This window comes from Arthrobacter sp. ZGTC212 (genome assembly GCF_002929255.1).
Lineage (GTDB): Bacteria > Actinomycetota > Actinomycetes > Actinomycetales > Micrococcaceae > Arthrobacter_B > Arthrobacter_B sunyaminii.
Window position 1 is genome coordinate 167,203 of record NZ_PJIJ01000001.1, and the last position, 57,671, is coordinate 224,873.

A 57,671-nucleotide genomic window follows, 5' to 3' on the forward strand; every position below is an offset into this window, starting at 1 on the left:
ACCGGTTTCAACAAATGGGGCATGACCAACGCAGTGGCCGCCGCCCTTGCACTGAGCCAGGCCATTGCCCCTGCGGCGGAGGGCGACGGGGCTCTTAACTGGTACCAGCCGAAACTTTCCTCCCGCGATGTTCTTACCGCCGTGCGGGACAACGCCGAAGTGGGGCTTGAAATGCTGGCCGGCTGGGCGTCATCGCTGGCCGGGGCGGACGAATCCGCCCCGCCCGAGGGCCAGGGAAAGGTTGTGCGCAAGAATCTGCGGCCTGTGGGTATCTGCACCGTGGACGGCGAAATATCCAGGGTCTCTGCGGTTTGCCCGCATCTGGGCGGCGTGCTTGCCTGGAACGACGCCGAGGCATCCTGGGACTGCCCGCTGCACGGTTCACGGTTTGCAGCGGACGGCAAGCTGCTGGAAGGCCCAGCGGTCCGGGGGCTGGACCGCGGCTGATCCGCCAACCCCCGGACGGTGAAACTAGAGCCCTGCCCGCGGACCGCCTGATTCCGGATCGTCCATGGCGGGATCCGCCTCAGGCGCCGCTGCCAGGGGAGAGGTCGAGGTGACAGGTGCATCGGGCGCCGTGGGAGGGGCGTCGACGTTGCCCCGCCAGGAACCTGTGGCAGCACCCTGAGACTCAATAAATTCCTTGAAAGCCTTCAGATCTGACTTGACCTGCCGGTCATCTGCTCCGACCACGGAGCCCACTTTCTCAATGAAGGTTTCCGGATCCCAGTCCAGCTGAACGGTCACCCGGGTTTCCTCGTCTCCAAGCCGGTGAAAGGTCACCACCCCGGCGTGTGTGGTTCCGTCCGTGCTCTTCCAAGCGACCCGCTCGTCCGGATGCTGTTCGGTGATTTTCGTGTCGAAAACCCGCTCCACTCCGCCGATCTTCGTTACCCAATGGTTGTTGGTTTCCGAAGTCTGGGTAATGGATTCCACTCCGCTCATAAACTGGGGAAATGATTCAAACTGGGTCCACTGGTTGTACGCCGTGGACACGGGAACTGCAACGTCAATGGACTCTTCTACGGTGGTCATGGAGGTCCCTACGGTAGGCGGATCGTGCCGGTTGGAAGCGAAAATTCCGCTTCGGGCCCTTCACGCTACCGAACGGACACACCGACTTCAAGGAGAAGGTAAGCTTACTTAGGTTGGCGGCTGCGGCCGGGGCTCCACACCGGAAACCCGGGAGAACACAGCCGTCCTTCGTCAACAGATTTCGTCAACATTGGAGGAAACGTGAAGGCATCCAAAGAACTGACCACCAATCTGCAGGCCGTCCTCGTAGACCTCATTGAGCTGCACCTGCAGGGCAAGCAGGCACACTGGAACGTTGTGGGCAAGAACTTCCGCGACCTTCACCTGCAGCTCGATGAAATCATCGAAGACGCCCGGCTCTTCGCAGATGAACTGGCCGAGCGCATGCGCGCGCTGGGAGCCATCCCCGACGGCCGGAGTGTTGCAGTGGCCGAAGGCACCTCGCTTGCCCCGTTCCCCGCAGGTCTCGTGGACACCAAGGACACCGTCACCCTGACGGTCGCCATGCTGAACGCGGCCGTGGGCACCATGCGTGAGGTGCACGACCAGGTGGACGAGGAAGACCCCACCACCGCTGACATCCTGCACGGCTTCATCGGCAAGCTCGAGCAGTACGCCTGGATGGTTAATGCGGAAAACGTCCTGCCCACTGCCAAAGTGGTTACCCCCGAAGACGCAAATACCCAGCCGACCGTCTAGCACCGGCACCCCGGCGGCCGGCTCTTCCCTCCGGGAGGATCCGGCCGCTGCTGTTTGCCGCGCCGTTCCCCGCACGAACGCCGAGCCCGGGCAGGCTTAGGCCACTGCCGTCCGGACCTCCTCCAGCAGCTCCGCCATCTGCTTCATCGCCTCATCCGCGTCGCCGACGGCCACTGCCCCGGCCACAAGCTCGTGGCCCCGCAGAGCCACCTCGCGCGGATGATTGGGCATGCGGCCCTGGTGTGTGCGCCCGGTGAGGACTTCCGCGACCACCTCGTCAAGGGAAGCGAACATTTCGTTTCCGCTGGAGCGCAGCAACAGGGTGTGGAAGGCAATGTCGGCGGCGAGAAACTCTTCCAGCTCGCCCGCTTCCCCCAGCACCCGCATGCGTGCCGCCAGTTCCACCAGCGCGGACCGCTCCGTTTCCCCGGCATGCCGGGCAGCGCCGGCGGCCGCCATGGGCTCCACCGCCACCCGCAGTTCCGTCAGTGTCCGGAACTGGCCGTCCCTGCCCGGGCCGCTCAAACGCCAGCGGATAATGCGCGAATCAAAAACATTCCAGTGGGACGGGTCTTGGACCACGATGCCAATGCGGCGTTTGGAATACACCAGATTCATGGACTCGAGGATCCGCATACAGTCCCGCACCACGGTCCGCGAGACACCAAATTCCTCCTGCAGCCCCTCCAGGGTCAGCCGGTCTCCGGGTTGAAGCGTTCCGGCCACGACATCCGCTCCGATGGCATCGATTATGGCCCCGTTCAGGACCGCTGCCGCCGCCCGCGGAGGCTCCCTGATGTCCACGCTGTTCCCCTGACTTTCAAACGTGCAATGTTGATTCGGTTTTCCGAACCGGGTTCCGCAATGCCAATAAGGCGTGTCCTTCAACGGCAGTGACCCGAAATCTGCGCTGAACAAGCCTAACGTGAGCATTGGTGTTATCAATCACTTATATGGTGATACCTTTGTCCTGCAGATCACTTCGGAGGGGGCCAGCCCGCTTCCGGCGACAACGGCGTCCAAGGAGAAATATGAGCCCCGCCCCGCAGCACCTGGTCATTATGGGTGTGTCCGGTTCAGGCAAGACCACCATCTCCACTCTCCTTTCGGAGCATTTGGGCTGGATTGCGGCTGAAGCGGACGAATTCCATTCCGAAGCCAACATTGCCAAGATGGCGTCCGGCACCCCCCTGACCGACGAGGACCGCTGGCCCTGGCTGGATTCCATCCGGAACTGGATGGACACCCAGGCAGAAAACGGACGGTCCACCATCGTCACCTGTTCCGCGCTGAAGCGTGCGTACCGGGACGTCCTGGCCTCCGCTTCCGGACAGCTGCACTTTGTCCACCTCAACGGCGACGCCGAGGTACTGCGTGAGCGAATGAAGACCCGCAGCGGCCATTTCATGCCCGCGTCGCTGCTGCCTTCCCAGATCAACACCCTGGAACCGCTGTCCGAGGACGAACCCGGGATTGTCATCGACATCCTCCACTCACCTGCAGAGATCGCAGCAGACATCCTCGACAGGCTTGACCTGCCCGCGAACTGACCTCGCCTCCCCCTCCCCGCTCCGGCACATTTGCGCCGCAGCCACTTCCAACAGTCACTCATTTAGTAACGGAGCTAAACCCATGACAATTGAAGGCTGGTCCCAAACCCTCGGTGCGGGCCCCCTCCTCCTGATCGCCGGCGGAGCCATTGCGCTGCTGCTGTTCCTGATTCTGAAGCTGCGCCTGCACGCCTTCGTGTCCCTGATCCTGGTCAGCCTGCTGACTGCTTTTGCCACCGGAATCCCCACCGGCAGCGTTGTCACCGTCCTGACCGGCAGCTTCGGATCAACACTGGCAACAGTCGCCCTGCTCGTGGGCCTGGGCGCCATGCTGGGCCGGCTGGTGGAAACCAGCGGCGGCGCCAAGGTGCTGGCCGACACCATGATCCGGATCTTCGGCGAGAAGCGCGCTCCCTTTGCTCTGGGCGTCGCCTCACTGATTTTCGGCTTCCCGATCTTCTTTGACGCCGGCCTTGTGGTCATGCTCCCCGTGATCTTCTCGGTGGCACGGCGGCTCGGCGGCGGCGTACTCCGCTACGGCCTGCCCGCAGCCGGCGCCTTCTCTGTCATGCACGTCTTTGTACCCCCGCACCCCGGCCCCGTCACCGCCTCCGGGTTCTTTGAAGCCAACATCGGCGCCGTCCTGATCCTCGGCCTCATTATTGCCCTGCCCACCTGGTACCTCACCTCCTACCTGTTCGGCCTCTGGGCCGGCAAAAAGTTCGTCCTGCCGGTGCCTGCCGTGCTCGGTGAGATCGACGACGACGAGATCAAGAACCCGCCGAAGTTCGGCACCGTGGTGGCCGTGCTGCTGCTGCCCCTGATCCTTATCTTCCTGAACACCGGACTGAACACCCTGGCCTCGGCCGGAGTAGTCTCCGCCGAAGCCGCCGAGCAGTCCTGGTTCGCGTTCCTGCGCACCCTGGGCGAAACGCCGGTGGCACTGCTCATCTCCCTCCTCGTGGCCTGCGTGGTCCTGGGCACCCGGCGCGGCGAATCCAAGACCGCCATCGAAAAGGTACTCGAATCAGCTCTGGGCCCGGTCTGCTCGGTCATCCTGATCACCGGCGCCGGCGGCATGTTCGGCGGCGTCCTGCGCACCTCCGGCATCGGTGCCGCACTGGGCGATGTCCTCAGCGACCTCGGTGTCCCGCTGATCCTGGCCGGCTTCCTTATCGCCGCAATCCTCCGCATCGCCCAGGGCTCGGCCACGGTCGCCCTGACCACTGCAGCCGCCCTGATTGCTCCCGGCGTGCTGGAATCCGGCTACAACACCGTCCAGACCGCGGCCATGGTCGTGGCCGTTGCCGCCGGCTCCGTGGTGGTCAGCCACGTCAACGACTCCGGTTTCTGGCTGGTGGGGCGCTTCATGGGCATGGATGTGAAAACCACGTTGAAGACGTGGACCGTGCTGGAAACGCTGATCGGCATCATGGGCTTCGCCCTGGCAGCGCTGGCCTTCGGACTAGCTTCGCTGGCCTAACCGGCGAAACGACGACGACGGCGGGGCACCTTCGCGGGTGCCCCGCCGTCGTCGTTCCCCGAGGGCTCTTGATGCCCCTGTGCCTGGAGTGTCAGTGGTGCATGAAAACATGAGAAGTTACGAAAGTTTTCGGTGCTTCACACCGCCCTAGGGAAGGACCCCACGCACCATGATGGGTGGTCATCACGCAGCATCCGGCGCCGCAGCCTGGATTGCCGTCGCTTCAACCGCACCGCACGCCCTCGGCTGGTATCCGGTTACGCCGCTGGGCGTGGTCACGGGCGCACTGCTTACCGCCGGTGCCGCCCTGCTTCCGGATTTGGATCACCACAGCGGAACCATTGCCCATTCCCTGCCGCCGGTCACGAAGATCCTGGCCCGGATCACTGAACAGATCAGCGGCGGGCACCGGCGCGGCACGCACTCCCTGCTGGGCCTTGCCGTGTTCGTGGCCCTGTCCACCGCGCTGGGCAAGGTCACCGCCGACGTGCCGTTGTTCGGATCGGTGGCGGTGGGTGCGGGCCTGCTGTCGGTGCTGCTCATGGGCTTTGCCCTGAAAGCGCTAAAAATTGCGGGCGGTCCTGCCCGCAGCTGGCTGCTGGCACTGTCCTTGTCCGCCTTCATCGCCGTCTACGCGCCGGAAAACAATGACTGGCTGCCCGTCGCCGTCGGACTGGGTGTCGCCGTGCACATCCTCGGGGACCTGCTGACCCATCAGGGTGTCATGATTCTGTGGCCGCTGCGGATCAAGCGCCCACGCTCTCTGGCCGGCATCCCCGTGCTCAACAAGCTCTGGCGGAGCAGCGGCTGCATGTCACTGCCCCTGATCGGCGCCGCCGGGTCCTGGCGGGAATGGGCCCTGATGGTTCCGGTGACCGTGTACGCCATGTACGGAGTGGTCCACGCCGCCTTCTTTGCCCTGGCCCAGTGGGCATCTGCGTAAAACACCGGACCGGGCCAACAGCCTTCCGTTAGAATAGTTCGCCCCTGTGAACGATAATGGAGGTTGTGGAACTAGCCCTGTTAGCTGTCATCGGCGTGGCTCTCATAGTCACTGTCGCCGCCTTCTCCAAGCGCCTGGGCATTGCCGCGCCCTTGATCCTGGTGGTGGTCGGGCTGGGATTGTCCTATCTCCCGGGGCTGCCCACGTTTACGGTGCCGCATGACGTCATCCTGATGGGTGTGCTGCCCCCGCTGCTCTACGCGGCAGCGGTCAACGTTCCGGTGGTGGATTTCCGGCGCAACTTCGGTGCCATTTCCAGCCTGTCGGTGTTTTTGGTCCTGTTCTCCGCCTTCGCGACAGGGTTGCTGCTGTACATTCTGCTGCCGAATCTAAACTTTGCCGCCGCCGTCGCGCTGGGTGCCGTGGTCAGTCCGCCGGACGCCGTAGCCGCCACTTCAATCGGCAAGAAACTCGGCCTGCCGCCGCGGCTGGTAACGGTTTTGGAAGGCGAGGGACTCGTCAATGACGCCACCGCGCTGGTTCTGCTGCGCTCCGCTATCGCGGCCAGCGCCGGTGGCTTGGCCAGCGTCTGGGACGGTGTCGCGGACTTTGGCTTTGCCGTGGTGGCCGCCGTCGTCGTGGGCCTGCTGGTGGGATTCGTTACGGTGTTCATCCGTTCCAAGCTCCATGATCCCGTGCTGGACACCGCTATTTCCTTTGTGGTTCCTTTCCTTGCCTTCATTCCCGCGGAGGAGCTCGGCGCTTCCGGCGTTCTGGCCGTGGTGGTGGCCGGGCTGTACACGGGCCACCGCGCGGGAGCAGCTTTCAGCGCACAGGCCCGGATCAATGACAGCGTCAATTGGCACACGGTCCAGTTCCTGCTGGAAAACGGCGTTTTCCTGCTGATGGGACTCGAGATCCGCTTTCTGGTTGAAAACGTCGATCCCGCGCTGCTGACCGTCCGGGAAGCGGTAATGATCGGCTTGGCTGTCACCGCGCTGCTGATCGTGATTCGCTTCGCGTGGATGGGCCCCCTCATCCTGTTCCTGCGCGCCAAGGTCGGATACCAGGAGCGCCGCACCAGCCGCTTCCGGACGGCACTGGACAGAATGTCGGCAAGAGGACTGGCCGACGCCCGCACCCAGCGCCGCCATACCCGCGGCGAAGAACTGTACCGAAGGCGTCAAGCGGACATCGCCCAACTCCGCAGCGAAGGACTGGACTGGCGCGGCGGCGTCGTCATCGGCTGGTCCGGAATGCGCGGCGTAGTAACTCTGGCCGCCGCGCAGTCCCTGCCGGAAGCCACTCCCTATCGGGAACAGCTAGTCCTCATCGCCTTCACCGTGGCCGTGGTGACCCTGCTGCTGCAGGGCGGGACCCTGCCCTGGGTTATCCAAATGCTGGGTGTCCGCGGACGCAACGCCGCGGAGGACCAGCGGGATCTGGCCACCTTACTGGACCAGATCAGCGACGCGGGCCTTAAGGTTCTGGAAGACCCGGCCAAATGCCTGGACCAGGATACAGACGTGGACCCGGACGTGGTGGAACGGGTGCGCCAGAGCACCTTCCTGCGCAGCGAACTCGCGTGGGAACGCGTCAAGGCGCTGGGCATCGGCACTTCACCCACCCCCCAGCTGCAGTACCGTGAACTTCGCCGTGCCGTTGTAGACGCGGAGCGGAACGCGCTGCTGCAGGCCCGCCGGGAGGGACACTTCCCCTCGCGTACCCTCGCAGATGCCCAGCGGCTGCTGGATCTGGAGGAATCCCGGCTCAGGCCGCGGCTGGGTGAGCACTAACGGCCTGAGCGCCGGGGTGCGGTCCGGGCTAATCCTGGTGGAGTTGAATATAGTTTCCGCAGCCGTCGTCGAACACGGCCTGGGTTCCCATGGCATCCGTGGACGGAGGCCCGGTGAACCGGACTCCCAATGCACTGAGGCGCTCCATTTCGGCCTGGACATCATCAACGCCCAGCACCACCGCGGGCAGTCCCATGTCGTAGACGCCGGTGCGGTAGGCCTCAGCGACGGGATGGTCACTGGGCTCCAGAAGCAGACCGGGCCCGTCAGTAATATTAGGCGCCTGGACGATGAAGAGGTTGTACTCCGGCAGCACCATCAGCGGCTCAAAGCCCAGGGTGCCGGTGTAGAAGTCAAAAGCGGCGGCCGGATCAATCACGTGGATACTGCTCATCTTTACGCGCATGGGCGAAAGAATACTCCCGGCGTTGCCGCCGGAGCGGCAGAAACCAAAAACAGGTACCGGTTTCCCCTAACGGCTCCGGCGCGTCCGGCCGCCCTTGGTGCCGCTGCCCTTCTTCGCCGTGCCGCCCCTGGCCGCGGCTCCGCCCTTGGCGCCGGTGCGTCCGGCAGACTTCGACGCCGGTTTCCCGCCGGATCCCGGCTTCTCCCCGCTCCGGCTCTGCCGTTCCTTGGTGCGCTGCCGGGCGGTGGTTTTTTGCTCTTCCTGGACTGAGGGCTGGCGTGAGCTGTTCGCCGTGCGCCCGCGAACAATCCCCACAAACTCCTCAATACCGGGATCTTGGGCATCTTCAAGCCACGCAACGGCAATCTTCGTGGCCGGGACGCCGCTGAGCGGCCGCGCAACAACGTCGCGGCGCGAATACAGCTTCGCAACGGACATCGGCAGGATCAAAAGGCCGGCACCCGAGGCCACTACTTCCATTCCGACGTCGGTGCTCCCCATATCCCGCAGGTCCAGCAGGTTCTCACCGGCCAGATCTGCCAGATCCAGCTCATCAAAGGCAGCAACGGCCGAATCCTTCGCCGCAGCCACCACCGGCCGCTCCTCGTAAAGGGCAATCACGCTCAGGTCCGCGGGCCGGACAAACCCCTGCTCCGGTACCCGCACAAACACCACATCCGCTTCACCGGCGCGCAGTGCGTCAAAGACCGTGTCCTCACCGCATTGATAGGAGACCAGTTCACGGTCGTGGCGCTCGGTCCACCGCCCAATCCATTTTCCGGGCGTCACACCGGGCACGTAGGCCACAGTCAGCGGACGAGCCGGGCGGGTTTGGCGGGGGTAAGCATCTTCAGGCACCTTTTCAGGTTAGCCCAGCCTGGTCCTCCTTCTTTCCCGCAGGCTGCACTCCCCCGTGAACTTCCCGTGCACCCGGGACCGGGCCTGCGGCGGATATCCTTGAAAGATGACTTCCGAGAAATCCCAATCCATGAAACCTGCCACGGCAGCCAAGAAACTGGGCATCTATCTGCCCGCAGCGCCGCAGGAGTTCCAGGACGGGCCCATCTCCCGCGCCCAGTTCGACGAGCTCCAGGCCAATCCGCCGCAGTGGCTCGTTGATCTTCGCCGCAACGGTCCCCATCCCCGTCCCGTGGTGGCCCAGAAACTCAACATCTCCATCAGCGGCCTCACCCGGTCGGGCATCACCGATGCGCTGACCACTGCTGAGATCACCGCACTGCTGGCCGCACCGCCGGCATGGCTGGTCCAGGAAAGGGCGAGCTTCGCGGCTGTCCGCGACGAAGCCAAGCGCGTTAAGGAAGCAGAAGCCAAGAAGGCCAGGAAGGCAGAGCAGGCCGCACAGCAGGCCAACAAACAGGGCTAACTGCCAGCATCCTGGTCCGTGTGCTGCTCCCCCGGCCCGGGGAACAGCACACGGACCAGGACATAAAAAAATCACCCCGGTTTCTTCAACCGGGGTGATTCTGTTTGTGCGCGAGGGGGGATTTGAACCCCCACGCCCTTTCGGACACTGGCACCTGAAGCCAGCGCGTCTGCCGTTCCGCCACTCGCGCAAAAATGGTTTCCCTCGGTAAGTGTGCATTCAGTCTCACGACCTTCTGCGTCTCAATTCCTCGGGAACAGCAGAATCAAGCATACCCACAATTTCCCCAAACACCTAAACGGCCGTCCGGGGACGCCAAGTTCCGCGCCGTGACGCGGATTTTGCGACCCCAGCAGCCGTGGATCCGGACGGGCAGGAGCCCTCCGCCCCAGAGATCCCGGCCGTTTCGCCGCAGGGGAACCGTCGTGAAGCCGTTACGTTGTTTGTTGGGAGAGATGAGTAGTATCGAAGAGGAGCTTTGTATCCTTGGCCTGCCTTGGAGACGCTCCGGATTCAACCGGACAGTCCGGACAGAGGATAGGGAAGGAGGCGAACATGGGCTTACTCGATAACGTTGAACGCGGCATCGAAAAAGTTGTACGAGGTGCCTTCTCCACAGGGTCTTCCGGCCGGGTGGAACCCCTTGAGCTGGCCATCGCCCTGCGGCGCGAACTTGATGAGCGTTCCTTCACCGTGGGGCAGGGACGAACACTGGCACCTAATGTCTTCACTGCCCGCCTGTCCGATGCAGACTTCCAGCGTGCCCAGGAGTGGGGGGCCCCGCTGGCCGAGGAGCTGTGCGATGTGGTCATTAAGCACGCCAGGAGCCAGTCGTACACCCTCCAGGGTCCGGTGCGGGTGTCCTTCACCCGCGATTCATCGCTGAAAGCCGGAGTGCTGGAGGTTGACTCCGCCACAGAAAAGGCGGGCAGCCCTGCACCGCGCCAGCCGGCCCCGCCCGCCCCGCGCCAGACACCCGCCCGCATGCAGCCGGTCCTGGACATCGACGGGCAGCGGTATTCACTCAATGCTCCGTCCGTGGTGCTCGGACGTTCCTCCGAAGCCGATATCCTCGTTGATGACACCGGCGTATCCCGCCGGCATCTTGAAATCCGCACCGAAAACGGTGTTAGCCGCGCCATCGACCTTGGCTCCACAAACGGAAGCTTCGTCAACGGCCAAAAAGTACAAGGGGAAGCAGATCTCACGGATGGTTCAACGATCGCGATGGGCCGCACCCGCATCACCTTCCGCCTCCTTCCTGTTCGGACCGGAGGACGTTAGTGGACGGTAGTTTGGTTTTGACCCTGCTCCGGTACGGGTTCCTGCTCCTGCTGTGGCTCATGGTGATCAGTGTTGTCGGTGCCATCCGGCGTGATTTGGTGGTGGGAAGCCGCAACCGCACCGGCACACCCACTGCCCGGCAGATCCGCAAGAATCCCGAATTGGAGAAGCAGGTCCCCGCCCCGGCAAAACTCCCCGCACGTCAGGTTTTCGTGACGGAAGGTCCCCTGCGCGGCACCACCCTGGAGCTGGCCTCAAGCCCCATTCTTCTGGGCCGCGCGCAGGAAGCAACGCTCGTGCTCGAAGACGACTATGCCTCAGGCCGGCACGCCCGCCTGTTCCCCCAGGGCAGCCGCTGGTTTATTGAAGACCTTGGCTCCACCAACGGCACCTTCCTGGGCGGCAGCCAGCTCACGCGCGCCCTGCCGGTGGAACCCGGGGTTCCTATCCGCATCGGTAAGACGGTCCTTGAGTTGAGGCCCTAACCGTGGCTCTGGTCCTCAAATACGCAGCACGGTCCGATGTGGGCATGGTTCGCCTGAAGAATGACGATTCCGCCTATGTCGGCCGCTATCTTGCCGTTGTTGCCGACGGCATGGGCGGCCATGCCGGCGGCAACGTCGCTTCCGCTTCCACCGTCCTGGATCTGGTGCACCTGGACCGCGGAGCGCACGACGACGAACCCCTCACCGTGCTCGCAGACGAGATTCAGGCGGCGAATTCGCTGCTCTCGGAACTGGTGACCACCAGCCCGCAGCTGTCCGGCATGGGAACAACGGTGACCGCACTCCTGCTCAACGGGAACAGGTTTGCCTTCGCCCACATCGGCGATTCACGCGCCTACCGCCTCAAAGACGGTGTTTTTGAGCAGATCAGCATTGACCATACTTTTGTCCAGCGGCTGATCGACGAGGGCCGGCTCCGACCCGAAGAAGCCGAAGTCCACCCCCACAAGAATGTCCTGATGCGCGTTCTGGGCGACGTGGATGCCAGTCCCGAACTTGATCTGGCCACCTTTGAAGTGGAGCCGGGCGAAAAATGGCTCCTGTGCTCCGACGGGCTGACCGCAGTCCTGAGGGACTCCGACATAGAGAACGTCCTGCGGGGCACCAGCGACCTCCAGCGCTGCGTCGACACCCTGGTTGAGCTCACCCTCTCCGGAGGCTCACCTGACAACGTGACGGTTGCCGTCCTGGAAATCGAAGAAGTTCCGGATGATTCCCCGGCGGCGGCGGATGTGCCCGTCTCCGCACCAGGCGCCGCAGGCACTGAATCGCCCGCTGTTCCCTTGACGGAACGGGATCCGGGAGACTCGGAGGCAGACGACGACGAACCCGCCCGGGCGGAGCTGATCCGCCAGGACCTTTCCTCACGTCCCCACATTCTGGTGGGTGCGGCATCCCTTGCCACCGAGACCGGCCAGATCCCGATTGTCACCAAGCGCTCTGCCGAGCGCCGTGCAGCCCGTCTGCTGACCCACAAGGCGCCCCCCGGGTCAGAGCCGGCCGCCCCTGAGCAACCCGAAGCGGCGCCGAAGCGCCGCTGGATTGTCCCGGCGTTCCTTGCCCTGCTGGCGGTTCTGCTCGCGGCCGTTCTCTGGGTTGGCTACACCTGGACCCAAACCCGCTACTACGTGGGTTCCAGTGACAGTAACGTCGCTATTTACAACGGCGTCTCCCAGTCCCTTGGCCCCATCAAGCTTTCCTCCGTCACAGAGCAGACCGATATCCCCCTGGACAGCCTGCCGGAATACCAGCGCAACCGGGTTGAGGGCACCATTCCCGCCAAGGACCTGCTGCATGCCGAGCAAATTGTTGAAGACCTCCGGGGCACCGCGCGCATCAACAGCTGCGGCCCCTCCGCTCCGGCTACACCGGTGAAGGCCACCGCCAGTCCCGTTCCCAGCCCCACGGCGTCCGCCGGATCCACCGCGGCCGCCCAGTCCGCTGCCGATCCCGACAACTGCGGAGGGCGGAAGTAATGTCTGATGTACTGACAGTGCCCAAACCCCGGCGCAACATCGAGGCCCTACTGCTGCTCCTTGCCCTCCTTGTGGGCGTTGGCGCCAACATGGTGGTTGGCCTGGACCAGGACCGTGCCTTCGACTCGGATTTCTGGACCCAGGGAGCCACCCTCGTGGGACTGGTTCTTGCCTTCCACATAGTCCTGCGGATCCGTGCTAAATATGCCGACCCGGTAATACTTCCGATCGTCACGGCGCTCAACGGAATCGGCCTCGCCATGATCCACCGCCTGGACATCGCGAACAACGAGACCGCCGCTGACCGGCAGCTGCTCTGGAGCGCCGTCGCCGTAGCCGCGGCAATCGCCGTGTTCTTTGTGATCAAGGACCACCGGATCCTTCGCCGGTACACCTATATTTCCCTGATCGTCAGCGCCATCCTCCTGCTCCTGCCTCTGACACCCATCGGACTGGAACTCAACGGCGCCCGCATTTGGATCCAGGTTGGCTCCGGAACATTCCAGCCCGGAGAAATCGCCAAAATCACCCTCGCTATATTCTTTGCCGGGTATCTATCCACCAACCGCGACCTCATCCTGCTGGCCGGCCGAAAGGTAGGCCCGCTGCAGCTGCCCCGGTTCAAGGACCTTGGCCCCATGATCGCGGCCTGGCTCGTCAGCATCGGAGTGCTGGTCCTGCAGCGCGATCTGGGGTCCTCCATCCTGTTCTTCGGCCTTTTCATGGCCATGATCTACGTGGCCACGAGCCGCGTCAGCTGGGTCCTCATCGGTGTTGCCCTGCTCACCGCCGGCGGCCTTGTTGCCATGCAGCTCTTCAGCCACGTCGCACTGCGGATCGACGGCTGGATCAACGCCTTCGACCCGGAGGTTATCGACCGTCCGGGCGGCAGCTGGCAGGTGGTCCAGGGCCTGTTTGGACTGGCCAGCGGCGGACTCGCCGGAACCGGACTGGGACAGGGCCGGCCGGATCTGGTCATCTACGCCAATTCAGACATGATCATCGCCGCCCTGGGCGAAGAACTCGGCCTCATCGGCATCTTCGCCATCGTGCTGCTGTACGTGCTCCTGGTCTCCCGCGGATTCCGTGCAGCCCTGGGCACCCGTGACGGGTTCGGCAAACTGCTGGCCTGCGGATTGTCCTTCACCATCGCGCTGCAGTGCTTCGTGGTGATCGGCGGCGTGACCCGCCTGATCCCGCTGACCGGGCTGACCACGCCGTTCATGTCCGCCGGCGGCTCCTCGCTGCTGGCCAACTGGATCATTGTTGCCCTGCTGCTGCTGATCTCCGAAGCCGCCCGGCGCCCGGCCGCGATGGGCCCGATGCGCGGTCCCATGGTTCCAGCCATGCAGGATGCCGGTGCAGAGCCGGCCCCGAGCAAACGCTCACTGAGGAAAAAGGAGGCAAGCGGCTCATGAATCAAGCCATCCGTAACAGCTGGATCGTGGCCCTGTCCATGTTTGTCCTCATTCTCGGTTCACTAACCTACGTCCAGTTCTTTGCAGCCGAAGAGCTCAACGCGAACCCGAACAACAACCGTACGATCTATAAGAACTTCGGCCAGAACCGCGGCTCAATTCTGGTGGACGGGGCGCCGATCGCGGAATCGGTGCCTTCGGGCGACCAGTTCAACTTCCAGCGCGTGTACTACGAGCCGGAACTGTATTCGCAGCTCACCGGGTACTTCTCCCTGGTCAGCGGCGTCACGCAGCTGGAGCGGGTTATGGACAAGGAACTGACCGGAACCAGTGACCAGCAGTTCTACGACCGCCTGGTGCAGCTCGTTTCCGGAAACCAGCCCCAGGGTGCCTCTGTTGAGCTGACAATCGATCCCGAACTGCAGCGCCTGGCCTATGACCTCATTCCTGAAGGGCAGAAGGGCTCCATCGTCATGATGGAGCCGAAGACCGGGAATATCCTGGCCATGGTTTCCAAGCCCAGCTATGACACCAACCTCCTGGCCGGCCACGACACCAAGGTCGTGGAGCAGAACATGCAGGAGCTGCTCACGGTGGAAGGCTTGTCCCCCTACACCAATGCCGCCACCGAATCGCTGCTGGCACCCGGCTCGGTTTTCAAGCTCGTAGATGCCGCCGCAGCGCTGGAGTCGGGTGACTTCAACGCTGATTCACAGATCGACAATCCCTCGGCCCTTCCCCTTCCAGGCACGAACATTTCCCTGCCGAACTATACGAACGGAAACTGCGGCACCCGCTCCGAGGCCACCATCGGGTTTGCCCTGGAACAGTCCTGCAACACCGTTTTTGCCCAGATTGCCTGGGACCTCGGTGAAGAGGCGATCGTGACCCAGGCGGAGAAGTTCGGCTGGAACACCGCCCTGCACCTCCCCGAGCGCGGTATCGACCGGGTGGTAGCCAGCGGCTTCCCCACGGAACTGGACCAGGCGCAGTTGGCCCAGGCATCGATCGGGCAGTACAGCGTCACGGCCACGCCGCTTCAAATCGCCATGATGTCCGCGGCCATAGCCAACAACGGCGTGCAGATGACCCCCAATCTCATCCGCAACGTCCGGGCCGCCGATCTGTCCATCATCGACGAGCCGGAACCCGAGGTCCTGAACACTTCAGTGAGCCCGGAAACCGCCCGTCAGCTCACCGATTGGATGGTTGGCGTCGTGGACAACGGCACCGCGTCCGCAGCGCAGATTCCCGGCGTGAAGGTGGCCGGCAAAACCGGCACGGCGGAAGTGGAGGGCCGTGGCGATAATGCCTGGTTCACCGGCTTCGCACCCGCTGACAACCCCGAAGTGGTCATTTCCGTCGTCATGGAAGACGTGGAACTGACCACCGGAGCCCAATTGACCACTCCAAGCGCGCAGAAACTCCTAGAGGCGGTGTTGAATAAGTGAGGCCTACATCGGGAATCACCTTAGGCGGCAGATTCCAGCTCACCGACCGTATTGCCATTGGCGGTATGGGTGAAGTCTGGAAGGCACGGGACCTGGTCCTGGGCCGCATTGTTGCCATTAAGATCCTCAAGGAGGAGTACACCGGCGACCCCGGGTTCCTCAACCGGTTCCGGGCCGAGGCGCGCCACACTGCCCTCCTGAACCACGAGGGCATCGCCAATGTCTTTGACTACGGCGAAGAGGAAGGTTCGGCGTACCTGGTCATGGAGCTGGTGCCCGGCCTGCCGCTTTCCTCCATCATCGAACGCGACAAGAGCCTCCCGCCGGACCGCGCCCTCTCCATTATTGGGCAGACCGCCACCGCGCTGGCTGCAGCCCACAAGCAGGGACTGGTCCACCGCGACGTCAAGCCCGGCAACCTGCTGATCCTGCCCGACGGCCGGGTCAAGATCACCGACTTCGGCATTGCCCGCCTCGCCGACCAGGTGCCGCTGACCGCTACCGGCCAGGTGATGGGCACGGCCCAGTACCTGGCACCCGAACAGGCCACCGGGCAGCAGGCCACCGGTTCCAGTGACATCTACGCGCTTGGTGTCATCGGCTACGAGCTGCTGGCCGGAACCCGCCCCTTCTCCGGCGAATCCCAGATCGCCATTGCCCTGGCCCAGGTCAATGACACGCCGCCTCCGCTGCCCGAGAGCATTCCGCTTCCGGTGCGTGCGCTGATCATGTCCATGCTGGCCAAGGATCCGGCGGACCGGCCGTCCGACGCCGAAGCCCTGGCCCGCGCCGTCGCCGCCATCCGCCGCGGAGACATCACTGCTGCCGAAGCTGCCGTGCCCGGCATGCTGCTCTTCGGCGGCGGCGGAGCAACTGCCGTTGACGACGCCGTCACCGCCCCGGTCCCGACAGCCGGCACTTCCGCTACCCGCGTAGTGAACACCACGCCTTCCACGTCAGCTCTTCCCACCGTTGCAGGGGCAGCAGTGGGGGCAGACGACGCCACCGGCGAAGTAGCGGCGTCACGCGACTGGACAGATGAAGAAGTCGACGACGTCGACGACGCTGGCGATGACGGTGGAACCGGTGACGAAGCGCCGGCAAAGCGCCGCAGCCCGTGGACCATTCCGCTCATCGCCCTGCTGGTGCTGCTGGTGGGCGCGGCGGTTGCCGCCGTTGTACTGACGGGAAACAATGATGACGATCCCGCCCCGGCTCCGGCCACCAGTTCAGCGGCTCCCAGCCCCAGCACCACCACCCGGTCCGCTTCGGCCACCCCCACGGAGGAGGACGACGAGGGTATCCCCGTGAACGCAGCCAGCTACATCGGCCGCAGCTATGACGAAGTCCAGGCAGAACTGACCAACCTGGGACTGGCCGTCAGCCGGCTTGACGAGCCGTCTTCGGACTACCCCGAAGGCATTGTTACCGGCGTCAATCCCGTCGGTCCGCTGCCCGCCGGCACCCTGGTAACGGTTACGGTGTCAACCGGACCGGAGGAAGAGGAGGAGTCCACCCCCACGCAGTCGATGACAACCGTGCCCGGCGGTCTGACCGGCCAGACGGCCAACGCTGTCGAACAGCTGATCACCGCTGCCGGCCTGGTACCGGTCAACGGCGGCACCCAGCCGTCCAGCCAGCCGCAGGGAACCGTGCTGGCCGTAAACCCGTCCGAGGGTGCACCCCTGCCGCAGGGTTCCACGGTCACCTACTTCACCTCCGAGGGTCCCGCAGCGGAGACGACTGCTCCGACAAGCGTGCCTGAGCCCACGGCCACCACCGCAGACACTGCCCCGGCGCAGCCCAACACAGCAACTTCGGCCGGGTAAGCGGACATGAGCGCTGAATTCCTTAAAGGACACCCCACACTGAACACAGAACGGGTACTCAACGACCGTTACGAGATCGGCGAGCTCATTGGGCGCGGCGGCATGGCTGACGTGTACCTGGGCCGTGACATCAGGCTGGGCCGTTCCGTTGCCATTAAGGTTCTGCGCCCTGATCTCGCCCGCGATCCGCTTTTCCAGTCCAGGTTCAGGCGTGAGGCCCAGGCCGTCGCAGGACTGAACCACCCCGCCGTCGTCAGCGTCTACGACACCGGTGACCAGGAATCCCCCGGAGCCTCTCCCGAGGATGTGCGCCTGCCCTTCATCGTGATGGAGTATGTCCCGGGCCGCACACTCCGGGAGCTGGTCAAGAGCGGCGAAATCACCACCGAAAAGGCGGTCGATTACGCCCTCGGAGTCCTTTCCGCACTGGAATACAGCCACCGGTCAGGAATCGTGCACCGGGACATCAAACCCGCCAACGTCATGGTGACCTCCGACGGCGGCGTCAAGGTCATGGATTTCGGGATCGCCCGGGCCATGGCTGACTCCGCTGCCACCATGACGCAGACCCAGGCGGTTATCGGCACCGCGCAGTACCTGTCGCCGGAACAGGCCCGCGGAGAAACCGTGGATGCCCGCAGCGACCTGTACTCGGCTGCCTGCCTGCTCTTTGAAATGCTCGCGGGACGTCCGCCTTTCATCGGCGACAGTCCGGTGTCCGTGGCGTACCAGCATGTCCGGGAGGTCCCCCCGGCAGCCAGCAGCTTCAACCCGGAGATACCGGCGGCACTTGATGCCGTACTCAAACGCGGCCTGGCCAAGGACCGTGCTGACCGTTACCAGGACGCCCACGAGTTCCGCGAGGCGCTCCTACGCGCCCGGAGCGGGGCTCCTGCCGCCGATGATCCGTCCCCTGCCACCCATCCGACCGAGGCACTGACAGTGTCCCCCGCCAAACGTCGCGCCGTGGATGTCAGCCCGATTGAGGACGAACCCAGGACCCGGGCCATGGCCCGGGTCCAGTCCGGCGGACCGCTCACCACTGCTCCGGACGAGGCAGGCAACCACGACGGCGATGTGCCGGCGGCACTGGCCATCGGCAACACCGGAGACCGGGATCCGGACCAGAAGGCCCGGCGCCGGGCATGGATCACCACGCTGATCATTGTTCTGATTCTTCTGCTCGGAGCCGGTTCGGTGATGGCCTACAACATGCTCAATCCCAAGGAAACCGCACCGGTAACCAAGCTGATGCCCAACGTTCAGTCCAAGACGCAGACAGATGCCCTGAACATCATCATGGACGCCGGCTTTGGGCCGCCCACCATCGAGCCGCAGTACAGCGACACAGTGAAGGCCGGCCTGGCCATCGGAACCGAGCCCGAGGGCGGTACCGCTGTTCCGGTGGACCGCAAGGTCACCCTGTTCATCTCGCAGGGGCCGTCAACGGTCGTGATTCCGGACCTGGCCGGGAAGACCGAGCCGGAAGCCCGGGATACCCTCCGATCCCTTGGTCTGCAGGGCGGAACCACAAACGAAGCCAACAGTGCCACGGTGGCCGCCGGCAGGGTCCTGTCCACCACTCCCGCCACCGGGGCATCCGTCCCGCCGGGAACCACGGTGGATCTCGTGCTGTCCACCGGTAATGTGACGGTCCCGGATCTGGTGGGGTCCCCGCTGGAGAACGCGCAGATCATCTTGGCGGATCCGACCCTGCAGCTGACCTTCACCGTCAACGAGGTCGAGAGCGCTTTGGTGGAGCCGGGCATCGTGATGGAGCAGAGTATTCCCGCCGGCATGGACGTCGAGCAGGGCGCCACGATCTCCCTGACAGTGGCAAAGGCGCCCGCGGAACCCACCAAGGAGCCTTCGCCGAGCACCACCGCTTCCCCGGATCCTTCGCCGTCCGAACCGGCGAAAAAGAAGAAGGACGACTAACCGGAGGCTCAGCGCGGGGAGTTTTCCCGTGTCGTGGACATCAAAGGGCTGAGGGTAGCGGCATGCTCTGCAGCTCCGGCCAAACCCAGGCTTTCCAGCCAGTTGCCCAGCATCTGGTATCCGCCCTCGGTCAGGACGGATTCGGGGTGGAATTGAACGCCTGACAGGGGAGCCGAGCTATGTTTCAGGCCCATAATAATGCCGCTGTCCGTCCGTGCCGTGACCTCGAGGTCCCCGGGAATGGTGTCGGCGACAGCGGCCAGTGAGTGGTAGCGCGTTGCTGTCACAGGACTGGGCAAACCGCGGAACACATCTGTGCCCTCGTGCCGGACCGAAGACGTCTTGCCGTGCATCAGTTCCGGGGCATGGGTAACGGTGCCCCCGTATGCCTCGGCCAGAGCCTGGTGTCCCAAACAGATGCCCAGCATGGGTTTACTGTTCTCTCCGCACCAGCGGATCAAATCGACGCACACCCCTGCTTCGGCAGGTGCCCCGGGGCCCGGTGATACCAGAACACCGTCGCGGGCGGAGGCCAGTTCGATCGCTTCCGGCAGACTCACGTCGTCGTTGCGCACCACTGTGGTTTCGGCTCCAAGCTGCTGCAGATATCCCACCAGCGTGTAGACAAAGCTGTCGTAGTTGTCGACGACCAGAATGCGGATGGTGCTCATGGGGCTAGGAACCTTCAATCGTGGAATCAGTGAGGGGACTGAGGAAGCTGAATTCGGAGAACCACGGGAAAACCCACGTCATCAGCAGGAGCACCGCACCGGCGATCAGCACGAGGGCGATGAGGATACGGGTCCAGAGGGGACCCGGCAGGCTCCGAAAGATCCAACCGTACATTTAGCCTGCTCCTTGGGCATTATGGGCAACCTGGGGTGCTATCTCTGCCGGGGGACCGGCAGACAGCGGCTGCCACGAGTCCATGACCGCGTACGCAATGATGCGTTCCTCGGCGCCGAACCGGGGATTGCAGCTGGTCATGGTGAGGAACCGTTCGGTGGGCACCGCAGCCGGCTGCGTCGGCACCGGCGCGATCACGTCCACCCGGTCCGGCAGGACAATTTGGTTGTTGCGGTAGACGTAGCTGTAATAGCCGTCCTTGGTCTGAACATAAATTTTATCGCCCGGGACCAGGGTGTGGATGGCGTCAAGTACCTGCCCGTGGGTTTGGCGGTGTCCTGCCACTGCAAAGTTTCCTACTTCTCCGGGCATCGCAGTTGAGGGGTAATGACCCAGCCCCAGCGAATCCAGCACCGCGGTTCCCACTCCGCTTGTCACCGGGCGTGAGTAAGTCTCTCCGAACCGCGGAATGTAAACCACGGCAAAGGTGCGGCCCTCCTCTTCGATGGCAGGAAGGACTGCAGGGTCTCCGTAATCAGGATTGTCCGCTGCCGGCTCCGGCACCGGCTCCACCGGGCCGTCGAACTCCGCGAACAGGTTGCCCACAGCCTGGTCCTGCTTGCGGTTGGCGTCGATGTTGGTCCACCAGAGCTCCCACACCACGTACAGGACCAGGAGCAGCCCCAGAGTAATAAGCAGCTCGCCAAGAATTTGGATAATCCATTGGCCGTGGCTGCGCCCCTGCCGGCGGTTGCGGGCGCCGTGCGACCCCACGGGAGCGTGAGCTTCCCTGCGAGACATGGCCACGGTTCCCCTTTCCAGAAGTAGATGCGGGCCGGCGCAGACGGCGCGCACACGCCGCGCCATTCGCTACGATGATTACAAGGGAAACAGCCAGGTGCGGTGGCGCCCCCAGTCAGGATACAGCCGGGCAGCAGCCCGGTGCGGCAGCACTGCACCCACGGCCCCGCCATGACCGTACCGACCGGCGTCCAAGAGCCGGTTCCGCTAGGAGGATCCGTGCCCGAGTCCAAGTCCCGCAAGAAACCCGCAGCTGCACCGCCCGCCGCCAAGGCCTCGTCAGCTCCGAAGCCGAATCCGGTCTGGTACAAGCCCGTCATGTTTGGCCTGATGATTATTGGCCTGCTGTGGATTATCGTCTTCTACATTTCCCAGGGTGCCTATCCGGTTCCGGCGCTCGGCGGCGGCAATATCCTGGTGGGATTCGGCATTGCCATTGTTGGCTTCCTGATGACCACGCGCTGGCGCTGACCGGCTGCACCAGTACCCTGTCCGCCTCCGCTGCCTTCCGCAGCGGAGGCGTTTTCTTTCTCTGCCTGTGCAGAAACCTTGTACACACTCTGTGCACAGAGTTATCCACAGGTGTGTGTAACTTTTCCCGTACAAGTGGGGAAATCCGCGCAGTCTCGGGGCTGAGAGTTATCCACAACTGTGGAATTACATGTGTGTAACTTCTTTTTGCCTCTGGATAACCTGTTCATAGCCATCCATCGACCCTGTGGATAACTCTGGGTCATCCGTGGAGATCACCACGGACCCGGCCCGCCTGATCCGGTGCGGAGGCGCCGCAGCTCACCTGAAATCAATGCCGCGGGGGCTTAATCGCCGCAGGTTTGCCGTACCGCAGCCCCGGGAATGAGCGGCCGCAGCCGATGGACTCCGCCGAGTTATTAACACTGTGGGTATCCCTGTGGATAACACCAGGCCGGCTGTGGATCACCGAACCGCCGCTGGAAGCGTCAGATAAGACCCTTGGCTGCCGCCAGCACCGCGGAAATAATACATAGGAACACCACGATAGAGGCCAGGCCGCCAAACTGCACGAGGTTCCGGTTCTTCCCCTTGGGCGCGTAGACCAGGAACGCCGCGCAGGCGATACCTGTCAGCAATCCGCCCAGGTGCGCCTGCCACGCAATATTGGGCACAAAGAATCCCAGCGCAAAGTTGACCGCCAGCAGAATCAGCACGCTTCGCACGCTGGCCCGGCGCTGCAGCAGCACCACCAGCAGGGCGCCAAAGAGGCCAAAGATGGCCCCCGATGCACCAACAACCGGCTGGTTGATGGGGCTGAGCAGCAGCACGCCCACCGATCCGCCCAGTGCGGACACCAGATACAGCAGAGCGAAACGCAACCTGCCCAGCGCCGGCTCCAGTCCCTGGCCCAGGAACCAGAGGGCGTAGAGATTGAAGGCTATGTGCAGTATTCCGGAAGGGGAGTGCAGGAACGCTGAGGATAGCATCCGCCAGGGCTCGATTCCGGTGTACAGCGGTGCGTACCAGAGCTCGTAGGTGAACGGCGGGTAGAAGAACTGGATGGCGAAGAAGATGCCGCAGATGACCATCAGGGTGATGGTGACCACCGGCTTTCCAGTGGAGACCTTTCCGCCGTAGGGGGTGCGGTAGGCAGGTGACTGGCGCCGGCTTTCCGAAAAGCAGTCCGCACACTGGATGCCCACCGGCGCCGTGTGCTGGCACTCAGGACAGGCCGGACGGCCGCAGCGCTGGCAGCGGATGTAGCTGATCCGATCCGGATGACGCGGACAGACCGGCACCTGTGAGGCAGGTGTTTCAGCAGGCACTCCATACGACATTTGCGTTTACTCCCAGAGAGAAATGAGGCCAGATGAACGAAAGGCCCCGGCCGAAATTTCCGACCGGGGCATCCGTGAACTGGTTAGAGCTGTTCGACGGTGATGCTGTTGATGACAACGTCTTCGGCCGGCTTGTCGCGCATATCGGTGGCGACGGCGTTGAGCTGGTCGACCAGGGCGCGTGATTCGTCGTCGGCTACCTCGCCGAAGATGGTGTGCTTGCCCTGGAGCCAGGTGGTCGGGACCGAAGTGATGAAGAACTGTGAACCGTTGGTTCCGCGGCCCATCTGGATTCCGGCGTTTGCCATGGCCAGCTTGTACGGGGTGGAGAAGTCCAGATCCGGGTTGATCTCGTCATCGAACTGGTAGCCCGGTCCGCCGGTGCCGCGGCCCAGAGGATCGCCGCCCTGGATCATGAAGTCCTTGATGATGCGGTGGAAGATGGTGCCGTCATACAGCGGGCGGCTGGTCTTCTCACCCGTCGCCGGGTCGGTCCACTCGATTTCACCGGTGGCCAGGCCAACAAAGTTTTTGACGGTCTTGGGCGCATGGTTGCCGAAGAGGTTCACCTTGATGTCGCCCATGGACGTGTGGATGGTCGCAATTGCGGTAGGAATAGCAGTCATATGCAACATTCTTCCACGGCAGGGCAGCAGACGGGCAGAATTTCGCCGGTTCAGCGCACAGTGAAAAGTCCGCCCCGCCCAGCCCGTCAATAGCACACAGTTGCCAAGTCAACGTAGGGTAAGGAATGAACCGACACTATCCCGGGAGGTAGTTTTGAAGAAGAAGGACCGCATGGCCCGTGACTTTGAATCCAATGTCACTGCAGGCGTAGAAACAGCACGTGACTGGGCAACGCCCAAGGTTGAGGCCGCTCGTGACTGGGCAATGCCCCGCATCGAAAAGGGTATCGAGACCGCTTCGCCCAAAATCCAGGAAGGCATCAAGCGCGCCGGCGACGGCGTTGCTGCCGGGGTAGCAACGGTCACGCCGCGCATCCAGGATGGTCTGCAGAAGGTGGGTCCGAAGATCAGCCACGCAGTGGACGAGGCAACCCCCCGTATCCAGCACACCCTCGACCGTGCAACTCCGGTCATCACCGGAGCCCGTGACAAGGTTGTGGATGATTACATCCCCACCCTGTCCAACCGCATCGGCGATGCATCGGCAACGGTCACGCGTTCCCTCGGTACCGCGTCCGTGCCCGTGCAGACAGCCGTGGCGAAGGTTACCGGCAACAAGAAGGCCTTGAAGAAGGCCCAGAAGGCTGCCGCCCGCGCTGCGAAGGAAGCCCGCAAGAACCAGAAGGGCGGCGGCAAGGGCTGGCTGATCTTCGGCATCATTGCAGCGGCAGTTGCAGCCGGAGTTGCAGCATGGCGTGCGTCGCGTCCGGTGGAGGACCCCTGGAAGACCCCGGCCCCCGCCAAGCCGGAGACCATTAAGGTTCCCGAGCCCAAGCCTGCTTCCACCGAACCCGCAGCCCCCAAGGCCGCCGCAGCTGCCACCGCGCCTGCTCCGGTTGCTGCCAAGCCCGAGGACTCCGCGTCCAAGGCTGCTGCCAACGGCAAGGAATCCGTGCAGGAAACCAAGGAAACCGTGGCCAGCATCAAGGAAGCAGCCGAACGCGCAGCTGCCCGCAGCGGCGAGAAGGCCGCCGAAGCAGGCAAGCACAGCAAGGAAGCAGCAGCCAAGGCATCCGACGCTGTGAAGACCTCCGGCGCACACGCTGACAAGCCGGCCGAAAAGACTGCCGAGTAAGCAGGCCTGGCACCGCAGTACGCTTAACCTTCAAGAGGGCTCCCGCTCAGCGGGGGCCCTCTTTTGCGTGCAGCCCCATTAGCGGGAGATCCTCCCTGCTAGTTCTCGACATCTCCGCCCAGTGCGGGGGGTGCCGGCGGCAGAGCGCCCGTGCGGGCAGCTTTGCGCCCCTGGCCCGTGACCACCACGGCGAGGCCCGCGAGGATGAGCGCCAGGCCCCCGTAGGTCCCGGCCGGCAGTTGTTCTCCCAGGAACACAGCGGCAAGAATGGCTGCTCCGGGGATTTCCAGCAGAATGATCATGGAAACGACCAGCGGCGAGATGACGGCCAGCAGATGGTTGAAGACGCTGTGCCCCAGGATCTGGGCCACCAGGGTCACGGCCAGGATCCCGAGCCAGGCCTCGGGCGTGAAAGTCACCACGGGCTGCCCGAAGACGGCGCACAGGAGGAGCAGGATCAGCGAGCACAGGCCGTAGCAGAGGGAGGTGTAGGTTCCGGTGCTCATGGTGGCCCGGGCTTTGCCTCCGGCGATGGTGTACAGGCCTGCCAGGGCTCCGCCGGCGACGGCCAGCAGATCCCCTAGGGCTGCTTCACGGGAAAGCGTGAGGTCAAAGCCGGTAATGACAACGACGCCGGCCAGCGCCGCTCCCAGCCCGGCGAGCACGCGTGGTGCAACGTGGATGCCCCGGCACAGGTTGAAGAGGGCTATCCAGCCCGCTTGAAGGCAGACCAGCGCTGTTGCTGCTGCAACGGAGGTCAGTTTGAGGGAGGTGATGAAGCAGGCGAAGTGCAGAGCGAGTGCGAGCGAGGCGATGAAGGTCCACTTGGCCTCGGTCCGGGAGAGCCGGGTAAATCCGCCGGGATTGCGCAGTGCCGTGGGAACTCCCATGATCACCGCGCCCAGGGCGTTGCGCCAGAAGGCAATGGCCAGAGCCGGCGCAGCCGTTGCCGCCATGATGGGGCCGGAGGCTGATACACCCAGGACGCCGATCACGGCGAGTAAAACGATCACCAGAGCAACAATAGATGACCGCAGGCACTGCGTGATGAAGCCGGGTGTTAAAGCAGAAAGTCCCGGCCAGCCGGCCGGGACTTTCTTTCGGTGGAGGCACGGGGACTCGAACCCCGAACCCCCTGCTTGCAAAGCAGGTGCGCTACCAATTGCGCCATGCCCCCGAATGTGAACTCATCCAGTGTATCCCACCCTGACGTGCGGTGGAACCGAAATCATTCTTTTGTGGAAATTTAGTCAACCTTGTCGGTTGATGCCTTCCATACGGATTTCTCCGCAGCAGATTCCTGCCATTTTTTTGCGGCAAAGATTCCTGCGACCGCCGCTGCAGCTAGTGCCAGCAACTTCTTCACAGTGCCTCCTTGCCTTGTGGTTCACCACCAAGAGGTGATGTTCCGTGGGCGCACCAGGACTTGAACCTGGGACCTCTTCGTTATCAGCGAAGCGCTCTAACCGCCTGAGCTATGCGCCCCGATACCTTCTCGGGCCGAGATAAAACTTTACCCCACCTCTGCCCGGAACCCAAATCCGGTTCGGTTTTCCTGCGGTCCCGGAGTTTTTTCTCTCCGGCACCGCAGGAAAACAGAAAATACAACGGGCTTTTTAGTCGTCTGTCAGGGTGACGCCGATGCCGCCCACAAGGGTGGAGGCAATGTTGTACAGCACTGAAGCAAGCATGGACAGCGCGGTCAGCAGCAGGACGTTGACGACGGCGATGATGGTGGCGAAGGAGACCACCTGTCCCAGCGAGGCAAACTCCCGCAGGTCGAATCCGCCGGATTCGCTCCCGGCGATCTCGCCGAGCAGCGAGTTGACCCGGTCAAAGATGCCGGTCAGGTCCAGCACGGTCCAGATCACAATCGCGGCCACCACGGTTACGACGCCGAGGGCCACCGACAGCAGGAAAGCCATCTTCAGGACCGACCACGGGTCGATCTTGCTCACGAGCAGACGGGCTTTGCGGGCCTTGGCCTTGGGGGCCGGCTTTACCAGCGGCTGCCGGTTCGCCGGAGCGCTCTGACCACCTCCGGGACGCTGGGCGGGGCGCGCGGGTGTCTTTACCCGGGGTCCTGTGCCCGAAGCCGACCTGGGATTTGAGTTGGTCGAGCTCACTCGTTACCTCCATCTTCTGCTGACTGTGCATCCTGCTCAGCCGTTTTGTCTGTAGCCAACGGTACTTCATCCACACCGGTGCCTACAGACTCTGCAACCGTCCCCGTGGCTCCGTCAGCGGCATCGGGAGCGCCCTCACCGGCGTCGTCGTCCGTCTCTTCAATTCCCAGATCACGCTCGGAGTTCCGGGCCACCGCGATGATGCGGTCATTCTTGTCCGGCTTGGCGAAAATGACGCCCATGGTGTCGCGGCCCTTCGCCGGAACCCCGGCAACGGAGGAGCGGACAACCTTGCCACCCTGCATGACCACCAGGACTTCATCTTCTTCCTGCACGATCATGGCGCCCACCAGATGCCCGCGGTCCTCGGCGTACTTGGCAACCTTGATGCCCAGACCGCCGCGGCCCTGAACCCGGTATTCATCCACAGCGGTCCGCTTGGCGTATCCGCCTTCGGTCACAATGAACACATAAGAGTCCTCGGTGACAACGTCAGCTGCCAGCAGTTCGTCATCCTCGCGGAACTTCATGCCGGTGACGCCCGAGGTGGCCCGGCCCATGGGGCGAAGGGCATCGTCAGTGGCGGTGAAGCGCAGTGACTGGCCCTTGCGGGACACCAGCATCAGGTCATCGGTTTCGGAGACCAGCTGGGCGGAAACGAGTTCGTCGCCGTCGCGCAGGTTGATGGCAATGACGCCGGCGGAACGGTTGGTGTCGTAGTCCTCCAGCCGGGTTTTCTTCACCAGTCCGCGCTTGGTCGCGAGGACCAGGTATGGGGCGGCGTCGTAGCCGGGCAGGTCAAGGACCTGGGCAATGTGCTCATCCGGCTGGAAGGCCAGCAGGTTGGCCACGTGCTGGCCCTTGGCGTCACGGCCGGCTTCCGCCAGTTCGTAGGCCTTGGCCCGGTACACGCGGCCCAGGTTGGTGAAGAACAGCAGCCAGTGGTGCGTGGTGGTGACGAAGAAGTGCTCGACGACGTCGTCGCCGCGCAGCTGTGCGCCCTTGATGCCCTTGCCGCCGCGGGCCTGCTGGCGGTAGTTGTCGCTGCGGGTCCGCTTGACGTATCCGCCGCGGGTGATGGTGACCACCATTTCCTCTTCGGGAATGAGGTCTTCCATGCTCATGTCGCCGTCATAGCCCATCACGATGTGGGTGCGGCGGTCATCGCCGTACTTCTCCGCGATTTCGTGCAGTTCTTCGCTGACGATCTGCCGCTGGCGCGCGTCCGATGCCAGGATGGCGTTGTACTCGGCGATTTCGGTCTGCAGCTTGGCGTGCTGGTCCTGGATCTTCTGGCGTTCCAGGGCGGCCAGGCGGCGCAGCTGCATGTCCAGGATGGCCTGGGCCTGCAGTTCGTCGATGTCCAGCAGGCCCATGAGGCCGTTGCGGGCCTCTTCGACCGTGGTGGAGCGGCGGATCAGGGCAATGACATCGTCCAGGGCATCCAGGGCCTTGAGCAGGCCGATGAGGATGTGTGCCACTTCTTCGGCCTTGCGCAGCCGGTAGCGGGTGCGGCGGACAATAACTTCCAACTGGTGGGTAACCCAATGGCGGATGAACGCGTCAAGGCTCAGGGTGCGGGGCACTCCGTCCACGATCGCCAGCATGTTCGCGCCGAAGTTTTCCTGCAGCTGTGTGTGCTTGTACAGGTTGTTCAGGACCACCTTGGCCACGGCGTCGCGCTTGAGCACGATCACCAGGCGCTGGCCGGTGCGGCCGGAGGTTTCATCGCGCATGTCGGCGATGCCGGAGACCTTACCGTCCTTGACCAGTTCGGCGATCTTGATGGCGAGGTTGTCCGGGTTGGCCTGGTAGGGGAGTTCGGTCACCACCAGGCAGGTGCGGCCCTGGAGTTCCTCGACGTTGACGACGGCGCGCATGGTGATGGAGCCGCGGCCGGTCCGGTAGGCGTCTTCGATTCCCTTGTGGCCCAGGATCTGAGCGCCGGTGGGGAAGTCCGGGCCCTTGATCCGCCGGATCAGTTCCTCGAGCAGGACGTCATTGGGGGCGTCCGGGTTTTCCAGGTACCACTGGACGCCGTCGGCTACTTCGCGCAGGTTGTGCGGGGGAATGTTGGTGGCCATACCCACCGCGATGCCGGAGGAACCGTTGACCAGAAGGTTCGGGAACCGTGCCGGCAGGATGGTGGGTTCCTGGTTGCGGCCATCGTAGTTGTCCATGAAATCGACGGTTTCCTCGTCGATGTCACGGACCATTTCCATGGCGAGGGGTGCCATCTTGGTTTCGGTGTACCGCGGGGCGGCTGCGCCGTCGTTGCCGGGGGAGCCGAAGTTGCCCTGTCCCAGAGCCAGCGGGTAGCGCATGGTCCAGTCCTGGATCAGGCGGACCAGGGCATCGTAGATGGCCGAGTCGCCATGCGGGTGGTACTGGCCCATGACTTCACCCACCACGCGGGCGCACTTGTTGAACGAGCGCTCGGGGCGGTAGCCGCCGTCGAACATCGCGTACAGCACTCGGCGGTGCACGGGCTTCAGGCCGTCGCGCACATCCGGCAGGGCACGCCCGACGATGACCGCCATGGCGTAGTCCAGGTAGGACCGCTGCATTTCAGTCTGCAGATCGATCTGTTCAACCCGGTCTGAGAGGGTCTCTTCACTCATTGGTTGTTCCGTTCTTCAAAAACTCTGTAAATCCGCGGGCGCAGGGGAATCTCGTTCCTAGATGTCCAGGAAGCGCACATCCTTGGCGTTCTGCTGGATGAAGTTGCGGCGGGATTCAACGTCCTCGCCCATCAGGACGGAGAAGATCTGGTCCACGGCAGCGGCATCATCCATGGTGACCTGCAGCAGCGTGCGGTGGTCGGGATCCATGGTGGTGTCCCAGAGCTCGGTGTAGTCCATCTCACCCAGGCCCTTGTAGCGCTGGATACCGTTGTCCTTGGGCAGGCGCTGGTTGTTGGCCAGGCCGCGGGCCACCACTTCGTCGCGTTCACGGTCGCTGTAAACGTAGTCGTGGGCATGGTTGGACCACTTGATGCGGTACAGCGGCGGCTGCGCCAGGTACACGAAACCGCTCTCGATGAGCGGGCGCATGTAGCGGAAGAGCAGCGTCAGCAGCAGCGTGGTGATGTGCTGGCCGTCAACGTCGGCATCGGCCATCAGCACGATCTTGTGGTAGCGGGCCTTCTCGACGTCGAAATCCTCGCCGATGCCCGCGCCGAAGGCGGTAATCATGGACTGGACTTCGGCGTTTCCCAGCGCGCGGTCCAGACGGGCGCGTTCCACGTTGAGGATCTTGCCGCGCAGCGGGAGGATGGCCTGGGTTTCGGGGTTGCGGCCGCGGACGGCGGAACCGCCTGCGGAGTCACCCTCCACAATGTAGATTTCCGACTTGGACGGGTCCTTGGAGGAGCAGTCCTTGAGTTTGCCGGGCATTCCGCCCGATTCCAGCAGGCCCTTGCGGCGGGTGGACTCGCGGGCCTTGCGGGCTGCCAGGCGCGCCTGGGAGGCCTGGATGGACTTGCGGATCACGTCACGGGCGGGGCCGGGGTTGCGCTCCAGCCAGTCCCCGAGCTGGTCGGTGACCACGCGCTGCACGAAACCCTTGACCTCGGAGTTTCCCAGCTTCGTCTTGGTCTGGCCTTCGAACTGCGGCTCGGCCAGCTTCACGGAAATGACCGCGGTCAGGCCTTCGCGGATGTCATCACCGGTGAGGTTGTCATCCTTTTCCTTGATGATGTTCTTCTCACGGGCATACCGGTTGATCAGGGACGTCATGGCGGCACGGAAACCCTCTTCGTGGGTGCCGCCTTCATGCGTGTTGATCGTGTTGGCGTAGGTATGGACGCTCTCCGAGTAGGCGGTGGTCCACTGCAGGGCCATTTCCACGGCCATTTTCTTGTCACTGTCTTCGGTTTCAAAGGCAATGACGTCGTCGTGGACGGCTTCGTACTTCTTGGACGTGTTCAGGTACTTGACGTAATCAAGGAGCCCGTCCTTGTACATGTAATCGACCACGCGGTGCTTGGGACCGGTCTCGGTTCCGTCCTCAGACGGTGCTTCGGCGATTTCCTCGGCGTCTTCTTCGACGGTCCGCTCATCGGTGAGGACAATCCGCAGTCCCTTGTTCAGGAACGCCATCTGCTGGAACCGCGCCCGCAGGGTCTCGAAGTCGAACTCCGTGGTTTCAAAGATGGAGGGGTCGGGATAGAACGTCTGGATGGTGCCGGTCTCGTCGGTGGCCTCGCCCTTGCGAAGGCCTCCCACCGGATGACCGCCGTCGGCGAAGCTCTGGTGCCAGACAAATCCCTGGCGCCGAATCTCGGTTTCCACTCGGGCCGAGAGGGCGTTGACCACGGAAATGCCCACACCGTGCAGACCGCCGGAGACCGCGTACCCGCCGCCGCCAAACTTTCCGCCGGCGTGCAGGATGGTCATGACCACCTGGACGGTGGGCATGTTTTCGGTGGGGTGCATGTCCACGGGGATACCGCGGCCGTTGTCGCTGACCCGTACACCGCCGTCGGCCTGGAGCGTCACGTCAATGCGGTCGCAGTACCCGGCCAGGGCTTCGTCAACGGAGTTGTCCACCACTTCGTACACCAGGTGGTGCAGCCCGCGGGGCCCGGTGGAACCGATATACATGCCCGGACGTTTCCGGACGGCTTCCAGCCCTTCCAGCACGGTGATTTCGTTGGCGCCATACTCGTGCGGAGCAGGTGCGTCAGCCTCGCTGTGGTGCTCTGGCGTTACGTCAGCGTTGTCCATCTCATTGTCGTTAGCCACAGGTGCTGTCGACTCCTCAGTGTGTTGGTCAAATTAGAACGCCTCCCCCAGGGCAGGCGTCTCAACTACCAATTCTACCGTGTCGCGGGGGTCAATACCGGCCAAAACACCCCCTAAGCGGCCACCAAAGCATGTTTTGAGACGATTCCAGCCCCTTCTCCAAGTCCGGATATGACTGCAGGGGTTCCCGAGCCGCTGAACGGCGTCAGGCAACTCCCGGGGATCCGGTTGAGAGACGCGCCGGTTACCCGTAAGTGTCGCGCGGGCCGCGGCCCTTGACGCTGCGCAGGCCCTTGCGCCAGTTCGGCGCGGCCGGGCCGATGACTTCAATTTTGGTCACTACGCCGGGACCCAGCTCGGCGTCGAACCGGCTGATCAGCGAGCTGCGCAGCAGCCGCAGCTGGGTGGCCCAGGCGGTGGAATCACAGCGGACCTGCACTGTTGTGTCCGAAAAGGACTCGGGTGTGCAGTGCGCACTGACCTCGGGGCCCACGAGTTCCTCCCAGCGGGAAATCACCGATCCCACCGCTACGGGCGAATTCCAGCCGCGTTCGCTGACAAAGCGGTTGAAGACCTTGCCCACCCCCTGGGGGTCCCTGCCGGTGTATTCGCCGGGCACAAACGGCAGGGCGAACCGCTTCTGCCCGGCCTTGCGCCGGCTCGGAGAAATTCGCTGGTTGCCGCGGGACTGGGCGGCCTGGCGCATCCGGTTCAGTTGGGCCTGCGCAGCATCCTGGCGGACCTCCGGCTCCCCGGTTTCCCGGTTTTCATCGGCATCAGAGGGCGGGAACACTAATGCCTCCGGGAACTACGGTGATCTGTTCCCCGGCAAGAGCTTCGGGAATGTCTCCGGCCACCGCAGCGGTAACAAGCACCTGTTCCGCGCCGGCGACGATCCCGGCCAGGCGGCCGCGGCGCTGGACATCCAGTTCCGCAAACACATCGTCGAGGATCAGGATGGGGCCTGCTCCCGGAGTCTCATCATCGCTGAGGAGCAAATAGTAAGTTCCCAGGCGCAGGGCCAGGGCAAACGACCAGGTCTCGCCGTGGGAGGCATAGCCCTTGGCCGGTGCCTGCCCGAGGATCAGCTCCAAATCGTCGCGGTGGGGTCCCACCAGGGAGATGCCGCGTTCCAGTTCCCGGCGCCGGTTGGCGGCAAACGCCGCCAGGAACCGCTCGGCCAGCTCCTGTTCACTGAGCCCGTAGAGTTCCTCCGGGTCTGAATCACCGACGACGGCGCCGTCGTCGTTCACTGCTCCCTGCAGCGTGGAGCGGTACACGGCCCGAGCCGCCTTGCTGCCGTCGGTCAGATCACGGTAGGCGCTCTGCAGGTGAGGCTGCAGGCGCTGCAGAGCGGAGAGCCGGGCCGCCAGCAGGCTGGCACCGGCCACCGCCATGTGCTGGTCCCATACCTCCAGGGTTGCCTCGTGGGACGAGGTGAACCGTCCGGCGGCGCGGGCGGATTTCAGCAGTGCGTTGCGCTGTTTCAAAACGCGCTCATAGTCGCTTCGGGTGGCTGCATGGCGGGGGACCAGGGACACGATCAACTCATCGATGAACCGGCGCCGGCTGGACGGATCTCCCTTGACCAGTGCCAGATCCTCAGGGGCGAACAGTACCGTGCGGCACATGCCCAGGATGTCGCGGGCACGCACGGGGTTGGCGCGGTTGATCCGGGCCCGGTTGGACCGTCCCGGATTGAGTTCCAGTTCAACGCTGGTGCGCTGGCTGCCCCGCACGAGCCGGGCGCGGACGAGGGCCTGGCCGGCGTCAAAAGACACCAGCGGGGCATCACTGCTCACCCGGTGGGAGGAGAGCGACGCCAGATAACCGATCGCTTCGACGATGTTTGTTTTCCCGGTGCCGTTGGGTCCGACAAAAACTGTGACTCCGGGTTTAAGTTCCAGATCAAGCTGCGCATAACTGCGAAAACCAGTCAGGGAGAGGTAATCAATGTACAAACCCGTCCACCTTTTCCTGCCTTCCACCTGCAACTAGTCCTGTACTTCCCACCCTACTGCCGCAGATTACTCCGGGCTTCCAGTCTCATCGACTGCTGCCCGCGGCACGTCGGGATCCTGCCGCCGGGAGGCCACGTCCGGAGGCGTTTCGGGCGGCACGACGTCATCCGTTGACCTGACGCTGTGACCGCCAAACTGGTTTCGCAGCGCAGCCACCATTTTCATGGCCGGTGAATCTTCCTGCCGGGACACAAACCTGGCATACAGGGCGGCCGTGATGACCGGCGCGGGGATGCCGTTGGCCACAGCCTCCTGGACCGTCCACCTGCCTTCGCCGGAATCCTCCGCATAGCCGGCAACGCGGCTTAGTCCCGGATCCTCATCCAGGGCGTTGACCATCAGATCCAGCAGCCACGACCGGATGACGGTGCCGTCCTGCCAGGCCCGCATCACTCCGGGAACATCCGTAATGATGTCTTTGCCTGCCAGCAGTTCGTAGCCCTCGGCATAGGCCTGCATCAGGCCATACTCGATGCCGTTGTGGATCATCTTGGCGTAATGGCCCGCGCCAACGGCGCCGGCATGCACAAAGCTGCGCTCACGCTCGCCCTCCGGCCGCAGAGCGTCCAGAACCGGCATCGCCAGGGCAATGTCCGCCGCTTCGCCGCCGGCCATCAGGCCGTAGCCGTTCTCCCTGCCCCAGACTCCTCCCGAGACGCCGCAGTCCATAAAGCGGATTCCCGTTGCGGCGAGTTTCTCCGCGTTGCGGATATCGGCGTCGTACCGGGAATTGCCCCCGTCTATTACCAGATCACCGGGTGAGAGCACTTCCGCCAGCTCACGAATAACGGCTTCCGTGACCTCCCCTGCCGGCACCATCAGCCACACCACCCGCGGTGAAGGAAGTTCCGAGGCCAGTTCGGTTACTGACATCACGTCGCTGACCACGGGATTCCGGTCAAAGCCGGTAACGTCAATGCCGTTGCGGCGCAGCCGTTCGCGCATGTTGAAACCCATTTTGCCGAGTCCGATGAGGCCTATGTGCATGGCAGGTTCCTCTTCTTTGCGGTCGCGGACGGCTTCCGCGGCGCTGGCCTATTGGTTGGGCAGCCGCACCGGCATCAACAGGTACCGGTAGTCCTCCCGGTCGTCCCCCGTGAGTTCTTCCTGGGCCGAAATAACGGCTGGCTTCGGCGGCGTCGTAAAGGAGAAACGCACGTACTTACTCGGGAAGGCGCCCAGGCCCTCGCTGAGATAGTGCGGATTGAAAGCCACCGTGATGTCGTCGCCGATCAGGGACGCCTCCAGTGCCTCCGAGGCCTGGGCATCCTCGCCGGTGCCTGCATCCAGGGTGACCTGGCCGTCGGTGAAGGCAAGCCGGACCGGAGTATTTCGCTCCGCTACCAGGGACACACGGCGCACGGCTTCGACCAGGGCGCTGGTTTCCACTGTGGCGTGAATGGGTGTGTTGTCCGGGAACAGGGACCGGATCTTGGGGTAGTCGCCGTCGACGAGGAGCGACGTGGTGCGGCGGCCGCCGCTTTCGAAGCCGATCAGTTCGCTGTCATCGGAGAAGGCAATGTTCAGGTCACCGGCGCCGCCGAGGGTTTTTGCCACCTCGTTCAGGGTCTTGGCTTTGACCAGTGCGCTGGTGGAGATGCCGGGAGTGGACGGCTTCCATGACAGTTCCCGCAGGGCCAGACGGTAACGGTCCGTGGCCAGGAAGGTGATGAGATCGTCTTCAATTTCCATCCGCACGCCGGTGAGGATGGGAAGTGTGTCATCCCGGCTGGCAGCAATGATGACCTGGGAGACAGCCTGCGCAAACGCATCACCGTCCACAACACCGCTGACCTCAGGAAGGGCAGGAAGTTCGGGATATTCGGCCACGGGCATAGTGGCGAGGTTGAAGCGGCTGTTGCGGCAGGTCAGGGTCACCTTCGACCCGTCAGTTTCCACCTCGACCGGTGCCGACGGGAGGCTGCGGCAGATTTCGGCGAGCAGCCGGCCCGAGACCAGGATGGTCCCCTCTTCGGCGATATCGGCCGCGATCTGCAGCCTGGCCGAAATCTCGTAGTCGAAGCTTGCGATGCTCAGTGATCCGCTCTCCGCTTTGATCAGCAGGCCCGACAGAACCGGAACCGGGGGACGCGGCGAGAGGGAACGCGCTGTCCATGTAACCGCTTCGGCCAGGACATCCCGCTCAACTCTGAACTTCACTGCAGGGTGCCGCCTTTCACAACGTACTTCTCAGTACAACTGAATCTTCATGACAAGTGAGGGAGCATCGCCGCGCGCTGCGGCGCCGCAGCTGCACCGCGTTCGAGACACCATCTCAGGATGGGCTGCGAATGACAACAATACTCTGTGCCAGCTTAGCGCCAGACCCGCCGCATATGCACGGCGCTGGAGGCATCTTCGGATGCCGTCCTCTGGGATCTGAAGAGACATCCGATGTTCGTTCCGGCAAGGAAGGGCAAGTGGTCAGGAAAGGTCAGATGTTATTTGGTGGAACCGAATTTCTTAAGGTTCGTAGTGTTAATAACTCCTGTGGATACTGTGGATAACCTAGTCGATCGCGGCGTCATGGCTTTTGTTGCCTGTGGATAACCTGTGGGCACCGCATGCCGCGTCTAGGCCGGGCTGTGGGGAACTTTTTTGTAATTCCGCGTATCCACAGGGAAGTGCAGCTGGTTGGGAGTTATCCACCGGGTTATCCACACCCTTGTCCACAAATGTTAATTTCGAGCCCCTGCGGGGCTCTGCATCCGCGGAATCCCGGGGATTATGCCTCCCGCTGCTGCTGCTTGATGCGGTTTGTCAGTTCAGTGACCTGGTTGTAGATGGCGCGGCGCTCAGCCATGAGCTCCCTGATTTTGCGGTCCGCGTGAATCACCGTGGTGTGGTCCCGCCCGCCGAGTTCCTGTCCGATCTTGGGCAGCGACATGTCCGTAAGTTCACGGCAGAGGTACATGGCGATCTGGCGGGCCGTGACCAGGGTCCTGGTGCGGGACTTGGAACACAGTTCTTCCAGCGAGATCTGGAAATAGGCTGCTGTCTGCCCGAGGATTGATGCCGCGGTTATTTCCTGGGCGCCGTCGTCGGTAATCAGGTCTTTGAGCACAATCTCAGCCAGTCCCACGTCCACCTGCTGCCGATTGAGGCTGGCGAAGGCGGTTACTCGGATCAGGGCGCCCTCCAGCTCGCGAATGTTGGTGGAAATTTTGGAGGCGATGTACTCAAGGACATCGTCAGGAGCACTCAGGCTGTCGCCGATGGCCTTCTTGCGCAGGATCGCAATACGGGTTTCCAGCTCCGGCGGCTGCACATCGGTGAGCAGGCCCCACTCGAAGCGGGACCGCATCCGTTCCTCAAAGCCCGAAAGCTGCTTGGGCGGTAGATCGGAAGTGATGACGACCTGTTTGTTGTGGTTGTGCAAGGCATTGAACGTATGGAAGAACTCTTCCTGCGTAGCATCCTTGTTGGCCAGGAACTGGATGTCGTCAATGAGCAGGATGTCCACATTGCGGTAGAGCTGCTTGAAGCTGGCTCCCTCGTCATACCGGATGGAGTTGATGAAGTCGTTGGTGAACTCCTCGGAATTTACGTACCGCACGCGGATGCCCGTGTAAAGGTGCCGGGCATAGTGTCCAATGGCGTGCAGCAGGTGGGTCTTTCCCAGCCCCGAATCCCCGTAGATGAACAAGGGGTTGTAGGCCTTGGCGGGGGCTTCGGCCACAGCCACCGCGGCGGCGTGCGCAAACCGGTTGGAGGAACCGATCACGAACGTCTCGAAGACGTACTTGGGATTGAGCCGGCCGAATTCCTGGGAAGTGCTCGGCGGTGTGGGAGAGGGAGCGCTTTCACCGCTCGGGACCGGATTCGGTGCGGGCTGTTCGGGTTCCGGTTCGGGATCGGCCTTCACCGCCGGCAGCATGTCCGCGTCAATGACGAAAGCACATTGGATATCGGCCTGGAAGACTCCCCGCAGGACCTCATCCAGAATGTGCTTGAGCTGGGTCTGCAGAACCTCGCGGGTCAGTTCGTTGGGCACCGCCACCAGCAGAGTGGTTCCGATCAGACCCTGTGCCTGGGCCAGAACCACGAATCCGCGCTGCCGGGGAGAGACTCGGTCGTCCGTTTCCAGCGTTCGAATAACCTTGCGCCAGGAACTGCCGACGTCGTTGATTTCGTCCGTGCCCACAAAAACCTCTCGTGATCGCCCTCAGCGGTCTCAGAAAACATGGAAGCCCGGGCGGGTTTCCGGCGATTCATCCACAGACTTATACACAGTTGGTGGATAAACCGCCCGACGCCTAGCCTAAGGGATGATTTCCCCCTGTGGTAGCTGGAATCCGCCTGTGGACAGGCTCTGGGACAGGGCTCACACCACCCTGTGGGCAGGTATGCTGGAAGGAGTTGTCCACAGGTGTGGATGAAACTCTATGAACAGGCAAGTGGTCAGGGCCGCCCAATCCCGGTTTGACTGGGGGCGGTCCTGCCCCTAACGTGGAGTAGTCCTTTGTGTCTGCTATCTGCACTCATTCATGCCCATCAGGGTTCTGGGAATCAGGGTCCAGGTCCGGGTTGAGAGCAGTCAGTCACATGAAAAAAGCGCCGCTTGTTCTTCCCCCTTGTCGTAGCAAGCCAGCGCAACTCAGATTGTCTTGGAGTAACTACCGTGAGCAAGCGGACTTTTCAGCCGAATAACCGCCGTCGTGCCAAGAAGCACGGCTTCCGCCTTCGCATGCGTACCCGTGCCGGCCGTGGAATCCTTTCCGCACGCCGCGCCAAGGGCCGCACCGAACTGTCGGCATAAACAGCTTTAAGTTTGTCGATGCTGCGTACCTGCAGCTCCGCAATCGATTCCAGGCGGCCTAAATGCTGGCCGTAGGAAACCGGGTGCGGACGTCGACGGATTTTTCTCATACTGTACGTTCCGGTGCCCGAAGTGGGCGCCGGAACGTAGTGTTATATGCGGTGAGAACCGGGCCACGCCCGACCCGCGTAGGCTTCATCGTCGCCAAAAGCGTCGGGAACGCAGTGACACGCAACCTCGTTAAGAGAAGACTGAGGGAAGCAGCTGCGGAGAGTCTGCGTGAGTACCCCACCGGATACGACGTGGTGGTCCGTGCGTTGCCGCCGGCGGCAACGGCGTCGTGGCAGGAACTCCGTACGGACTATATGGGAGCGCTTCGCACCTGTGCAGGCAAACTCGACCGTGTTCCATCGTTTGACCAGAAGAGGTGATCTGCTGATGAGCCGCTCCGGTACCAATCCGGGAAAGGCTGTTCAGAGGGTTGCCTCTTTTGTGTGGAATCTGCCGCGCTACATGCTGATCGGCCTCCTGGTTGCCTATCGAAAAACCATTTCGCCCCTTTACGGGCCGGTCTGCAGGTTCTTTCCGTCCTGCTCCGCCTATGCTCTTGAAGCCGTGACTGTTCATGGTGCAGTGCGCGGTACTTGGCTGGCTGCCCGGCGGCTGGTTCGCTGCCACCCCTGGAACGACGGCGGGGTGGACCACGTCCCGCACGGAGACAGGAATTGGGATCCGAACAGGGTTCCGAGAATTATTGTGCTGAATCACCCCGTGATTCCAGCCGACGAAGACAGCCGCGAAGCGGCCTGAGGAGTATAAATGGGTTTCTTCGAGACGATACTGTTCCCCTTTAAGTGGGTAGTGTCCTGGATCATGTGGATCTTCCACGAGGGTTTTGTTTTCCTCGGGATGGATGCCGCATCCGGCTGGACATGGACGCTGTCCATCATTGGCCTGGTGATCGTGATTCGGGCCGCCTTGATCCCGGTCTTCGTGAAGCAGATCAAGGCACAGCGCGGCATGCAGTCGCTGCAGCCGGACTTGAAGAAACTCCAGCAGAAGTACAAGGGTAAAACCGACCAGCTCTCCCGTCAGGCTATGACGCAGGAGCAGATGGCGCTGTACAAGAAGCACGGCACCAACCCGTTTGCTGCCTGCCTGCCCATGCTGATCCAGATGCCGTTCTTCTTCGCCCTGTTCCAGGTGCTGAACGGCGTTTCCAAGGCCAGCGACACCGGCGCCCACATTGGTGCCCTGTCCTCTGAAGCCATCCAGCAGTTCGATGAAGCCACCATCCTCGGTGCTCCGCTGTCCTCCTCGCTGCTGCACGGCGGCGGCGGAGACGGCCAGCTCGCCGTCGTCATCCTTTCCATCGTCATGATCCTGGCCATGACCGCTTCGCAGTTCATCACCCAGAAGCAGATCATGTCCAAGAACATGTCTGAAGAGGCTCTGGCCAGCCCCTTCATGAAGCAGCAGAAGATGATGCTCTACATCCTGCCGCTCGTGTTTGGTATCGGTGGCATCAACTTCCCCATCGGCGTGCTTATCTACTGGACCACCACCAACCTGTGGACCATGGGACAGCAGTTCTTCGTCATCCGCCGGATGCCCACCCCGGGCTCCCCTGCGGCCAAGGCAATGGCCGAACGCCGTGCGAAGAAGGGACTTCCCATGGTCCCGCTGCTCGGCGAGAAGAAGTCCGACACCGTTGAGCCGGCTCCGGTGGCCGTAAAGACCCAGCGTGTCCAGCCCCAGCGGAAGAACAGGAAAAAGCGATGACCACTGAGCCCGCCGCGGAGACACCGGAAACTGGTTTAGAGACAGCAGGGACTGAACCTGCAGCTGATCCGCAGGCGGGCGCTGCCCGCCCCGGCCGCCTCGAAGAAGAGGGAGACGTTGCTGCGGACTACCTCGAGGAATTGCTGGACATCGCCGATATCGACGGAGACATCGACATCGAGGTCCGCAGCGGCAGGACTTACATCTCGGTTGTGGCGGAGGAAGGCGACGCCAGCGGTCTGCAGCATCTTGTCGGCAAGGACGGCGAAGTTCTGGAAGCACTGCAGGAACTGACACGGCTTTCCGTACTGACAGCCACTGACAATCGTTCCCGTCTCGTTCTGGACATCACCGGGTACCGCCAGGAGCGCAGCGCCGAACTGCAGGTCATTGCGGAGAAGGCCGTTGCCCAGGTCCGGGAAAGCGGCAAGGAAATCGCACTTAGCCCCATGAGTGCCTACGAGCGAAAGATCGTGCACGACGCCGTGGCGGATCTCGGGCTCGTCAGCGAATCCGAGGGCGAAGGGGCCGCGCGCCACATTGTGGTGTCGCAGGCTGAAGCCTAGGCCGGGCCACTTACTACTGGAAACTGCACTGCAGACAAAGGACACACACTTCGTGGTTGAAACATCGCCCGCTGAACGCGTAGCGGCGGAAAGAATCTTCGGCTCCCGGCTGGATCTGGCGGAACGCTATGTCGGACACCTGGCTACGTCGGGGATGGAACGGGGCCTCCTGGGGCCGCGAGAGGTGCCACGGCTGTGGAGCAGGCACGTGCTGAACTGCGCCGTCGTCGCGGACCTCATCGATGAAAACCTGCGGGTGGCAGATGTTGGCAGCGGCGCAGGCCTTCCGGGCCTGTGCCTGGCGATAGCACGTCCTGATCTTCACCTCACCCTCATCGAGCCCCTCGAGCGCCGGGTTAACTGGCTGAATGAGGTGGTGGAGGACCTCGGCCTGGACAACGTGACAGTCCTTCGGGGACGGGCTGAACAGGTCGTCAAGGATGTTGATGCAGACGTAGTGACCGCCCGTGCGGTGTCGGCACTGTCCACTCTGGCCGGCCTAACCATTCCCCTCCTGAAGGGAAAGGGAGAGGTCCTGGCCATCAAGGGACGCAGCGCCGAGGAAGAGATTGCCAAGGCTGCCAAAGCAATCCGCAAGCTCGGGGGCCGCGAAACGTCCATTGTGACGGCTGGCGAGGACCTTCTGGAAGAACACACAACGGTTGTTCGCATCCTCGTGGGGTAGTGGCCCGCAGCACTATCTTGTGCACACACCGGCCTCGATCCGGGATATTTGCCGGGCAGCGGATAGGCTGGATGGACTAATGCCTATGTTTGGAAAGTGAGCATGTCCAGGTGAGTGCGCGCCGCGATTCCGGAGCAAAACGAATTCCCCCTTTTGCTGCTTTGGGTTCTGCCCTCTCCGCACAGTTCTCCCGGATTCAACCCCAAATGTTTGCAACTACTCAAGATCCCGCACAGATTCCATCAAGTGCTCCCGAGGTTCAAGAACCGGTAACGGAGGCACCTGTGATTCAGACCGCGCTGGTGCCGTCGACGGAACCTGATTGGCCCGCAGCGGGCAATTCTGCGCCCGCCGCCGGGAGCGAGCTTGTTTCACGTGAAACGACACACAGTGCTGTTCCCCTGCAGACCGCGGTCGAACCGTCCGCGGGCCCCGAGGCTATCGAAGGTGGTGTATCTGACGCGGCGGTCATACCGTCGACGTCGGTGGACGTTATGGATTTGATGGACGAAAGCACCCCGCTTGCCCGGGAACTGGCACACGAAAACCGCCGCCGCGAAAAGCTCCGCGGCCGCGTTCTTCCCCGCCCCGCGGAAACGCGCATCATGACGGTTAGCAATCAAAAGGGCGGTGTAGGCAAAACCACCACCACCGTGAACCTGGCTGCCGCACTTGCCACCGCGGGTCTGAACGTCCTGGTGATTGACATAGATCCGCAGGGAAATGCTTCTACCGCCCTTGGCATCGATCACCGCGCCGAAGTGGAGAGTATCTATGACGTACTCATCGATGATCTCCCGCTGGGAAATGTTGTGGCCCAGTGCCCCGATATCTCCAACCTGATCTGTGCGCCGGCAACAATTCACCTTGCTGGCGCTGAGATTGAGCTGGTTTCGCTGGTAGCCCGTGAGCAGCGGCTCCGGAGAGCCATCGACGTTTATGCCGCGGAGCGTGAACGGAACGGCCAGGAGCGACTGGACTACATTTTTATTGACTGCCCGCCGAGTTTGGGACTGCTGACCGTGAACGCGTTTGTCGCGGCGCGGGAGGTCCTTATTCCTATCCAGTGCGAGTACTACGCACTCGAAGGCCTGAGTCAGCTCCTGAAGAACATTGAGATGATTCAGAAGCACTTGAACGCTGACTTGGTTGTCTCCACGATTCTGCTGACCATGTACGACGGACGCACCAACCTGGCGGCGCAGGTGGCAGCCGAAGTGCGGGAACATTTCCCAGACCAGGTTTTGGGTGCAGTGGTGCCGCGGTCGGTCCGTATTTCTGAAGCACCGAGTTACCAGCAGACGGTCATGACATATGATCCGTCCTCCAGCGGCGCCTTGTCTTACCTTGAGGCCGCAGCGGAGATCGCCCAGCGCGGGTAGACACCCCGGGTCCTTGCGCCGTTACGGACGCGATGAACCGTAGAATACAGTCACAATCAATCCATGCCGCTTGTGTGCATAAGGGAAGGACATACCCATGACCGAAAAGCGTCGTGGTTTGGGAAGAGGCCTGGGGGCACTAATCCCCAGCAGTGCAGCACCCGAGGAACCTGCATCCACGTCTTCGGTGCCCACACGCGCCGGGCGTCCCGTCGATGTGTTCTTCCCGTCCGCCGCAGACAACGTAACGCCCTCTCGGCCGGCCGCCCAGGGCGTCCGGAGAGGCAGCGGCATCAACAAGGATGCCCTCCGGGGCCCCGCTTCCAAGGGCTCAACTGCGTCGTCGCCGCGTCAGCAGAACCGCACACAGCCGTCGGGCCATGAGGACGGCTTGGGAGTTGCCGGCGAAGAAACCTCGCACAAGGGATCCATGTCCGGTGCTGCCAAGCGCACTGCCAAGGCCGTGAAGGCTCCTGAGGGCGGTTCCGTGGGCAGCGGCGACATCCAGGGTGTCGAGCCTGCTCAGGACGCCGTACGGGCCTCTGAGGGTAGCAGCGTTTCACGTGAAACACTCGTGGAGGTGCCCGGAGCGACCTTTGCCGAGATTCCGGTGGACTCCATCCACCCGAACAGAAAACAGCCTCGGTCGGTCTTCGATGAAGAGGACATGGCCGAGCTGGTTCACTCGATCCGCGAGATCGGTGTTCTTCAGCCGATCGTGGTCCGGCCCTCCGCAGAAAATGATCCCGAGCACCCTTATGAACTGGTCATGGGTGAACGCAGATGGCGGGCCAGTCGTGAGGCTGGACTGGAAGCTGTTCCGGCAATTATCCGCTCCACCCAGGACGTGGATCTGCTCCGGGATGCCCTGCTGGAGAACCTTCACCGCAGCCAGCTCAATCCGTTGGAAGAAGCGGCAGCGTACCAGCAGCTTCTGGACGACTTTGAGTGCTCCCACGAGGAGTTGGCGGACCGCATTGGGCGGTCGCGACCGCAGGTTACCAACACATTGCGGTTGATGAAACTTCCTCCTCTCGTACAGCGCCGGCTTGCAGCCGGGATACTGTCCGCCGGGCATTCACGAGCACTGCTGGGACTGGCCGATGCGGCGGAGATGGAGAAGCTGGCGCAGCGTATTGTCGCTGAGGGTCTTTCAGTCCGTGCAACTGAGGAGATTGTTGCTCTAAGTGACGGGCTTCGGCGTCCCGCCAAGGCAGCGAAACCGAAAAGCGGCGCGCGTCATGAACGCCTTGACTACCTTGCCACCTCCCTTTCAGACCGGCTGGATACCAATGTGAAAATCACTCTGGGTGCGCGCAAGGGCAAAGTCAGCATTGAGTTCGCCAGCGTTGATGATCTGAACCGGATTATGGGAGTGCTGGCCCCGCCGGCGAACTAGGGCCATTGTGGTGTTTCACGTGAAACACCCGCCTGGTCAGCTGTCCTGTACCGCCTTCGCGGCGTCAGTACTGCACGTCTGATATCGAGGTAATGGCGACACGGCATCCGAGGACCGCACCCTGATCGCGGAACGAAATCGTTTGCCGCACGAACGGTCAGCAGTTGGTGCGCCGGGGAGGTCTTGTTCCGCGCAGCGAGTCGTGGCTCAAAGAGCCGCAGGATCGGTTGGAGATGACCGGAAGGCTGGTTGCCTGCCAGTCTTGAACACCGGGATGATTCAGTTTCTGGGTGCGCTATACAGCCGACTGTTCTCCGGTTCGCACGTTGCATGCCTGCCCCAGCCCTCTCGCCCTAATGAGTTGGGGATGTGTCGGCGCCTGTGTTTCACGTGGAACATGGTCTTTTGGGCGGCTGCGTCGCCGCCATTCATCCGCTTTGCCCAGTGGGTCAGGGTCTCAGGGTAGTGCTGCTCCTGGATAGGCAATTAACCTCTCCGCTTCGCGGCTACCTCTGATTTAGGCCATGTGTCGAGGGAGAACAGACCCGGGAACAACAGAAGTACGTTAGATGTGCTGTCGTCTATGAGCGCTTGATCGCGGCTCCCGACATAATCCGTAGTCGCCCACAGCCAGGTCCGTAGCCGTCCGTTCTTCCGTTTCACGTGAAACGTTACGACCACGTGAGTACTGGCTGCTGGGTGACGCATGACCGACATCCGGGTCGGTTCCTGGGTGCAGAATTATATCCGTTTCACTGTGGCTCATGAGCCGGAGGTGTCTTGTCTGTCTCTGGGGTATCAACAAGCAGACCTTGCTTACCCCGTCGGCTTCCTATGTTCCGCCCTGGTGGATGTCCGAGACTGAGCGAATACGGACCACCCGATTTACTGCAAAAAGACCGCACCTTTTGTACTGGCCGCCATGAGATCCTTTTGTTTCACGTGAAACGTCATTGACTGTCCGTGCCACGGCACCCGTCCCGATCCGCGGTCGGCACACGCCGCAGTTTCTTCGCTGGCCTGGAAGCAGCACACCCTGGTAGACGGCGACCCCCGAAGAATGTGCGCCAGTGGCGTCCTACACTGTCAGCGCGCATCATCCCGGAGCGGTAGACCACGGGGTGTGGAGATACGGTTCCGCTTGGCGGGCGCCTCTGGTCTCGGCTGTGTCGGAAGGCCCCAAACTCCGCTGGATCCCCGCGTGCGGTCTGGGCATGGGATCGTGTCGGCTCGACTGTATGCCTCTGTCTTTCACGGTACTCATCGCCCCCCGTCCGCCGGCCTGTCGGTGTACGTGTAGCTGGTATGCCGCGGACGCGTGCCCGATTGAAGGCCGGGGTCTGGCAGGCTATCTGACTCGTCGCTGGCCCCGGTCCCCGGTCCCCGGTCCTGACATCGCCGCTCAACACCTGCCAGGGGACGAATCCCTTAGGTCTCTATGTCTGTTTCACGTGAAACAAGTGTCGAGCTTCTCTCCAGGTAGCCGCACGCGAGGAGTCCGTTATGAATTCCGGAGATGCCATTGTTGTCCGCGGCCACCGTCCTACCCAGGTGTTGCATGCCGCTTCCAACCGGTTTAGATGAACTTCGACGTGCACTCGCCGTCCACCGCCGTAGCTATGGCGATTCGACGACCCCCACCACAGTTCCTTGTTTCACGTGAAACGCCGTCACCCAGCGGGAGCCCGGCCGTGAATCGTCGAGTTTACGGAGGACTGCGGTCTTCACGATATTGAAGGCGGTGGCCGGGTGGCGGGTGCCGGTGGTGCCAGCACTTTCACCTCAGTCGAGCGGCGACTTGGCTAGCCTGAGTGCTGAGGCATCGTGGATGGATGACCATCGTGAATGGATGCGTCGGGCGTATCTCGTGGGGGTGTCCGTAGGTAGCTTCGATGCAGTGCATGAGTAACTACCTGAGTAGTACCGCTGTTTGTGTGCAAGCCAACGAACCGAGTGAGTTAGTCCGAGAGGGATGTCCAGTTCACTCCCGGTTCCGTCGAGTAATGCTGTTTAGTGCGCTCCCGGCATGAGAGCAAAACCCAACCCACTGGTTTCCGGCATCCGCTGCAGGGAGGGACTTCGCCCGGCCGGAGATTGCGGACGACGTCAGGTGCGGCGAACCGAGGCAGCCTGTTCTTGACGTAATCCGGCATCAACCGTGTATCAGCATCGAGAAGGAGCATGCCTTCATAATTGGACGCCAGAGCGTAGTACTCAATTCCGGCGGCAAGCGCACTGGCCTTTCCCCGGTTCGGATGCGGTTCCAGACAGTTCACCCCTTCGGCTTCGGCGATTACCGAAGTTGCGCCGGTGGAACCATCCGAAACAACGTGAAGGTTGGAGGTAAGGACGAGCACTTTGGCTCAGGCGATGGTTTCCGCGATCACGAGTTCTTCATGGTGTGCTGCTATCTGACGGCAACCTGATTCGGGAAGACAGTGTGAGTCTGTGGGCGGCCAACTTGGTTCGGGGATGCTTGGGTTATGTAATTCCCCGATTCGGCGAAGCAGGCCGAGCGTGCTCGATAGGGGAGTGGCGATCCCCAGCATCAGCAGTGCAATGACCAATATTGCCCATGGTTCCACGTTCCTACCCCCGAAGACTTTTTAGATGAACTTCGAACTGCGGACGGCGTGGCTGCTGGTTCACTCATGCTGCACCTGGCTGGCGGTGACGACTTCCCGCCAGGGGTCGGCCGGAACGTGCGTCTGGTCCAGCAATTACCGACTCACACGGTCGGGGGCGTTCAGAGATTCAAAACCTAGGCAGCCATTGAGGGCGGGCGAGACGTCCATGCCGGCACCGTTGTGAAGGGTGTTGGCGGGACAGATGTCGTCATTCCCGAAAACGTAAGCGACGTCGTCATAGAGTGCTGCTCCCGCGTCATGGATCTGGCTGTAGCATTCCGGCTCGTCCGCCCAGGGGACGACGGAACCCCGCATGGCGAAGGCCCGGGGAACGTTGACGTCGTCGAACGGGAGATCAAGGCAGAACGGATTTTCGCGGCGGGGAGCATATACCCATGCAACCAACCCTCGTCTTCTGCCCGCTGCTCGGCTTCGCAGCTATTGTCGATCACCGCTCCGTCACACCCTCCGTAGATGCATCCGCAGGACTCCCGGACGCTCAATGACGGACCATGCGTCAGGCCGGCTGCGCCTTCGGGAACCGGAGGGCGTTGTCCATGCCGTGGGAGTGAAGTCTCCGGAGGGTTCCAGGAAGGGACCGGCCGTCCATTCTGCCATTCACCCAAATTGGCCCGATAGTAAAGACTGAGCTGGGGTGGCACATCGGCAGTGCAGGAGAGTCTCAACAAGTAACGGCGACCAGGTTGGACGGCAGGGGAAAACGTACCCAGATCCTGCGTCTGTGTCAGTTTGGCATCACCGCTTTCATAGCCTCGCACGGTCACACCAGCGCACCCGTGCCTCCCCGCGGGGCCCGGCGCCCTGGTCAACTCCGCGGTGTTGCTGCCGCAGTGGCCCGGGACCAGCAAAGGCCCGCCAATCACCTCCTGCACTGAGAGGACCACAGTCGGACTGATGGTTTCCCGTATTGCCAGCCAGGTGACAAACTCATAAAGCAGGGGCTCCTCTGTATCAATGGGCCGGCTACGCCTTTGGCCTGCCGGAGGGCCATGAATCCGGTTTCGTCCAGCAAACCTGACTTCATGTAGAAGGTTCCCTTCATGTCCACGGTGTTGAGGATTTCAGCCGCACGTGCCGCACCGCTGACCCCGTCGTCGAACGTCAGGCTCACTACCGTTTGCCCGGGGGGCGAAGGGGAGCGACTCGGAGGGTATGTAAGCCGGAAGGGGCTGTGCTGACGCGACGGCACGTGTGTTGTCTGGGGAACCCCAGCCGGCCACTGTCAGCCATTGGCCTCGAAGATCAGGAAGGCCATAGGAAGAGACAACACCAGGAGAGCGGCAAAGGTTTGCAGAGACCGTTTATGTTTGCGGTGCGACGGCAGTCGGCGAGCAGACTTGGTGCCCATATTCAAAGACCCTCGAACTGAACCAGCCCACCTGTGGCAGGTTCAGCCTCCTTCCTAAACGTTGGCACGCGACGGCGAGGAGACCATCCTGGCCACCGTCCGGGGTTCCGGCAGCAACATTGGCGGTTGAAAAGCCACGCAATAGCCGCATGCACCGGCAGCTAGGGTGGCGTCCAGCACCACTTCGGTTCCTGGATATTGGCGCAGGCTTGTGAGCGGGTCTTCGACAATGAGCATGACGCCGACGGCGGCGCCAGATGGAACAACCGGTCCGCACCGGCGATCACGCTGTCAGCGGCGGTCCGGTCCAAAATGGTTCTCTCGAGAAAGTGGAAGCCGGGGTAGTCCAGCACTCCGCGGAGGTTTTCCAGGGAACCGGTGGACAGATCATCCAGGACCGTCACGTCGTCGCCAGCAGCAGGAGGTATTCAGAAAGATGGCTGCCGATAAAGCCGGCGCCGCCCGTTACTGCTGTTTTATGGTGGTGTATTCCCTGCAAAGAAGTGGTGCGGCTGAGAATCACAGCGCAATGATGATGGGGCCTGCGGGAAGTCTGTAGGCGGCGCCCAGGACGGCGGGTACCGAGGTCAGCCATGACGCGTCAAAGTCGGTGTGCGGCGAGCACCGAATTGAACCGCATGAACCCGAACGGTTTGGTGTCTGCGGAGTCGATGACATCCATCACCGGGATATCCAGAGCCCACAGATATCGGCGAACTTGTTGGCCAGGGCGATAGCCACGGCACGGAAGGTGTTCTCCAGCAGCTTTGTCTTTCCGCGGCCTCGGCCGCTGGCACCAGATGCACGGCGGGCACGTATTTGTTCAGCCCGGGGGACATCCTCCTGGCTGAAATCATCCACGTCCGGATTGATGCGTTCCGGCCTGAACGCCACATGCAGGTGCCTTCCTGTATCCAACCCGCGGGTTGCCAAGGGGCCCACAAAGAGCCCGGGTGCTGCCCACGTAGGTTGATGACGTCAGGACGAGCAACTGGCGCGGAACGGCGTGTTCCACCACCGTGCGGCAGGCGCTGGACAGGATGGAAAGGTCCGGCACCAGACATGTGTCGACCGGCGTGGGGACGGCCACGACAACAGCGGCGGCGCTGGAGAGCCGCGGCGGATCGCACGTCAGATCAAACGCCGGGTCCTCCAACGCACGGTCCGAACGGTCGCGGTCGCCTTCGAGCAGGTCGGCGCGCTGGCCCAGAATGGCCTGCAGCCGGCGGGAGTTGACGTCAATCCCCAGCACCCGGTAGCCGGCCTCCGGAAAGCCAGGGAAGTCGGCAGCCCGACGTAGACGTAGCCCATGCCCACCACCGCAACGTGCAATTCGAACGAACAGCGGCTTTTCGCGAGGATACTTTTCACCACGGCTAACGCCTCGGGAATGAGGCTGCGGACGCGTTGGATGGTTGGCAGCGCAACGGCATGGGTGTCGACTATGGGGTCTACAGCCGGCACCTCCTAGCCGGGCACTTGCCAGTAGCCGCCTAAACAACGACGGCGGCGTCCCCCGCGAAGGGGACGCCGCCGTCGTATTGTGCGGTGGATGCCTGTTAGAGTCCGGCTACGCGCCGTTCCTCCGGAACTTCCGCCGGATTGAAACGGAACACATCGTCCAGAGCCAAGGTGCCCGTGGGCTGGTCCTCTTCTTCGAGCAGGTAGAGGCGCTGAATGCCGATAACGATGGAATCGGCCACCGTTTGCCGGAAAACCGGATCTGCCAGCCGTTCCGCGTCGCCGCGGTTGCTGAGGTAACCAAGGTCCAGGCCGACGGAGGGGATTCCGGAGAGCTTGAGGGTGTCCCACGTGCGGCCGTGGACGCCCAGGCTGTCCATACCGGTCCGGGCGGCCAGTTCCTTCATCAGCAGGATGGCGGCGCGGTGACCGATGGGCGATCGTGCTTCACCGGTTCCGGGCAAGCCCCAGTAAAAGGCGGCGATTCCGGAAGCCGCCTGCTGGTCCAGCCAGTCACAGTGGAGATCCAGGCTGAGGCTGGGGACCCTCTCGCCACCGCCGTCCACACCGGCGAAGGCGGAGGCACGGGAAACAACTCCGGCACCGAACTCGCGCAGAATACGCTCCACACGCTGCCCGATGTCGGCGGCAACCATGGCTTCGGTCAGTGGCCGGGATGTCAGCCGGTCGACGGCGTGGGGCGAGGCCAGCTCGGAGCTTCCGGTGCTGAGGGCGATCAAACGGCCGCGCAGCGCAGCGGTGGAACGGTCCAGCCGCTCATAGTCACGCAGGGCAAATGCCTGGCTGGGCGTGATGGCGCGGTTAACCCGGGCCATGGCCCGAATAGTGTCCTGGTCGCAGACGCCGGTGCCGGGAATGCCGAGGTTGTTCTGCAGTTCGGCAACGGCATAACGGGTACGGACGTTGAATTCGCCGTCGATGTGGCCGTAGTAGAACCCCAGGTGCGAGAGGTGCCGCTGGAGTTCTGCAACGTCATCGCCCCGTATTGGCTGCTGGCCTTCGACCAGGGCCAAGACGCGGTCCCCGAAGCGGAATTGCGCTTCAGCCAGGGCACGCAGGGTGTCGGGTCCGGCCACGCCGTCCACGATGAGCCCGCGGCTTTGCTGGAAGGAACGGACGGCGGCGTCCACGTGATCGTCAAAGAGATCGGGGTTGTTGACGGAGTCCGGAGCCAAATAGGACATGGAGATGCCGGCGCTCAGCAGCGCTTCGCGAAGCGCCCTGACACGCCGGCCGGCGTCCATTCTCCGCAGGGTTTCTCCTGCCGGGTGCATGGTCGGTGACTTACTTCAGGAAGGCCGCAAATTCCTGTTCCAGGACCTGCTTGGGCTTGGCGCCGATGGACGTGGCAGCCACTTCACCGCCCTGGAATACGTAGACAGCGGGAATGGACGTGATGCCGTACTTGGCGGCAATGGCGGGGTTGTCATCCACGTTCACCTTCACGACGTCCACCTTGTCCGCGTACTGCGCGGCAATGTCGTCGAGGATGGGGGAGAGCATGCGGCACGGGCCGCACCACTCTGCCCAGAAGTCAACAATGACGGGCTTGTCGGCGGTGAGGACGTCGGCGCCGAAGGAAGCGTCGGTGACATCTTTAGCGTTGCTCATGTGGTGCTCCTTACAGATTTCTGCGAACTTAGAGGGCGGCGTGTTCGGATACGGCTTCAGCCGGCGGGGTAGGCACTTCGGCGGCGGTGGCCACCGAATCGCCCAGGTCAGCCAGGTAGTGCTCAACGTCGATGGCAGCCACGCAGCCCGAACCCGAAGCGGTGATCGCCTGGCGGTAGGTGGGGTCAATGACGTCGCCGGCGGCGAACACGCCGGGCAGGGAGGTCTTGGAGGTGCGGCCGGCGACGGCGATGGTGCCTTCGCTGGTCAGCTCCAGCTGGTCCTTGACCAGGTCGGTCCGCGGGTCGTTGCCGATGGCGACGAAGACGCCGGTGACGGCCAGGTCGGACTCGGATCCGTCCACCGTGCTGCGCAGGCGCAGACCGGTGACCTTGTCTTCACCGTGGATGCCAGCCACTTCCGAATCCCAGACAAAGCGGATCTTCTCGTGGGACAGGGCGCGGTCCTGCATGATCTTGGACGCACGCAGAGTGGAGCGGCGGTGGACCACGGTCACGCTGGAGGCAAACTTCGTCAGGAACAGGGCCTCTTCCAGAGCGGAATCGCCGCCGCCGATGACGGCGATGTCCTGGCCCTTGAAGAAGAAACCGTCGCAGGTGGCACACCAGCTGACGCCGCGGCCGGACAGGCGCTTCTCGTCCTCGAGGCCCAGCTCGCGGTAGGCGGAGCCGGTGGAGATGATGACGGCCCGCGCCAGGAAGGTTTCGCCGGTGCCGATGGTGACCTTCTTGATGTCGCCGTCGAGCTCCAGGGAGGTGACGTCCTCAAAAAGGATTTCCGTACCGAAGCGCGCTGCCTGCTTCTCGAACTGGGCCATCAGGTCCGGACCCATGACGCCTTCGGGGAAGCCGGGGAAATTCTCCACGTCCGTGGTGTTCATCAGCTCACCGCCGGCGGTAACCGAGCTGGCAATCAGCAGCGGCTTGAGGTTGGCGCGCGCCGTGTAAACGGCGGCGGTGTAACCGGACGGACCGGAACCGACAATGATGACGTCGCGTACGCCGTCGGCGGCTGCGGGGGTTTCGATGCTCACGGTTAGGTGTTCCTCTTCCTGTTGAAAACTTCAGCGATCCTGCAGTAGTCCTGACGAATCATGTTCTGTGTGCTTACTCCGGGATCACTGGGCACAACCGTTCCAGGCTCCAGCTTATTCCGGGCAGCGCGTCCCGCACATGTCAGGAGAGCGGGCCGGGTGCCTCCCGGCCCGATCCGTGACGATGCCGGGGTTAGGAGACGCCGATTTCGGCGATCCGCAGGCCCCACGGAAAGGCGGTCTGCACCCCGGTCAGGCGCGGCAGCTGCGTGAAGTTCACAATCACGTACTGTGCGGTGGCTGTTTCACCGTTCGTCTTGGGTACCGGAATGCTGGTGGTCGGGCCGGTGAACCCGGTCTCGGCTACGGTGACGGCACCGTCCAGAGTCGGAGAATCGTTGAGCAGCACGGAGAAGCTGCCGCCGGTGCCGTTGAGCTGGGTGATGTCGATCTTATTGATCGCGGATTCCTCCTCCAGCTCGACGACGAGGGCCAGGTTGGGAGCGTATCCGCCGAAGGTGTCATTAGCGTATTCGTAGCTGGACCAGTAGCTTGCCGGATTGCCGTCAAGGATCTGGGGAAGTTCGCCGTCATGTTCAGCATCCAGTGCGGGGTTGGCGGGGACAAGCCGGCTGACCCCTGCAGGTACCGGAGCCGGGGCTGCGGGTTCCTCAGCAGGGGCTTCGGCGGCCGGTGCCTGCTCCGGCGCGGCTGCCGTAGGCGTTGTGTCGGTGCCGGCCAGGGGATCGGGGTCCTTGAGACTGCCGAGGGTGCTGACGGACAGGACGACGGCGACGATCAGGACCAGCGTCAGGAGGGTCCCCACGAGGACACGCCCCATGGTGCGGTTGGTGCGCGGCGGGGCGTCATCCTCGTCTTCGTCGTAGCTGCCGTCGTCCGGGTAATTCTCACTGTAATCATTGCCGGATCCTGCGGCGGTCGCAGCTACGGCGGACCTGGGGAAGTTGGAGGGCCGGCGGCCGGAATCCTGCACCGGATGATTTGTCTCCGACATGCGGCCCGCGGCGGTGTCATCGTCGTCGGACGCGGTTTCCTCGGAGTAGTCGGTGTCCGTCCAGCGTGAAACTTTGGGTGTCTGGCCGGTGGCCGGCGCCGTGCCGCGTTCCTGGACGCGGGGACCCTTGGGGCGTGCGGAAGGCGGCGGCGGCAGCGTGGCTGCACCGGTGGCTGCTTCTGCGGGAGCGTCTTCGGCTTCGCCGAACTCCAGGTCGCGTGCGGCGGCGGCTTCTTCGGCGCCGGAGACCATGGCACCGGTTCCTGCCGCGGCAGCCCCTCGCCCAAACTTGGGAAGCCTGGGCAGCGGCCGGCCGGACATCAGTGGTTTGCGCGGTGCACGTTCGGCAGGTTCCTCGACGTACCTGTCCTCTTCCTCGTTCTCCGGTTCCCGCGAACGGGGCATGCCGAAAATTTCGGAGCCGAGGGTGTCGGTAAAGAAGGGTTCAACATACGGTGCGTCCCGCTCAATGACCAGGTCCAGCAAATCCGCTGCATTTGCATTGTTGGTCACCAGATAGGTGCGGCCGTCGCTCACGCCGAGATCCAGGACCTGCACATTGCTGGCCCGTTCACCCGTGGCAATTTCACGGGCACTGGCACTGACCTGGGAGGTGTTTTCGGGTGCAGCCAGGAGGATGCTTACCGCACGGTTCAGCACCTGGTCCACGCCGTCGAGGACCAGATCATCTTCTGCAGAGGCCAGGACCCAGGCGGTCACTTTGTAGCGGCCTCCCAGCGTTGAGCCAACGTCTACCGGCTGTGGCACGTGTTCCTCCCATGGAAACGGCAAATTACTGCGTTCATTTTTGCTGCGGACTGACCTGCTGATTATTCGTGACGAGACTGCATCGCATGCTTTGTACCCATGCTACCCGCGGGCAATGGGAAATCCTTCAGAAGGCAACGCCGGTTCCCGGGCGCGGCATGCCTGCCTAGCGGCGCACCTTTGCCAGGATCGGTGCGAGGAAAGCATCGAGCTCCTTCACCTTCAAGGCACGCAGCATGAAGAAATAGGACCCGGCCATCAGCGATCCGCAGACCAGCAAAGCCACCAGCGAACCGGTGAGGGACGACCAGGCGAAACCGTCAGCAGAATAGCCGCCCAGCAGCCCCAGCGCCGCTGATCCGAGGACGGCGCTGCCCAGGGCCGCGACCGTCAGCCGGACGTGGACATCGAAGATTTCGCCGGCTCCGTAGTACCCCAGCTTCCGGGTCAGGAAGATATGGCTGATGATCACGCCGGCAACATTGCCGAGCGAATATGCAACGGCAAGACCGAAGACAATCCGGTTGGGCGGAAGAGCGGCGGCACCCAGTGCCAGCGCGATGCCGAAAACGGACAGGATGATCTGCATGATCATCGGTGTCTTGCCGTCCTCATCGGCGTAAAAGGCACGGTTCATGAGGAAAGTCGCGCTGAGGAAAGGTGCACTGATCGCCAGCAGCATCAGCACCTGGCCCTGGACCACGGCGGAGGCAATGGATCCGCCGCTGAACCACATGCTCAGGGGACCGGCCAGCACCACCAGCACGGCGGAACAGAAGACGGTTGCCACACCGATGGCGCGGAGGCCGGAGGAAACGGTGTCCCGTACCGCCTTCAGGTTTCCCTCGGTGAAGGCGTGGGACATCTGGTTGAACAGCACCGTGGCCAGCGAGAGCGTGATGACGGAGTGCGGGATCATGTAGAACATGGAAGCCGTCTCAAGGTTCAGGTGCCCGGCAATGACCTCGGGCGGGTTCATCGCCGCATAGGCCGGGCGTGCGGCCGTGGCGATGGTGGCAATGTTGGTGTAAACGAGATAGGCGCCGTTGCCCACCAGCATGGTGATGATCGTCCACTTGGCCACTTTTCCGGTCTGCCGCAGGCCGATGCCGCGCATCCGCAGGTTGGGGCGCAGGCCCAGGCCGAGTTTGCGCAGCGGAATTAAGAGGACGAGGGCCTGGACAACGATGCCGAGGGTGGTGCTGCCGGCCAGCAGCACGGTGGCGGACGTGGTCCAGTTCTCCGGCGAGAAGGCGCTGGTTTCTTCCCGTCCGATCAGCGCAATGAACAGCACGATTCCGGCGATGGCCACCACATTGTTGACGACCGGAGCCCACATATAAGCCCCGAAGCGGCCGTTGGCATTGAGCGTCTGTCCGATGACCGCATACGCGCCGTAGAAGAAGATCTGCGGAAAGAGCCAGTAGGCGAAGGTTGTGGCCAGCGGAAGCTGCGTTTCGTCCAGCTGTGTCACCAATGGCAGGATCCACGGGGCGGCAAGGGTTGCAACCAGCGCCAGGACGCCCAGCCCGAGCAGGCTCAGGGTCATGATCGACGAGACGTATTCCCGGCCCCGGTCCGGCCGCTTGCTGGCCTTGATGATTTGTGGAACCAGCACGGCGTTGAAAACGCCGCCGGCCAGCAGCAGGTAGATAAAGTTGGGCAGCACGTTGGCAGAGCTGAAGATGTCCGTTACCAGGCCCGTGTTGCCAATGGCCACGGCCAAAAGAGCGGTTCGGACGAGGCCGAGGACACGGGAGACGAGGGTTCCGGCTGCCATGACGGCGCTGGAACGCGCCGTGCTGGGAGCAATATTGTTTTCGGCCATGGTGTCCCTATGCTCTCACTTCAGTGCGGCAGCCGATAAAACGCAGCACTGCACCAGCACTGGAACACGGCATGCCGGACCGGTGCCGTCAGAGGTACCGGGGCAGGATTTCCCGCGCCAGGTCAGCGATGCGCCGTTCATTGGGAAAGGAAAGCCGCTTGCCCAGTTCCGCCAGCGGAACCCAGGCGACATCCACGGCTTCGTGGTCCGGATCATTTTCGATGGTCAGGTGACCGCCCGTGGCAGCCAGCAGGAAGTGGTGCACGGTTTTATGCACGCGGTGACCACTCACCGTAAACCAGTAGTCGATGCTTCCCAGGGCTGTCAGGATCCGCCCGTCGATGCCGGTTTCCTCGGCGATTTCCCGGATGGCTGCTTCCCGGCTGTCTTCATCATTTTCCGGATGGCCTTTGGGAAGGCACCATTCCAGCCGCCCGCCGCGGTTCAGACGGGCAATAATGGCCACGGGCAGGTCCGCTGAAGCGGCATCCACCACGATTCCCCCCGCGGAGACCTCTTCCACTGTTGGAAGGGATGCATGCACCGGATGCGCGGCGGCATTGCCCATTGACGCCGTCAACGGGGTTCGCTTGGGTGCGCTCGGTACGGGATGGGCCATAGGACCACTCTAACGATCTTTGTCCGGGGATGATGACTGGGCAGCGGTACCCCGGCGAGGAAGCGGGAATGCCCGGCGTGTCCGGGTTCCGGAAGGAGCCGGATGTGCACCCCCGGGCCTTTTATCTGGCACGCTTAAAGCACTATGGCGCACCTTTCTGACAGCTCGGCCCTGAAAACTCCCCTTCCCTCCGTTGTCGGCGACCTCGGGCAGTTGTTCCACGACGCCGGTTACGAGCTTTCCCTCGTGGGCGGTCCGGTGCGGGACCTCTTTTTGGGGCGCGTATCCCCGGACCTGGATTTCACCACCAACGCCCGCCCCGATGACATCATCAGCGTGATTCGCCGCTGGTGTGACACCTACTGGGAGATCGGGCGTGCGTTCGGAACGATCGGTATGCGCAAGGCCGGCTTCCAGATTGAAATCACCACGTACCGGGCCGACGCCTACGATCCGGATTCACGCAAACCGGCCGTGGCGTTCGGAGACAAGCTCGAAGACGATCTCTTCCGCCGCGACTTCACCATGAACGCGATGGCTCTGCGGCTGCCTTCCATGGAACTGGTCGATCCGTTCGGCGGAGCGAAGGACCTGCACGCGGGCCTCGTACGCACTCCCGGCGCCCCCTCGACGTCGTTCTCCGACGACCCGCTGCGGATGATGCGCGCCGCACGCTTTGCCTCCCAGCTGGAAGTAAACGTGGCGCCCGAGGTCTTCGAGGCAATGAAGGACATGGCCGGGCGGATCACCATTATTTCCGCCGAACGCGTCCGCGACGAACTGGTCAAACTCATTAACGGCAAGGCGCCGTGGGCCGGCATTGACCTGCTGGTGGAAAGCGGACTGGCCGAGCATGTCCTGCCGGAGGTGTCCGCGCTGAAGCTGGAGATCGACGAGCACCACCGCCATAAGGACGTTTACCAGCACTCGCTGACGGTGCTCCGGCAGGCCTGCGGCCAGGAGACGGACGCCGACGGCGCAGTGCCGGGTCCGGATTTTGTCCTTCGTTTCGCTGCGCTGATGCACGACGTCGGCAAACCCGCCACCCGCCGTTTCGAACCGAACGGCTCCGTCAGTTTCCTGCACCACGACGCCGTCGGGTCCAAGCTCACCGCCAAGCGGATGAAAGCGCTGCGCTTCGATAATGACACCATCAAAGCGGTCTCGCGGCTGGTGGAGCTGCACATGAGGTTCTACGGGTACGGCGATGCGGGCTGGACCGATTCCGCCGTCCGCCGCTACGTCAACGACGCCGGCCCCCTGCTGCAGCGGCTGCACCGGTTGACCCGCTCCGACGTCACCACCCGCAACCGGCGCAAGGCCGAACGCCTGGCCTTCGCCTACGATGACCTCGAAGCCCGCATCACTGCGCTCGCCGAGCAGGAGGAACTCGCCGCCATCCGGCCCGATCTGGACG

The 57,671-nt window shown here is 62.9% G+C and carries 56 protein-coding genes, 3 tRNA genes and 1 pseudogene (2 of these 60 only partly in view); 25 read left to right on the plus strand and 35 right to left on the minus strand.

The window, feature by feature from the left end:
• Positions 1–447, plus strand: partial view of an FAD-dependent oxidoreductase gene (locus CXQ89_RS00875; protein ID WP_104159994.1) — the 3' end only. The gene continues 1,038 nt to the left of window position 1, outside the view; the window shows 447 of its 1,485 coding nt (coding positions 1,039–1,485); its start codon lies off the left edge, out of view; the stop codon is at positions 445–447.
• Between the two features lie 138 nt (positions 448–585).
• On the opposite strand, the pseudogene CXQ89_RS00880 reads toward CXQ89_RS00875, so the two are convergent.
• Positions 586–1,035 (minus strand): annotated as a pseudogene (locus CXQ89_RS00880) (SRPBCC family protein); the annotation flags it as partial.
• A 201-nt stretch (positions 1,036–1,236) separates the two neighbouring features.
• Here CXQ89_RS00880 and CXQ89_RS00885 point away from each other — a divergent pair.
• Positions 1,237–1,734, plus strand: coding sequence for a Dps family protein (locus CXQ89_RS00885; protein ID WP_104053499.1), 498 nt, complete (start codon positions 1,237–1,239; stop codon positions 1,732–1,734).
• A gap of 96 nt (positions 1,735–1,830) precedes the next feature.
• Here the strand turns inward: CXQ89_RS00885 and CXQ89_RS00890 are convergent, their stop codons facing one another.
• Complete coding sequence (locus CXQ89_RS00890) at positions 1,831–2,538, minus strand: FadR/GntR family transcriptional regulator (RefSeq protein ID WP_258059765.1); 708 nt, start codon at positions 2,536–2,538, stop codon at positions 1,831–1,833.
• A 227-nt stretch (positions 2,539–2,765) separates the two neighbouring features.
• Between CXQ89_RS00890 and CXQ89_RS00895 the strand changes: the two genes are divergently transcribed.
• The 4 genes from CXQ89_RS00895 (at position 2,766) to CXQ89_RS00910 (ending at position 7,506) form a co-directional block, all read left to right on the plus strand.
• Positions 2,766–3,284: a gluconokinase gene (locus tag CXQ89_RS00895; RefSeq protein WP_104053498.1), complete on the plus strand. Its 519-nt coding sequence runs from the start codon at positions 2,766–2,768 to the stop codon at positions 3,282–3,284.
• Between the two features lie 82 nt (positions 3,285–3,366).
• On the plus strand, positions 3,367–4,767 hold the full coding sequence (locus CXQ89_RS00900) for a GntP family permease (RefSeq protein WP_104053497.1): 1,401 nt from the start codon (positions 3,367–3,369) through the stop codon (positions 4,765–4,767).
• A gap of 169 nt (positions 4,768–4,936) precedes the next feature.
• Positions 4,937–5,710 (plus strand): metal-dependent hydrolase, encoded by a 774-nt coding sequence (locus CXQ89_RS00905; RefSeq protein WP_181032187.1) that lies wholly within the window; start codon positions 4,937–4,939, stop codon positions 5,708–5,710.
• Between the two features lie 56 nt (positions 5,711–5,766).
• Complete coding sequence (locus tag CXQ89_RS00910) at positions 5,767–7,506, plus strand: sodium:proton antiporter (protein ID WP_237685537.1); 1,740 nt, start codon at positions 5,767–5,769, stop codon at positions 7,504–7,506.
• A gap of 28 nt (positions 7,507–7,534) precedes the next feature.
• Here the strand turns inward: CXQ89_RS00910 and CXQ89_RS00915 are convergent, their stop codons facing one another.
• Together CXQ89_RS00915 and CXQ89_RS00920 are read right to left on the minus strand one after the other, a co-directional pair.
• A complete protein-coding gene (locus CXQ89_RS00915) occupies positions 7,535–7,912 on the minus strand; it encodes a VOC family protein (protein WP_104159996.1) in 378 nt (125 codons plus the stop codon).
• A 66-nt stretch (positions 7,913–7,978) separates the two neighbouring features.
• Positions 7,979–8,770, minus strand: a complete 792-nt coding sequence (locus CXQ89_RS00920; RefSeq protein ID WP_104159997.1) for a LysR substrate-binding domain-containing protein — start codon at positions 8,768–8,770, stop codon at positions 7,979–7,981.
• Between the two features lie 106 nt (positions 8,771–8,876).
• Here CXQ89_RS00920 and CXQ89_RS00925 point away from each other — a divergent pair, with 106 nt between their 5' ends.
• Positions 8,877–9,296 carry a DUF5997 family protein gene (locus CXQ89_RS00925; protein ID WP_104053494.1) on the plus strand — a complete coding sequence of 140 codons (420 nt, stop codon included), beginning with the start codon at positions 8,877–8,879 and terminating at the stop codon, positions 9,294–9,296.
• A 107-nt stretch (positions 9,297–9,403) separates the two neighbouring features.
• Here CXQ89_RS00925 and CXQ89_RS00930 read toward each other — a convergent pair.
• Positions 9,404–9,486 (minus strand) — tRNA-Leu (locus CXQ89_RS00930).
• 365 nt (positions 9,487–9,851) lie between these two features.
• On the opposite strand from CXQ89_RS00930, the gene CXQ89_RS00935 reads away from it, so the two are divergent.
• Genes CXQ89_RS00935 through pknB form a run of 7 tightly spaced genes read left to right on the plus strand, consistent with a single transcriptional unit; the run spans position 9,852 to position 19,197 of the window.
• Entirely contained in the window at positions 9,852–10,580 is a 729-nt protein-coding gene (locus tag CXQ89_RS00935) for a DUF3662 and FHA domain-containing protein (protein ID WP_104053493.1), read from the plus strand.
• A gap of 59 nt (positions 10,581–10,639) precedes the next feature.
• Entirely contained in the window at positions 10,640–11,065 is a 426-nt protein-coding gene (locus tag CXQ89_RS00940; protein ID WP_104053761.1) for an FHA domain-containing protein, read from the plus strand.
• 2 nt (positions 11,066–11,067) lie between these two features.
• Entirely contained in the window at positions 11,068–12,561 is a 1,494-nt protein-coding gene (locus CXQ89_RS00945) for a protein phosphatase 2C domain-containing protein (RefSeq protein WP_374952964.1), read from the plus strand.
• Complete coding sequence (locus tag CXQ89_RS00950; RefSeq protein ID WP_104159998.1) at positions 12,561–13,979, plus strand: FtsW/RodA/SpoVE family cell cycle protein; 1,419 nt, start codon at positions 12,561–12,563, stop codon at positions 13,977–13,979. The genes CXQ89_RS00945 and CXQ89_RS00950 overlap by 1 nt, the downstream gene beginning before the upstream one ends.
• The gene (locus tag CXQ89_RS00955; RefSeq protein ID WP_104053491.1) at positions 13,976–15,430 is read left to right on the plus strand and encodes a penicillin-binding protein 2; all 1,455 of its coding nucleotides are present in this window, start codon (positions 13,976–13,978) and stop codon (positions 15,428–15,430) included. Before CXQ89_RS00950 ends, CXQ89_RS00955 begins: the two co-directional genes overlap by 4 nt.
• Positions 15,427–17,259: a protein kinase gene (locus tag CXQ89_RS00960; RefSeq protein WP_104159999.1), complete on the plus strand. Its 1,833-nt coding sequence runs from the start codon at positions 15,427–15,429 to the stop codon at positions 17,257–17,259. Before CXQ89_RS00955 ends, CXQ89_RS00960 begins: the two co-directional genes overlap by 4 nt.
• Positions 17,260–17,265: 6 nt before the next feature.
• The gene (gene pknB, locus CXQ89_RS00965; RefSeq protein WP_181032188.1) at positions 17,266–19,197 is read left to right on the plus strand and encodes a Stk1 family PASTA domain-containing Ser/Thr kinase; all 1,932 of its coding nucleotides are present in this window, start codon (positions 17,266–17,268) and stop codon (positions 19,195–19,197) included.
• 8 nt (positions 19,198–19,205) lie between these two features.
• Here the strand turns inward: pknB and CXQ89_RS00970 are convergent, their stop codons facing one another.
• From CXQ89_RS00970 to CXQ89_RS00975, 3 genes are read right to left on the minus strand one after another with little or no spacing between them, the layout of a single operon-like run.
• Positions 19,206–19,868, minus strand: a complete 663-nt coding sequence (locus CXQ89_RS00970; RefSeq protein WP_104160000.1) for an aminodeoxychorismate/anthranilate synthase component II — start codon at positions 19,866–19,868, stop codon at positions 19,206–19,208.
• A gap of 4 nt (positions 19,869–19,872) precedes the next feature.
• A complete protein-coding gene (locus CXQ89_RS18270; RefSeq protein ID WP_181032189.1) occupies positions 19,873–20,043 on the minus strand; it encodes a hypothetical protein in 171 nt (56 codons plus the stop codon).
• Positions 20,044–20,844: a class E sortase gene (locus CXQ89_RS00975; RefSeq protein ID WP_104160642.1), complete on the minus strand. Its 801-nt coding sequence runs from the start codon at positions 20,842–20,844 to the stop codon at positions 20,044–20,046.
• 219 nt (positions 20,845–21,063) lie between these two features.
• Here CXQ89_RS00975 and CXQ89_RS00980 point away from each other — a divergent pair, with 219 nt between their 5' ends.
• The gene (locus CXQ89_RS00980; protein WP_104053487.1) at positions 21,064–21,315 is read left to right on the plus strand and encodes a cell division protein CrgA; all 252 of its coding nucleotides are present in this window, start codon (positions 21,064–21,066) and stop codon (positions 21,313–21,315) included.
• Positions 21,316–21,803: 488 nt separating this feature from the next.
• On the opposite strand, the gene CXQ89_RS00985 is transcribed toward CXQ89_RS00980, so the two are convergent.
• Both CXQ89_RS00985 and CXQ89_RS00990 read right to left on the minus strand, forming a co-directional pair.
• On the minus strand, positions 21,804–22,520 hold the full coding sequence (locus CXQ89_RS00985; RefSeq protein ID WP_308471667.1) for a rhomboid family intramembrane serine protease: 717 nt from the start codon (positions 22,518–22,520) through the stop codon (positions 21,804–21,806).
• A 218-nt stretch (positions 22,521–22,738) separates the two neighbouring features.
• Positions 22,739–23,281: a peptidylprolyl isomerase gene (locus CXQ89_RS00990; protein ID WP_104053485.1), complete on the minus strand. Its 543-nt coding sequence runs from the start codon at positions 23,279–23,281 to the stop codon at positions 22,739–22,741.
• 154 nt (positions 23,282–23,435) lie between these two features.
• On the opposite strand from CXQ89_RS00990, the gene CXQ89_RS00995 reads away from it, so the two are divergent.
• Positions 23,436–24,416 carry a hypothetical protein gene (locus tag CXQ89_RS00995; RefSeq protein ID WP_104160002.1) on the plus strand — a complete coding sequence of 327 codons (981 nt, stop codon included), beginning with the start codon at positions 23,436–23,438 and terminating at the stop codon, positions 24,414–24,416.
• 98 nt (positions 24,417–24,514) lie between these two features.
• On the opposite strand, the gene CXQ89_RS01000 is transcribed toward CXQ89_RS00995, so the two are convergent.
• From CXQ89_RS01000 to dnaA, 12 genes are all read right to left on the minus strand, one after another.
• The gene (locus tag CXQ89_RS01000) at positions 24,515–25,429 is read right to left on the minus strand and encodes a DMT family transporter (protein WP_104160003.1); all 915 of its coding nucleotides are present in this window, start codon (positions 25,427–25,429) and stop codon (positions 24,515–24,517) included.
• 91 nt (positions 25,430–25,520) lie between these two features.
• A tRNA-Ala gene (locus tag CXQ89_RS01005) sits at positions 25,521–25,593 on the minus strand.
• Between the two features lie 69 nt (positions 25,594–25,662).
• Complete coding sequence (locus tag CXQ89_RS18545; RefSeq protein WP_216202331.1) at positions 25,663–25,782, minus strand: DLW-39 family protein; 120 nt, start codon at positions 25,780–25,782, stop codon at positions 25,663–25,665.
• A 45-nt stretch (positions 25,783–25,827) separates the two neighbouring features.
• Positions 25,828–25,901: transfer RNA gene (locus CXQ89_RS01010), tRNA-Ile, on the minus strand.
• Positions 25,902–26,032: 131 nt separating this feature from the next.
• Positions 26,033–26,542 (minus strand): DUF3566 domain-containing protein, encoded by a 510-nt coding sequence (locus CXQ89_RS01015; protein WP_104053482.1) that lies wholly within the window; start codon positions 26,540–26,542, stop codon positions 26,033–26,035.
• Positions 26,539–29,163, minus strand: coding sequence for a DNA gyrase subunit A (gene gyrA, locus CXQ89_RS01020; protein WP_104160004.1), 2,625 nt, complete (start codon positions 29,161–29,163; stop codon positions 26,539–26,541). The genes CXQ89_RS01015 and gyrA overlap by 4 nt, the downstream gene beginning before the upstream one ends.
• A 57-nt stretch (positions 29,164–29,220) precedes the next feature.
• On the minus strand, positions 29,221–31,269 hold the full coding sequence (gene gyrB / locus CXQ89_RS01025) for a DNA topoisomerase (ATP-hydrolyzing) subunit B (RefSeq protein ID WP_104053480.1): 2,049 nt from the start codon (positions 31,267–31,269) through the stop codon (positions 29,221–29,223).
• A gap of 262 nt (positions 31,270–31,531) precedes the next feature.
• Positions 31,532–32,080, minus strand: coding sequence for a DUF721 domain-containing protein (locus tag CXQ89_RS01030; RefSeq protein WP_258059767.1), 549 nt, complete (start codon positions 32,078–32,080; stop codon positions 31,532–31,534).
• Complete coding sequence (gene recF, locus CXQ89_RS01035) at positions 32,064–33,248, minus strand: DNA replication/repair protein RecF (protein WP_104053479.1); 1,185 nt, start codon at positions 33,246–33,248, stop codon at positions 32,064–32,066. Before recF ends, CXQ89_RS01030 begins: the two co-directional genes overlap by 17 nt.
• Before the next feature lie 66 nt (positions 33,249–33,314).
• Positions 33,315–34,295: a phosphogluconate dehydrogenase (NAD(+)-dependent, decarboxylating) gene (gnd, locus tag CXQ89_RS01040; protein ID WP_104053478.1), complete on the minus strand. Its 981-nt coding sequence runs from the start codon at positions 34,293–34,295 to the stop codon at positions 33,315–33,317.
• Positions 34,296–34,343: 48 nt separating this feature from the next.
• Positions 34,344–35,468: a DNA polymerase III subunit beta gene (gene dnaN, locus CXQ89_RS01045; RefSeq protein ID WP_104053477.1), complete on the minus strand. Its 1,125-nt coding sequence runs from the start codon at positions 35,466–35,468 to the stop codon at positions 34,344–34,346.
• A 565-nt stretch (positions 35,469–36,033) separates the two neighbouring features.
• Positions 36,034–37,452 carry a chromosomal replication initiator protein DnaA gene (gene dnaA / locus CXQ89_RS01050; RefSeq protein WP_104053476.1) on the minus strand — a complete coding sequence of 473 codons (1,419 nt, stop codon included), beginning with the start codon at positions 37,450–37,452 and terminating at the stop codon, positions 36,034–36,036.
• A 477-nt stretch (positions 37,453–37,929) separates the two neighbouring features.
• Between dnaA and rpmH the strand changes: the two genes are divergently transcribed.
• The 8 genes from rpmH to CXQ89_RS01090 all read left to right on the plus strand — a co-directional run bounded on the left by rpmH (position 37,930) and on the right by CXQ89_RS01090 (position 43,881).
• Positions 37,930–38,067 (plus strand): 50S ribosomal protein L34, encoded by a 138-nt coding sequence (gene rpmH, locus CXQ89_RS01055; RefSeq protein WP_056010217.1) that lies wholly within the window; start codon positions 37,930–37,932, stop codon positions 38,065–38,067.
• A gap of 62 nt (positions 38,068–38,129) precedes the next feature.
• Complete coding sequence (rnpA, locus tag CXQ89_RS01060) at positions 38,130–38,498, plus strand: ribonuclease P protein component (RefSeq protein WP_104053475.1); 369 nt, start codon at positions 38,130–38,132, stop codon at positions 38,496–38,498.
• A gap of 7 nt (positions 38,499–38,505) precedes the next feature.
• Positions 38,506–38,877 (plus strand): membrane protein insertion efficiency factor YidD, encoded by a 372-nt coding sequence (yidD, locus tag CXQ89_RS01065; RefSeq protein ID WP_104053474.1) that lies wholly within the window; start codon positions 38,506–38,508, stop codon positions 38,875–38,877.
• Between the two features lie 9 nt (positions 38,878–38,886).
• Positions 38,887–39,849, plus strand: coding sequence for a membrane protein insertase YidC (yidC, locus tag CXQ89_RS01070; protein ID WP_104053473.1), 963 nt, complete (start codon positions 38,887–38,889; stop codon positions 39,847–39,849).
• On the plus strand, positions 39,846–40,415 hold the full coding sequence (locus CXQ89_RS01075) for a R3H domain-containing nucleic acid-binding protein (RefSeq protein WP_104160005.1): 570 nt from the start codon (positions 39,846–39,848) through the stop codon (positions 40,413–40,415). Before yidC ends, CXQ89_RS01075 begins: the two co-directional genes overlap by 4 nt.
• A 52-nt stretch (positions 40,416–40,467) precedes the next feature.
• A complete protein-coding gene (gene rsmG / locus CXQ89_RS01080; RefSeq protein WP_104160006.1) occupies positions 40,468–41,100 on the plus strand; it encodes a 16S rRNA (guanine(527)-N(7))-methyltransferase RsmG in 633 nt (210 codons plus the stop codon).
• A gap of 494 nt (positions 41,101–41,594) precedes the next feature.
• Positions 41,595–42,482 (plus strand): ParA family protein, encoded by an 888-nt coding sequence (locus CXQ89_RS01085; protein ID WP_104053757.1) that lies wholly within the window; start codon positions 41,595–41,597, stop codon positions 42,480–42,482.
• Between the two features lie 97 nt (positions 42,483–42,579).
• A complete protein-coding gene (locus tag CXQ89_RS01090) occupies positions 42,580–43,881 on the plus strand; it encodes a ParB/RepB/Spo0J family partition protein (RefSeq protein ID WP_104160007.1) in 1,302 nt (433 codons plus the stop codon).
• Between the two features lie 1,958 nt (positions 43,882–45,839).
• Here CXQ89_RS01090 and CXQ89_RS19075 read toward each other — a convergent pair.
• The 13 genes from CXQ89_RS19075 to CXQ89_RS01140 form a co-directional block, all read right to left on the minus strand.
• Complete coding sequence (locus CXQ89_RS19075) at positions 45,840–46,238, minus strand: glycosyltransferase (RefSeq protein ID WP_104160008.1); 399 nt, start codon at positions 46,236–46,238, stop codon at positions 45,840–45,842.
• A gap of 363 nt (positions 46,239–46,601) precedes the next feature.
• On the minus strand, positions 46,602–46,913 hold the full coding sequence (locus tag CXQ89_RS01100; protein ID WP_104160009.1) for a hypothetical protein: 312 nt from the start codon (positions 46,911–46,913) through the stop codon (positions 46,602–46,604).
• Between the two features lie 475 nt (positions 46,914–47,388).
• A complete protein-coding gene (locus CXQ89_RS19080; protein WP_146067176.1) occupies positions 47,389–47,718 on the minus strand; it encodes a polysaccharide deacetylase family protein in 330 nt (109 codons plus the stop codon).
• A 320-nt stretch (positions 47,719–48,038) separates the two neighbouring features.
• Positions 48,039–48,281 carry a hypothetical protein gene (locus CXQ89_RS01105; RefSeq protein ID WP_181032191.1) on the minus strand — a complete coding sequence of 81 codons (243 nt, stop codon included), beginning with the start codon at positions 48,279–48,281 and terminating at the stop codon, positions 48,039–48,041.
• Positions 48,278–48,400 (minus strand): hypothetical protein, encoded by a 123-nt coding sequence (locus tag CXQ89_RS18705; protein WP_258059772.1) that lies wholly within the window; start codon positions 48,398–48,400, stop codon positions 48,278–48,280. The genes CXQ89_RS01105 and CXQ89_RS18705 overlap by 4 nt, the downstream gene beginning before the upstream one ends.
• Before the next feature lie 158 nt (positions 48,401–48,558).
• Complete coding sequence (locus CXQ89_RS18710) at positions 48,559–48,738, minus strand: hypothetical protein (protein WP_258059773.1); 180 nt, start codon at positions 48,736–48,738, stop codon at positions 48,559–48,561.
• Entirely contained in the window at positions 48,731–49,129 is a 399-nt protein-coding gene (locus CXQ89_RS18715) for a hypothetical protein (protein WP_258059775.1), read from the minus strand. Before CXQ89_RS18715 ends, CXQ89_RS18710 begins: the two co-directional genes overlap by 8 nt.
• A 307-nt stretch (positions 49,130–49,436) precedes the next feature.
• The gene (locus CXQ89_RS01115; protein WP_104053464.1) at positions 49,437–50,633 is read right to left on the minus strand and encodes a peptidoglycan-binding protein; all 1,197 of its coding nucleotides are present in this window, start codon (positions 50,631–50,633) and stop codon (positions 49,437–49,439) included.
• Positions 50,634–50,643: 10 nt separating this feature from the next.
• Complete coding sequence (trxA, locus tag CXQ89_RS01120) at positions 50,644–50,970, minus strand: thioredoxin (RefSeq protein ID WP_104053463.1); 327 nt, start codon at positions 50,968–50,970, stop codon at positions 50,644–50,646.
• 28 nt (positions 50,971–50,998) lie between these two features.
• The gene (gene trxB / locus CXQ89_RS01125) at positions 50,999–52,018 is read right to left on the minus strand and encodes a thioredoxin-disulfide reductase (RefSeq protein ID WP_372434198.1); all 1,020 of its coding nucleotides are present in this window, start codon (positions 52,016–52,018) and stop codon (positions 50,999–51,001) included.
• 199 nt (positions 52,019–52,217) lie between these two features.
• Positions 52,218–53,807 carry an ABC transporter substrate-binding protein gene (locus CXQ89_RS01130; protein ID WP_104160010.1) on the minus strand — a complete coding sequence of 530 codons (1,590 nt, stop codon included), beginning with the start codon at positions 53,805–53,807 and terminating at the stop codon, positions 52,218–52,220.
• A 166-nt stretch (positions 53,808–53,973) separates the two neighbouring features.
• Positions 53,974–55,635, minus strand: coding sequence for a murein biosynthesis integral membrane protein MurJ (gene murJ / locus CXQ89_RS01135; protein ID WP_104053460.1), 1,662 nt, complete (start codon positions 55,633–55,635; stop codon positions 53,974–53,976).
• A gap of 88 nt (positions 55,636–55,723) precedes the next feature.
• Positions 55,724–56,254, minus strand: a complete 531-nt coding sequence (locus CXQ89_RS01140; protein ID WP_104053459.1) for an NUDIX hydrolase — start codon at positions 56,252–56,254, stop codon at positions 55,724–55,726.
• Positions 56,255–56,398: 144 nt separating this feature from the next.
• Between CXQ89_RS01140 and CXQ89_RS01145 the strand changes: the two genes are divergently transcribed.
• Positions 56,399–57,671 carry the 5' portion of a CCA tRNA nucleotidyltransferase gene (locus CXQ89_RS01145; RefSeq protein ID WP_104160011.1) on the plus strand. 290 nt of this gene lie beyond the right edge of the window, so the window shows 1,273 of its 1,563 coding nt (coding positions 1–1,273); it begins with the start codon at positions 56,399–56,401; its stop codon lies beyond the right edge, outside the window.

Coding starts and splice junctions, on each gene's coding strand:
- CXQ89_RS00900 (WP_104053497.1), top strand. CDS start 3,367: ATGACAATTGAAGGCTGGTCCCAAACCCTCGGTGCGGGCCCCCTCCTC.
- murJ (WP_104053460.1), bottom strand. CDS start 55,635: ATGGCCGAAAACAATATTGCTCCCAGCACGGCGCGTTCCAGCGCCGTC.
- yidC (WP_104053473.1), top strand. CDS start 38,887: ATGGGTTTCTTCGAGACGATACTGTTCCCCTTTAAGTGGGTAGTGTCC.
- CXQ89_RS00905 (WP_181032187.1), top strand. CDS start 4,937: ATGATGGGTGGTCATCACGCAGCATCCGGCGCCGCAGCCTGGATTGCC.
- gnd (WP_104053478.1), bottom strand. CDS start 34,295: ATGCACATAGGCCTCATCGGACTCGGCAAAATGGGTTTCAACATGCGC.
- CXQ89_RS01090 (WP_104160007.1), top strand. CDS start 42,580: ATGACCGAAAAGCGTCGTGGTTTGGGAAGAGGCCTGGGGGCACTAATC.
- CXQ89_RS01085 (WP_104053757.1), top strand. CDS start 41,595: ATGGATTTGATGGACGAAAGCACCCCGCTTGCCCGGGAACTGGCACAC.
- CXQ89_RS01115 (WP_104053464.1), bottom strand. CDS start 50,633: ATGCACCCGGCAGGAGAAACCCTGCGGAGAATGGACGCCGGCCGGCGT.
- pknB (WP_181032188.1), top strand. CDS start 17,266: ATGAGCGCTGAATTCCTTAAAGGACACCCCACACTGAACACAGAACGG.
- CXQ89_RS01075 (WP_104160005.1), top strand. CDS start 39,846: ATGACCACTGAGCCCGCCGCGGAGACACCGGAAACTGGTTTAGAGACA.
- CXQ89_RS00975 (WP_104160642.1), bottom strand. CDS start 20,844: ATGTCTCGCAGGGAAGCTCACGCTCCCGTGGGGTCGCACGGCGCCCGC.
- CXQ89_RS00915 (WP_104159996.1), bottom strand. CDS start 7,912: ATGCGCGTAAAGATGAGCAGTATCCACGTGATTGATCCGGCCGCCGCT.
- trxA (WP_104053463.1), bottom strand. CDS start 50,970: ATGAGCAACGCTAAAGATGTCACCGACGCTTCCTTCGGCGCCGACGTC.
- yidD (WP_104053474.1), top strand. CDS start 38,506: ATGAGCCGCTCCGGTACCAATCCGGGAAAGGCTGTTCAGAGGGTTGCC.
- CXQ89_RS00990 (WP_104053485.1), bottom strand. CDS start 23,281: ATGACTGCTATTCCTACCGCAATTGCGACCATCCACACGTCCATGGGC.
- CXQ89_RS00970 (WP_104160000.1), bottom strand. CDS start 19,868: ATGAGCACCATCCGCATTCTGGTCGTCGACAACTACGACAGCTTTGTC.
- rnpA (WP_104053475.1), top strand. CDS start 38,130: ATGCTGGCCGTAGGAAACCGGGTGCGGACGTCGACGGATTTTTCTCAT.
- CXQ89_RS00950 (WP_104159998.1), top strand. CDS start 12,561: ATGTCTGATGTACTGACAGTGCCCAAACCCCGGCGCAACATCGAGGCC.
- CXQ89_RS00895 (WP_104053498.1), top strand. CDS start 2,766: ATGAGCCCCGCCCCGCAGCACCTGGTCATTATGGGTGTGTCCGGTTCA.
- CXQ89_RS00910 (WP_237685537.1), top strand. CDS start 5,767: ATGGAGGTTGTGGAACTAGCCCTGTTAGCTGTCATCGGCGTGGCTCTC.
- CXQ89_RS00955 (WP_104053491.1), top strand. CDS start 13,976: ATGAATCAAGCCATCCGTAACAGCTGGATCGTGGCCCTGTCCATGTTT.
- CXQ89_RS00935 (WP_104053493.1), top strand. CDS start 9,852: ATGGGCTTACTCGATAACGTTGAACGCGGCATCGAAAAAGTTGTACGA.
- CXQ89_RS18270 (WP_181032189.1), bottom strand. CDS start 20,043: ATGTACGGTTGGATCTTTCGGAGCCTGCCGGGTCCCCTCTGGACCCGT.
- CXQ89_RS01140 (WP_104053459.1), bottom strand. CDS start 56,254: ATGGCCCATCCCGTACCGAGCGCACCCAAGCGAACCCCGTTGACGGCG.
- gyrB (WP_104053480.1), bottom strand. CDS start 31,269: ATGGACAACGCTGACGTAACGCCAGAGCACCACAGCGAGGCTGACGCA.
- gyrA (WP_104160004.1), bottom strand. CDS start 29,163: ATGAGTGAAGAGACCCTCTCAGACCGGGTTGAACAGATCGATCTGCAG.
- CXQ89_RS00940 (WP_104053761.1), top strand. CDS start 10,640: ATGGTGATCAGTGTTGTCGGTGCCATCCGGCGTGATTTGGTGGTGGGA.
- CXQ89_RS00925 (WP_104053494.1), top strand. CDS start 8,877: ATGACTTCCGAGAAATCCCAATCCATGAAACCTGCCACGGCAGCCAAG.